The 57,671-nt window shown below is 69.7% G+C and carries 44 protein-coding genes and 5 tRNA genes (1 of these 49 running past the window's edge); 42 read left to right on the top strand and 7 right to left on the bottom strand.

The window, feature by feature from the left end; genetic code table 11:
* The 23 genes from B5F84_RS09525 to B5F84_RS00115 all read left to right on the top strand — a co-directional run.
* A partial coding sequence (locus tag B5F84_RS09525; protein WP_204205460.1) for a hypothetical protein occupies positions 1–216 on the top strand: 216 nt, incomplete at its 5' end.
* Positions 217–278: 62 nt separating this feature from the next.
* The gene (locus B5F84_RS00010; RefSeq protein ID WP_204205461.1) at positions 279–614 is read left to right on the top strand and encodes a YbaB/EbfC family nucleoid-associated protein; all 336 of its coding nucleotides are present in this window, start codon (positions 279–281) and stop codon (positions 612–614) included.
* 4 nt (positions 615–618) lie between these two features.
* Positions 619–1,233 carry a recombination mediator RecR gene (recR, locus tag B5F84_RS00015; protein WP_087319456.1) on the top strand — a complete coding sequence of 205 codons (615 nt, stop codon included), beginning with the start codon at positions 619–621 and terminating at the stop codon, positions 1,231–1,233.
* A gap of 24 nt (positions 1,234–1,257) precedes the next feature.
* The gene (locus B5F84_RS00020; protein WP_087319458.1) at positions 1,258–2,028 is read left to right on the top strand and encodes a hypothetical protein; all 771 of its coding nucleotides are present in this window, start codon (positions 1,258–1,260) and stop codon (positions 2,026–2,028) included.
* A 99-nt stretch (positions 2,029–2,127) separates the two neighbouring features.
* Positions 2,128–2,204: transfer RNA gene (locus B5F84_RS00025), tRNA-Asp, on the top strand.
* A gap of 241 nt (positions 2,205–2,445) precedes the next feature.
* Complete coding sequence (locus B5F84_RS00030) at positions 2,446–6,093, top strand: family 20 glycosylhydrolase (RefSeq protein WP_158094443.1); 3,648 nt, start codon at positions 2,446–2,448, stop codon at positions 6,091–6,093.
* 530 nt (positions 6,094–6,623) lie between these two features.
* Positions 6,624–7,316 (top strand): HAD-IB family hydrolase, encoded by a 693-nt coding sequence (locus tag B5F84_RS00035; RefSeq protein WP_087319462.1) that lies wholly within the window; start codon positions 6,624–6,626, stop codon positions 7,314–7,316.
* Positions 7,317–7,362: 46 nt separating this feature from the next.
* Entirely contained in the window at positions 7,363–7,854 is a 492-nt protein-coding gene (locus B5F84_RS00040) for an Rrf2 family transcriptional regulator (RefSeq protein ID WP_087319464.1), read from the top strand.
* 3 nt (positions 7,855–7,857) lie between these two features.
* A complete protein-coding gene (locus B5F84_RS00045) occupies positions 7,858–8,775 on the top strand; it encodes an adenine glycosylase (RefSeq protein WP_087319466.1) in 918 nt (305 codons plus the stop codon).
* A gap of 68 nt (positions 8,776–8,843) precedes the next feature.
* Entirely contained in the window at positions 8,844–9,389 is a 546-nt protein-coding gene (gene rbr, locus B5F84_RS00050) for a rubrerythrin (RefSeq protein ID WP_087319469.1), read from the top strand.
* 333 nt (positions 9,390–9,722) lie between these two features.
* On the top strand, positions 9,723–11,873 hold the full coding sequence (gene glgB, locus B5F84_RS00055; RefSeq protein WP_087319471.1) for a 1,4-alpha-glucan branching protein GlgB: 2,151 nt from the start codon (positions 9,723–9,725) through the stop codon (positions 11,871–11,873).
* Between the two features lie 111 nt (positions 11,874–11,984).
* Entirely contained in the window at positions 11,985–14,417 is a 2,433-nt protein-coding gene (locus B5F84_RS00060) for a glycogen/starch/alpha-glucan phosphorylase (protein ID WP_087319472.1), read from the top strand.
* Between the two features lie 63 nt (positions 14,418–14,480).
* Positions 14,481–15,629 (top strand): glucose-1-phosphate adenylyltransferase, encoded by a 1,149-nt coding sequence (locus B5F84_RS00065; protein ID WP_087319474.1) that lies wholly within the window; start codon positions 14,481–14,483, stop codon positions 15,627–15,629.
* 2 nt (positions 15,630–15,631) lie between these two features.
* A complete protein-coding gene (glgD, locus tag B5F84_RS00070) occupies positions 15,632–16,726 on the top strand; it encodes a glucose-1-phosphate adenylyltransferase subunit GlgD (protein ID WP_087319475.1) in 1,095 nt (364 codons plus the stop codon).
* Between the two features lie 16 nt (positions 16,727–16,742).
* Positions 16,743–18,242, top strand: a complete 1,500-nt coding sequence (gene glgA / locus B5F84_RS00075; protein ID WP_087319478.1) for a glycogen synthase GlgA — start codon at positions 16,743–16,745, stop codon at positions 18,240–18,242.
* 2 nt (positions 18,243–18,244) lie between these two features.
* Positions 18,245–21,502, top strand: a complete 3,258-nt coding sequence (locus B5F84_RS00080; protein ID WP_087319480.1) for a 4-alpha-glucanotransferase — start codon at positions 18,245–18,247, stop codon at positions 21,500–21,502.
* A 198-nt stretch (positions 21,503–21,700) separates the two neighbouring features.
* The gene (mfd, locus tag B5F84_RS00085) at positions 21,701–25,138 is read left to right on the top strand and encodes a transcription-repair coupling factor (protein ID WP_087319482.1); all 3,438 of its coding nucleotides are present in this window, start codon (positions 21,701–21,703) and stop codon (positions 25,136–25,138) included.
* 151 nt (positions 25,139–25,289) lie between these two features.
* Positions 25,290–27,725 carry a glycoside hydrolase family 3 N-terminal domain-containing protein gene (locus B5F84_RS00090; RefSeq protein ID WP_087319484.1) on the top strand — a complete coding sequence of 812 codons (2,436 nt, stop codon included), beginning with the start codon at positions 25,290–25,292 and terminating at the stop codon, positions 27,723–27,725.
* A gap of 161 nt (positions 27,726–27,886) precedes the next feature.
* Positions 27,887–28,744 carry a nucleoside triphosphate pyrophosphohydrolase gene (gene mazG, locus B5F84_RS00095; protein WP_087319487.1) on the top strand — a complete coding sequence of 286 codons (858 nt, stop codon included), beginning with the start codon at positions 27,887–27,889 and terminating at the stop codon, positions 28,742–28,744.
* A 92-nt stretch (positions 28,745–28,836) separates the two neighbouring features.
* Entirely contained in the window at positions 28,837–29,373 is a 537-nt protein-coding gene (locus tag B5F84_RS00100) for a septum formation initiator family protein (protein ID WP_087319489.1), read from the top strand.
* A gap of 12 nt (positions 29,374–29,385) precedes the next feature.
* Positions 29,386–30,375 (top strand): phosphatase, encoded by a 990-nt coding sequence (locus B5F84_RS00105; RefSeq protein ID WP_087319491.1) that lies wholly within the window; start codon positions 29,386–29,388, stop codon positions 30,373–30,375.
* A gap of 14 nt (positions 30,376–30,389) precedes the next feature.
* Positions 30,390–30,474: transfer RNA gene (locus B5F84_RS00110), tRNA-Leu, on the top strand.
* 67 nt (positions 30,475–30,541) lie between these two features.
* A tRNA-Glu gene (locus tag B5F84_RS00115) sits at positions 30,542–30,617 on the top strand.
* Positions 30,618–30,701: 84 nt separating this feature from the next.
* Here the strand turns inward: B5F84_RS00115 and B5F84_RS00120 are convergent.
* Entirely contained in the window at positions 30,702–31,673 is a 972-nt protein-coding gene (locus B5F84_RS00120) for a hypothetical protein (protein ID WP_087319492.1), read from the bottom strand.
* Positions 31,670–32,722: a hypothetical protein gene (locus tag B5F84_RS00125; protein ID WP_087319494.1), complete on the bottom strand. Its 1,053-nt coding sequence runs from the start codon at positions 32,720–32,722 to the stop codon at positions 31,670–31,672. Before B5F84_RS00125 ends, B5F84_RS00120 begins: the two co-directional genes overlap by 4 nt.
* Before the next feature lie 386 nt (positions 32,723–33,108).
* Here B5F84_RS00125 and B5F84_RS00130 point away from each other — a divergent pair, with 386 nt between their 5' ends.
* The gene (locus tag B5F84_RS00130) at positions 33,109–34,323 is read left to right on the top strand and encodes an iron-containing alcohol dehydrogenase (RefSeq protein ID WP_087319497.1); all 1,215 of its coding nucleotides are present in this window, start codon (positions 33,109–33,111) and stop codon (positions 34,321–34,323) included.
* A 274-nt stretch (positions 34,324–34,597) separates the two neighbouring features.
* On the opposite strand, the gene B5F84_RS00135 is transcribed toward B5F84_RS00130, so the two are convergent.
* Entirely contained in the window at positions 34,598–34,897 is a 300-nt protein-coding gene (locus tag B5F84_RS00135; RefSeq protein WP_087319498.1) for a YhbY family RNA-binding protein, read from the bottom strand.
* Between the two features lie 119 nt (positions 34,898–35,016).
* Between B5F84_RS00135 and B5F84_RS00140 the strand changes: the two genes are divergently transcribed.
* Entirely contained in the window at positions 35,017–35,853 is an 837-nt protein-coding gene (locus B5F84_RS00140; protein WP_158094444.1) for an HAD-IIB family hydrolase, read from the top strand.
* Positions 35,854–35,909: 56 nt separating this feature from the next.
* Here the strand turns inward: B5F84_RS00140 and B5F84_RS00145 are convergent, their stop codons facing one another.
* Both B5F84_RS00145 and murE read right to left on the bottom strand, forming a co-directional pair.
* A complete protein-coding gene (locus B5F84_RS00145; RefSeq protein WP_087319503.1) occupies positions 35,910–36,758 on the bottom strand; it encodes a hypothetical protein in 849 nt (282 codons plus the stop codon).
* Positions 36,758–38,281, bottom strand: coding sequence for a UDP-N-acetylmuramyl-tripeptide synthetase (murE, locus tag B5F84_RS00150; RefSeq protein WP_087319505.1), 1,524 nt, complete (start codon positions 38,279–38,281; stop codon positions 36,758–36,760). The genes B5F84_RS00145 and murE overlap by 1 nt, the downstream gene beginning before the upstream one ends.
* Positions 38,282–38,348: 67 nt before the next feature.
* Between murE and B5F84_RS00155 the strand changes: the two genes are divergently transcribed.
* The 5 genes from B5F84_RS00155 (at position 38,349) to nagB (ending at position 42,690) form a co-directional block, all read left to right on the top strand.
* Positions 38,349–38,424 (top strand) — tRNA-Val (locus tag B5F84_RS00155).
* Between the two features lie 225 nt (positions 38,425–38,649).
* Positions 38,650–39,384, top strand: a complete 735-nt coding sequence (rph, locus tag B5F84_RS00160; RefSeq protein WP_087319507.1) for a ribonuclease PH — start codon at positions 38,650–38,652, stop codon at positions 39,382–39,384.
* A gap of 798 nt (positions 39,385–40,182) precedes the next feature.
* On the top strand, positions 40,183–40,896 hold the full coding sequence (locus tag B5F84_RS09665) for a glycoside hydrolase family 2 TIM barrel-domain containing protein (protein ID WP_087319508.1): 714 nt from the start codon (positions 40,183–40,185) through the stop codon (positions 40,894–40,896).
* Positions 40,897–41,087: 191 nt separating this feature from the next.
* Positions 41,088–41,711 carry an RdgB/HAM1 family non-canonical purine NTP pyrophosphatase gene (rdgB, locus tag B5F84_RS00175; RefSeq protein WP_239378146.1) on the top strand — a complete coding sequence of 208 codons (624 nt, stop codon included), beginning with the start codon at positions 41,088–41,090 and terminating at the stop codon, positions 41,709–41,711.
* Positions 41,712–41,955: 244 nt separating this feature from the next.
* Complete coding sequence (gene nagB, locus B5F84_RS00180) at positions 41,956–42,690, top strand: glucosamine-6-phosphate deaminase (RefSeq protein ID WP_087319512.1); 735 nt, start codon at positions 41,956–41,958, stop codon at positions 42,688–42,690.
* A gap of 87 nt (positions 42,691–42,777) precedes the next feature.
* Here nagB and B5F84_RS00185 read toward each other — a convergent pair whose 3' ends face one another.
* The gene (locus tag B5F84_RS00185; protein ID WP_087319515.1) at positions 42,778–43,854 is read right to left on the bottom strand and encodes a Xaa-Pro peptidase family protein; all 1,077 of its coding nucleotides are present in this window, start codon (positions 43,852–43,854) and stop codon (positions 42,778–42,780) included.
* A gap of 183 nt (positions 43,855–44,037) precedes the next feature.
* Between B5F84_RS00185 and B5F84_RS00190 the strand changes: the two genes are divergently transcribed.
* The 5 genes from B5F84_RS00190 (at position 44,038) to B5F84_RS00210 (ending at position 47,571) form a co-directional block, all read left to right on the top strand.
* A complete protein-coding gene (locus tag B5F84_RS00190; protein WP_087319517.1) occupies positions 44,038–44,334 on the top strand; it encodes a Veg family protein in 297 nt (98 codons plus the stop codon).
* A gap of 6 nt (positions 44,335–44,340) precedes the next feature.
* A complete protein-coding gene (locus tag B5F84_RS00195) occupies positions 44,341–45,219 on the top strand; it encodes a 4-diphosphocytidyl-2C-methyl-D-erythritol kinase (protein WP_239378148.1) in 879 nt (292 codons plus the stop codon).
* 15 nt (positions 45,220–45,234) lie between these two features.
* Positions 45,235–45,311: transfer RNA gene (locus tag B5F84_RS00200), tRNA-Pro, on the top strand.
* Positions 45,312–45,467: 156 nt separating this feature from the next.
* A complete protein-coding gene (locus tag B5F84_RS00205) occupies positions 45,468–46,328 on the top strand; it encodes a LysR family transcriptional regulator (RefSeq protein ID WP_158094446.1) in 861 nt (286 codons plus the stop codon).
* A gap of 79 nt (positions 46,329–46,407) precedes the next feature.
* Positions 46,408–47,571, top strand: coding sequence for a glycerate kinase (locus B5F84_RS00210; RefSeq protein ID WP_087319521.1), 1,164 nt, complete (start codon positions 46,408–46,410; stop codon positions 47,569–47,571).
* Positions 47,572–47,617: 46 nt separating this feature from the next.
* Here B5F84_RS00210 and B5F84_RS00215 read toward each other — a convergent pair whose 3' ends face one another.
* Complete coding sequence (locus B5F84_RS00215) at positions 47,618–48,442, bottom strand: fused MFS/spermidine synthase (RefSeq protein WP_158094447.1); 825 nt, start codon at positions 48,440–48,442, stop codon at positions 47,618–47,620.
* A 141-nt stretch (positions 48,443–48,583) separates the two neighbouring features.
* Here B5F84_RS00215 and tatA point away from each other — a divergent pair, with 141 nt between their 5' ends.
* The 7 genes from tatA to ispD form a co-directional block, all read left to right on the top strand.
* On the top strand, positions 48,584–48,916 hold the full coding sequence (gene tatA / locus B5F84_RS00220; RefSeq protein WP_087319526.1) for a zinc ribbon domain-containing protein: 333 nt from the start codon (positions 48,584–48,586) through the stop codon (positions 48,914–48,916).
* A gap of 45 nt (positions 48,917–48,961) precedes the next feature.
* Positions 48,962–49,441: a transcription elongation factor GreA gene (greA, locus tag B5F84_RS00225; RefSeq protein ID WP_087319528.1), complete on the top strand. Its 480-nt coding sequence runs from the start codon at positions 48,962–48,964 to the stop codon at positions 49,439–49,441.
* 84 nt (positions 49,442–49,525) lie between these two features.
* Entirely contained in the window at positions 49,526–51,736 is a 2,211-nt protein-coding gene (lysS, locus tag B5F84_RS00230; protein ID WP_087319530.1) for a lysine--tRNA ligase, read from the top strand.
* Between the two features lie 486 nt (positions 51,737–52,222).
* Complete coding sequence (locus tag B5F84_RS00235; protein ID WP_087319532.1) at positions 52,223–53,353, top strand: acyltransferase; 1,131 nt, start codon at positions 52,223–52,225, stop codon at positions 53,351–53,353.
* A 72-nt stretch (positions 53,354–53,425) separates the two neighbouring features.
* On the top strand, positions 53,426–56,011 hold the full coding sequence (locus tag B5F84_RS00240; protein WP_087319535.1) for an ATP-dependent Clp protease ATP-binding subunit: 2,586 nt from the start codon (positions 53,426–53,428) through the stop codon (positions 56,009–56,011).
* Positions 56,012–56,126: 115 nt separating this feature from the next.
* Positions 56,127–57,206 (top strand): DNA integrity scanning diadenylate cyclase DisA, encoded by a 1,080-nt coding sequence (gene disA, locus B5F84_RS00245; protein WP_087319536.1) that lies wholly within the window; start codon positions 56,127–56,129, stop codon positions 57,204–57,206.
* Positions 57,206–57,671, top strand: partial view of a 2-C-methyl-D-erythritol 4-phosphate cytidylyltransferase gene (gene ispD, locus B5F84_RS00250; protein WP_087319538.1) — the 5' portion only. It continues 305 nt past the right edge of the window; the window shows 466 of its 771 coding nt (coding positions 1–466); it begins with the start codon at positions 57,206–57,208; its stop codon lies off the right edge, out of view. Before disA ends, ispD begins: the two co-directional genes overlap by 1 nt.

Here is a 57,671-nt window from a genome sequence, read left to right on the forward strand (position 1 = left end):
GCGCCGGCCCCCGCGCCCCCCGCCGAGCTCGCCCCGGAGTTTGCCGACATCGCCGCCATGCTCACGGCCGCGTTCGGCGAGCCCGTCTCGGTGAGCGTGGAGTCCGCCGCCACGACCTCCGACGAGGACGCCGCGGCCGAGCTCGCCTATGATGAGGACCGCTCCCGCGACGCCGGCTTCACCGACGAGCCCGTCGAGGACGGGGACGAGGACTAGCCCCGGCGCGCCGGGGGCCCACCACGCAACCGCAGCAGACCGCAAGAAAGAAGGGAACCGCAATGTCCAAGGGATTCAACATGGGCGGCATGAACCGCAACCAGATGATCGCCCAGGCCCGCAAGATGCAGGAGCAGCTCATCGCCGCACAGGAGAAGGTCGCCCTCACGGAGGTCTCGGCCAGTACCGGCGGCGGGGCCGTCAAGGTCTCCGCGACGGGCAACATGCGCCTCACCTCGCTGACCATTGACCCGGCCGCCCTCGACCCCGAGGACGTCGAGATGCTCCAGGACATGATCTTGGCCGCGGTCAACGACGCGCTCGAGTCCGCCGAGAAGGCCGCGAGCCAGCAGCTCAGCTCCGTGACCGGCGGCCTCAACATCCCGGGCCTCTTCTAGTCCCATGGAGTCCCTCGTCAACGACGGCCGCGCGCTCCAGCGCCTGCTCGACGAGCTCGGAAGGCTTCCCGGAATCGGGCCCAAGTCGGCCCAGCGGATCGCCTACCACCTGCTCGAGGCGGACGCCGAGGAGGCGCGTCGGCTCGCCCACGCGATTCTCGAGGTCAAGCAGCAGGTGCACTTCTGCCCTGTGTGCTTCTCGTATGCCACGCGCGAGACCTGCGACGTCTGCGCGGACGGCTCGCGCGACCGCGCCTCGATCTGCGTGGTCTCGGAGCCGCGCGACGTCACGGCCATCGAGCGCACAGGCAGCTATCACGGGCTCTATCACGTCCTCGGCGGGGTCATCAGCCCCATGGACAAGATCGGCCCCGAGCAGCTGCACGTGAGGGAGCTCCTCTCGCGTCTTGCAAGCGGCGAGGTGACCGAGGTCATTCTCGCCACGAACCCAGACGTCGAGGGAGAGACCACGGCGACCTACCTCGCCCGCGTCATGAGGCCGCTGGGCGTCCGCGTGACGCGGCTTGCCAGCGGCCTGCCGGTGGGCGGCGACCTCGAGTACGCCGACGAGGTGACGCTGGGCCGTGCCATCGAGGCGCGGCGCGAGGTTTCGGCATAGCGGCCCAGGAAGGGGAGCGCAGAGATGAGCAACGGAAAGTCACAGCACTCGTCGCGAGCCACCCGGGAGCGCGACCCGGAGCGCATCGCCACCATCCATGCCGGCGAGGGCGCCCGCGTGACCACGCGCAAGAACGCCGCCGAGGCGGCAGGCCGCGCGCGCCAAAACGCCGAGAAGCGCTACTTCAAGCGCCATCCCGAGGTGATGCCCGGCAAGAACGCGCCCAAGCGCAGCACCGGCAAGGTCGTGCTGCTGGTCGTTGCGGGCATGCTGGCGCTGGGCATCCTCTTCTGCCTGGGCACCTGCATCACGGCGGCGCTCACGCCCGCGCCCGAGCAGCGCAACGTGCAGAACGAGCAGTCGCTTCGCCCCGACGACGCCCAGCTCGAGGCCGAGGCCGCCCAGGCGGAGCACAACGCGAGCCAGGAGCAGGTCGGCACCGACGGCACGGTGTCCTACGACGGCGTGACCTTCTCGCTCTCGCAGCCGGAGGGCGGCCGCTGGGGCCTCGTGCGCACGATGGCCGACGGCACCGCCGAGACGCTCACGGAGCTCGAGGGCACCCCAACGGCGCTCGTGCGCTGGGGCAACACGATCCTTGTCCCCGAGAACCGCGACGGGGGCTGGGACGTGGTCTGCTACGTGGTGTACGGCCACGGCTCGGCGAGCTATGTCGTGGACGGCAGCGGGGCCAAGGTCCAGGGCGCCGGTGACATCGCCTCCGTCGAGCTTGACGGCTCGGTGCTCAGGGTGACCAACGAGTCCGGCCAGACCGTTGACGTGGCGCTTGGATAGGGCCGCTGACCTGAGTTCTTCTCGTCCCAAAATTTTTTTCAAAAAGTGCTTGCCAAAGGGGATGGGAGTATGTCAGAATAACCCTCGCGCAAGGCGAACGGGGTGTTAGCTCAGCTGGTTAGAGCGCCGGCCTGTCACGTCGGAGGTCGAGGGTTCGAGTCCCTTACATCCCGCCATTGCACTGTCTGAGGGCTCCTTCGGGAGCCCTTTTTCATGCCGCGAGGTCGCGCGCCTCAGGTCCGCCGCGGCCTCTGGCGGCCCCGCCCACCCCGGCGAATTCCCCCGCCGGCCGATGCCGGCTTGCCTTTCAGCGTAGATTTGGCCTCATGCACTATTCTAGATGGGCTAGCAAATCGTCGGCGCGCGCCGCCGCGGCAAGGGCCGCCCGCAGCGCGCGCCAGAAGGATGAGGGATGCCATGGCAGAACAGAAGAGCTGGGTGCGGCGCGCCGGGCGCGTGCTCATCGCCGGCGCCTTTGCGGGGGCCACGCTGCTCGGGGTCGCCGCCCCGGCCATCGCCGAGGGGACCGTCCCGGCGCTCACGCAGGCCCGCTACACCAACGAGGAGGCCCGCGCGCTCGTGAACCCCGTGGTCCAGGAGTACAACGTGGACCCCTCCGGCGCCGCCTGGAGCTTTGACGCCTCCACGCGCCTTGTGGTCGTGGCCTCGGACGCCAACACCTCCAACGGGCGGCTGGCCGAGGTCGTGAAGCTCGTCAACTCCGAGTTCGCCGAGAAGAACATCGTCTCCTCCGAGCCCTTTGGCATGGTCTACGCCCCGGCCGACCTGGCCGGCACCGCCGACGTGGTGATCGACCTCGCCTCCACGGTCACCGACCAGTCCCAGAGCGACGAGGCCTACAAGATCGAGATCTCCTCCTCCGGCGTGCGCGTCACGGCCGCGAGCGAGAACGCGGCCATGTACGCGCTGCGCACCCTCGAGTGCCTGGCCCAGACCACCGACAACGCCCTTCCCTGCGGCACGATCGTGGACTGGCCCGACCTCCAGGAGCGCCGCCTCTTTGTCGACTGCGGCCGCAAGTACTTCTCCAAGGACTGGTTCATCCGCCAGATCCACGAGATGAGCTACATGAAGCTCAACACGCTGGACATGCACTTCTCGGAGAACCTCGGCTTCCGCATCGAGTGTGACACCGACCCGGCGATCGTCTCGGACGAGCACCTCACCAAGGACGAGGTCCTGGAGATCCTCGAGGAGGCGCGCCTCTACGGGATCAACGTCATCCCCTCCATCGACTCGCCGGGCCACGTCGACCAGATCCTCAGGGCCCACCCCGAGTACGGTCAGATCGCCAACGACGGCGTGACGCACCTCACCTCGGGCCTCGACGTGACCAACCCCGAGGCCATTGCCTACATGCGCTCCATCTACAAGGAGTACATCGACCTCTTCAAGCAGGGCGGCGCCACCACGGACATCTCCATCGGCTGCGACGAGTACATGGAGTTCGACCGCGCGCCCTTCACCACCATGTACCGCTCGGTGCTCGAGGGCTGGGCCGACGAGAACCTGGGCCCCGAGTACAGCTGGACCGACACCCTGGCCACCTATATCAACGAGCTCGCCCAGTTCTGCCGCGACAACGGCCTCGAGCCGCGCGTCTTCAACGACGGCCTCTACTACGGCGAGGGCTCGAGCTACCAGCAGAAGGTGGAGATCGACCCCACGCTGGGCGTTGACTTCTGGAGCCAGATGTCCTGGAACCGCAGCATCGCCAACCTCCAGGCCCTCGTGAACCGTGGCATGGAGGTCTTCTACAACTTCAACGCCAACTACGGCTACTTCGTCCTGCGCAACGACTCCCGCGGCGCCTCCTTCGACTACGACAACAACCTCGAGATGTGGTTCGACGAGTGGCGCCCGGGCGACTTCCAGGACGCCCAGAACGCCAACGTGCTCGCGGACGACGACCCGCGCATCAAGGGCACGGCCATCGCCATCTGGTGCGACTACCCTGACGTGGCCACCGAGGACGAGATCACGGAGGGCATCGCCGACTCCCTGCGCGCCATGGCCACGCGCAGCTGGAACGTCGACTCCAACCAGGGCCTCTCGCTCGACGAGTTCATGGACCTCACGGAGACCCTCGGCCACGCGGCCGCGTGGGAGAAGGGCACGAGGCTTCCCGACGCCGGCGAGATCCTGCCGGCCGAGAACGTGGGCAAGGTCACGGTCCACTACGTCGACGCCGAGGGAAGCCCGGTCGCCGACGACACCGTGAGCTACGGCACCATCGGCGACGCCTACGAGGTCAGCGCCGCCGACGTCTACGGCTACCGCCTGCTGAGCGACGAGGCCACCGTGAGCGGCACCTTTGCCAAGGAGGACGCCGAGGTCACCTTTGTCTACGAGCTCTTTACCGACAAGACCGCGCTCACCGACGCACTTGCGCAGGCGATTCCGGCCACGCAGCTGATCGACCAGACCTCGGGCGACTACCTTGACGCCCTCGAGGCTGCCCGTGCCGTCCACGAGGACCCCAAGGCCACCCAGGCCCAGGCCGACGAGGCCCTGAGCGCCGTCACCTCCGGCCGCGCCGGCGCGGTGCGCCTTGAGAACTACGCCCTCTACGCCGAGGTGGCCCACCCGCTGCCCGAGGGCGACTACGTCTCCGGCTACGATGCCTACGAGCAGGCCCTCGACGCCGCCCGCGCGCTCATCGACGACGCCGCCCCGACCACTCCCGAGGAGCGTGCCTCCGCGCTTGCCGCCATCCGCGACGCCAAGCAGGGCCTCACCAAGCCGGTGTCCACCACGCCCACGGTGAGCGCCACGGATGGCTGGTACACCTTTGACGGCGGATATCCGTACGAGAACATGCTCGACGGCAACGCCAACACCAAGTGCTGGTTCAACGAGAACCAGGAGGTGGGCAAGGAGGTCGTCTTCACCTTCCCCACGCAGGTCATGCTGAGCGGCATCAGCGTCTCCCAGCCCACCGGCGTGGGCGCCGACCAGCTTGCCGGCGCCGACGTCCAGGTGGCGGGCGCCGACGGCGCCTGGGTGACCGTGGGCCAAATCGACGACTCCAAGCTCGACTGGTCCTTCTCGTTTGAGGAGCAGGCCGTCTCCAAGGTGCGCCTCGTGCTCACCGCGGAGAAGCCCAACTGGTACCAGATCAGCGAGGTCTCCTTTGCCGCCGAGCCGGTCAAGGAGGACACCACCCTCACCGACCTCATCACGCGCGCCGAGGACCTCCCGGTCGAGGGCAAGAGCGTGAGCCTGGTCAAGGACCTCGTGTCGGCGCTGCTCGACGCGCAGCACGCTCACGTTTCCGCCGGGGACACCGATGCCGCCGCCCAGGCGCTCTCCGCCGCCATCGCCGCGCTTGAGGGCGAGACCACGCCCACCGTCGAGAAGGGCGCCCTCGAGGAGCTCGTCGCCCGGGCGGACGCGCTCGACGAGAAGGGCTTCACGGACGAGAGCTGGGCTGCCCTTGCGGATGCCCTCGACGCGGCCCACGCCGCCCTCGAGGACGGAGCCGCCACTCAGGCCCAGGTCGACGACGCGCTCGTGGCGCTCCAGTCCGCCTACTACGCGCTCGAGGCCTCGGACGGGACCGAGGAGCCCGAGCCCGTCACCCACACCGTCACCTTTGACGACCTCCTGGAGACCACCGAGAACGTGACCGTCACCGTGGAGGAGGGCCAGACCGTTGACCCCGCGCTCGTGCCCGACCCGGTCTGCGAGGGCTACGTCTTCGAGGGCTGGTTCACGGACGTCGATCGCACGGTCCCGTTTCACTTTGCCGCGCCCGTGACCTCCGACCTCACGGTCTACGCAAAGTGGACCAAGGCCGACCCGGGCGAGCAGCCCGGCGGCGAGGAGCCCGGCACCGGCACGGAACAGCCCGGCGAGACCCCCGGCGGCGAGCAGCCCGGCACCGGCGCGCAGGCCTCGACCGGCACGAGCTCTGGCACGCAGGGGTCCGGCGCCGTCCCCGAGACCGGCGACCCGAGCACCCTCGTCGGCGCCGCGCTCGCCGGGGCAGGAGCCCTCGCGTCGCTCGCCGGAGCCGCCTCGCTGAGGCGCCGCGCCCGCTAGCCAGACAACCGCGCGTCCCCTGACCCCCGCGACCTCCCGTCGCGGGGGTCTTCTCATCCCGAACGGAAAGCTGCGCCTCCCGCGGGGCCCTGCGCGCCGGGGCTCTGCTCATCCGGCGGACGGAAATCCCGCCGAGTGCGCGCCTGCCCGCGCGTTCCGGCCGCGCCGCTTTTCTCGCCGACAAAACTGTCGCCGAGTGCGCGCTGGGCTGCGCGCACCGGGGGCGTTTCTTGTCCGAACGGACAAAGGAATTGACGAGTGCGCGCACCAGGGCGCATCCCGGGCGTACACTGGGCGGCATTTTGGGTCACGGGCGAGAAAAACCGTCGAGTGCGCGCCCCCGCCCCCGTCCTGCCTGCGCCCTCGCCCCGCGCGGCCCGTCCCACCCACAAACCTGAAACCCCCTGCGACCGGGGAGAAGGCCCGCCGCCCGCCGCGTCGCCCCAGCCCAAACGAAACGCTAACGCGACGAAATGCTCACATCGCGGTATCATATGCGGGATACGTTGGGTCACGACGAGGAGGGCCCCATGAGCCCCAGCGCCGAACGGCAGACATATCGGGTCGCGGTCTTTGACTTTGACGGTACCTCCATCCGGGGTCAGTCCGGGTCGCTCTTCACGTGCTACCTCATCCGCAGCGGCATGATGTCGCCCTTGCGGGCGCTTCGCCTCATCTGGTGGGGCGTTCGCTACAAGCTGCACCTGCCCTATCGCCAGGACGAGGCGCGCGAGCTCGTGCTGGGCGCGCTGCGCGGCCGCACCGCAAACGAGGTGGACGCGCTCATGGTGGGCTTCCACGACCGCATCCTCTCGCCGCGCTACCGGGCGCGCGCGCTCGCCGCGGTGGAGGAGTGCTCCGAGGACGGCATGGTCACGCTGCTCGTCTCCGCGACGTTCGACGCCATCGCGCGCGTCGCCGCCCAGCGCATGGGGGTCGACGGCTTCATGGCCACCACGATGGAGAAGGACGAGCGGGGCAACTACACCGGCGCCGTGGCCGGCCCTGTGGTCGCGGGGCCCGAGAAGTACCGTGCGGTCGCGCGGTGGTGCGACGAGCGCCTGGGGCAGGGGAGATGGAGGCTCGCCCGCGCCTACGGCGACCACTACTCGGACCGGGACCTGCTCGCCCGCGCGCAGACGGCCTACGCCGTGTGCCCGGGCAAGACGCTTCGGTCGCTTGCCCGGCGCAAGCACTGGGAGGTTCTCGACTGGGACGCCTAGCCTGGCCGTCCCAGCGTTCGGCGCGGCGCGCCAGGGGGAGGATGACATGGAAATCTCACGCAAGACCGACTACGCGCTGCGGATGCTCGCCGCGCTGGTGAAAGACCCGAGCGGCGTCGTGTCCGTGCGCACGGCGGCCAAGGAGAACGACATCCCGTACTCCTTTGCCCGCTCCATCCAGCATGACCTGGCGCTCGCCGGGATCGTGGAGAACTCGCGCGGGGCGAGCGGCGGCATGCGGCTGTCCGTGGACCCGCGCGAGACCACGCTGCTGCAGCTCGTCGAGGCCGTGCAGGGGCCGGTGATCGTCTCGGCCTGCGCGACGTCCGGGGCCGAGGGCGGCGCGTGCCCGCGCCGCGGGTTCTGCCACTTCACCTCGGTCTGGTGCAACGCGGAGCGGCTGCTGCGCCAGTTCTTCTCTACCGTGACGCTCCACGAGCTCGTCGTGGAGCGCCGCTCGCCCGTCTTTGAGGGGTCGTTCCGGCTCGTCTCGGAGGACGAGGCCCGCTCCGTCGCGTGCATCGCGGCGGAGGCCTAGCCCATGGGGCGGCCCGTCAGCCACGGGGCCGGCGCCGCGAGCGGCAGCCCCGCCCCCGCGCGCCCTCTCGAGGAGTTTCGCGCCCTCGTGCTGGAGCGCGGCGGCGAGCTCTACCGCGACCTTCCCTGGCGCCGCACGCGCGACCCGTACGAGATCTGGATCTCCGAGGTCATGCTCCAGCAGACGCAGACCACGCGCGTGGACGGCCGCTGGCAGCGCTGGCTCTCCCGGTTCCCCACGCTCTCCGCGCTGGCCGCGGCCGAGCCCGCCGACGTGCTCGACGAGTGGCAGGGCCTTGGCTACAACCGCCGCGCCCTCGCCGTGCACCGCGCCGCCCGCGCGGTGGCCGAGGGGGGAGGGGCGCTCCCGCGCGAGGCCGCCGAGCTCGAGGCCCTGCCGGGGATCGGCCCCGCAACGGCCGCCGGCATCCGGGCCTTTGCGTTTGACCTCCACGCGGTCTACCTGGAGACCAACGTGCGCTCGGTCTTCCTCCACGAGCTCTTCCCCCACGAGGAGGCGGTCCCGGACCGCGTGCTCACCCCGCTCGTGGCCCAGACCTGCCCGGCCGATGCCGCAGACCCCACGGACGACCCGCGCACCTGGTACTACGCCCTTCTCGACTACGGCGCCTACCTCAAGCGCACGGTGCCCAACCCCTCCCGGCGCTCTCGGGGCCACACGCGCCAGTCGCGCTTCGAGGGGTCGCACCGCCAGAAGCGCGCGGCGCTCGTGCGCATTCTCCTGGCGCGTCGCTCGGACGCGGCCGGGGGTGCGGATTTCCCGAGCATCTGCGCCGAGCTTGCAAGCGAGGAGGCAAATGCGGGTAGAAGGCCCCTAGGCGCCGACGACGTGCGCGCCCTTCTCGCCGAGCTCGAGCACGAGGGGTTCTGCCACGAGGACCGCGGCGTCTGGCGCGTCTAGAGCGAGGGTACGGGGCCGGGAATGGGCCCGGCGCAATCGTCCCCGGACGGGACGGGAGAGGAGCATCAATGGCCGTTGACTTCGAGAGCTCTCAGACCAAGAAGAACCTGGAGGCCGCGTTTGCCGGCGAGTCCCAGGCCACCAACAAGTACGGCTACTACGCGAGCAAGGCCAAGAAGGAGGGCTACGAGCAGATCGCCGCGATCTTCACGGAGACCTCCGGCAACGAGCGCGAGCACGCCAAGCTCTGGTTCAAGTACCTCCACGGCGGCGAGGTGCCTGACACCCTGACCAACATCAAGGACGCCGCGGCGGGCGAGAACTACGAGTGGACCGACATGTACAAGGGCTTCGCCGAGACCGCCGAGGCCGAGGGCTTCGCAGAGATCGCCGCCAAGTTCCGCATGGTCGGCGAGATCGAGAAGCACCACGAGGAGCGCTACCTCAAGCTCGCCGAGCGCGTCGAGAAGGGCGAGGTCTTCGCGCGTGAGGGCGTGAAGGTGTGGAAGTGCCGCAACTGCGGCCACCTGCACGTGGGCGCCGAGGCCCCGGAGGTCTGCCCGGTCTGCAACCACCCGAAGGCCTACTTCGAGGAGCAGGCGCTCAACTACTAGCGGCCTGACTCGCGGACGGGGCGGCCCCGGCTCCTGGGCAAGAGCGCGCCAGAAGGCGCCCTCGCCCGGCGGCCGGGGCCGCCCTCCTTGTGCGCGCCGCGCCCCCGCGCCCGTCAGCGCCGCGCACCGCGCCCCACGCCCCCGCACGTCGCCCCCTCCGCGCCGCAACGTCGCGGGGGTTTCTCTACTCACGGGAGCATTCCCCACACTCGCGGGTTTTTCATGGACACCACGTTGACGAAACCTTCACAATGGGAGTTGTTCTGCGTGCGACCCGCTCGCGGTGGAACGCCCACGCGGAGGGCGTGGGGCACCTGACCCGGAGGAGTAGACATGGAGACTCTCGACAGCACCCTCTACCTGAGCAACGATGACCTGTTCCTGCTTGCTCGCGGAGAGTGGTACAAGAGCTACGAGAAGCTCGGCGCGCACCCCGCCAAGGATGACTCGGGCACGTCCGGCTTCCACTTTGCCGTGTGGGCTCCCGACGTGAAGAGCGTCCACGTCATCGGCGACTTCAACGGCTGGGACGAGACGGCCAACCCGCTTGTCCCCACGCAGACCGGCGGCGTCTGGCAGGGCTTCGTCCCCGGCGTCGGCCACGAGGCCCTCTACAAGTACCTCATCGAGACCATGGACGGCCGCAAGCTCTACAAGGCCGACCCCTACGGCTTCTACGCCGAGCAGATTCCCGGCACCGCCTCGCGCACCTTCGACCTTGCCGGCTACAAGTGGGGCGACGGCACCTACATGAAGAACCGCGCCAAGCGCGACATGTTCAAGGAGCCCCTCAACATCTTCGAGGTGCACCTGGGCAGCTGGCGCCGCCACGGCGACGAGCCCCAGGGCGAGCCGCGCCCGGATGGCACCTATCCCGGCCCCGGCGACCCGTTCCCCGCGCAGCGCGGCGTGGTCTACTCCTACGACGACCTCTCCGTGGAGCTCGTGGCCTACGCCAAGGAGATGGGCTACTCCCACCTCGAGATCATGCCCGTGAACGAGCACCCCTTCGACGGCTCCTGGGGCTACCAGCCCACCGGCTACTACGCGGCCACCTCGCGCTACGGCAACCCCAAGCAGTTCATGCACTTCGTCGACGCCTGCCACAAGGCCGGCATCGGCGTGATCCTTGACTGGGTGCCGGGCGGCTTCTGCGCCGACGCCCAGGGGCTTGCCACCTTCAACGGCCAGATGCTCTACGAGCACAAGATCCACCCCAACTGGAGCACCCACCAGTTCGACTACTCGCGCGGCGAGGTGCGCAGCTTCCTCGTCTCCAACGCCCTCTTCTGGGCCGAGTACTTCCACGCCGACGGCCTGCGCATGGACGGCGTCTCGTCGATGCTCTACATGAACTTCGGCATCGACGACCCCGGCCAGAAGCGCTTCAACGAGAAGGGCACCGAGGAGGACCTCGACGCCTCCGCGTTCATCCGCCAGACCAACACCGCCATGGGCAAGTTCCACCCCGACGTCATGATGATCGCCGAGGAGTCCACGGCTTGGCCGCTCGTGACCTACCCGCCCGAGGACGGCGGCCTCGGCTTCCACTTCAAGTGGGACATGGGCTGGATGAACGACACCCTCCACTACCTCCAGACGGACTTCCCGTGGCGCCCCGGCAACTACCGGATGCTCACCTTCTCGTCCATGTACCAGTTCAACGAGAACTTCATCCTGCCGCTCTCCCACGACGAGGTCGTCAACGGCAAGTGCTCGCTCATCACGCGCCAGCCCGGTGACTTCTGGCGCCAGTTCGCGGGGATGAGGGCGCTCGCCTTCTACCAGATGACCCATCCCGGCGGCAAGCTCAACTTCATGGGCAACGAGATCGCCCAGTTCATCGAGTGGCGCTACTACGAGGGCATCCAGTACTTCCTGGCCGAGCAGTACGACACCCACCGTCACCACCAGCAGTTCATTCGCGACCTCAACGCCTTCTACAACAAGAACAAGGCGCTGTGGCAGCGCGCGTTCTCCTCGGAGGGCTTCGAGTGGATCGACGCCGACAATGCGGAGCAGTCGATCATCTCCTTCATCCGTCGCGGCGAGAAGCCCGGCGACGAGCTCGTGGTCCTCATCAACTTTGACGTCAACGCGCGCGAGAACTTCCGCATGGGCGTCCCCGAGTGGGGCGTCTGGGAGGAGCAGTTCAACTCCGACGACGAGCGCTACGGCGGCTCCGGCGTCGTGAACGTGGGCAAGATCAAGTGCCAGGACGAGCCGTGGAACGGCCGCGAGCAGTCCATCGTCGTGCGCGTCCCGCCCCTGGGCGGCATGATTCTCAAGCGCACCGGCACCCTGCGCCGCCCCGCCAAGAAGAAGCCTGCCGGCACCACCGCCAAGAAGGCCACGGCCGCCGAGGGCGAGAAGCCCAAGGCGACCACCGCAAAGCCCGCGGCCAAGAAGGTGCCGGCCAAGAGCTCCGTAAGGAGCGCGTCAGCTCAGAAGCCCGTCGCGAAGAAGAAAACCTCCGCGGAGTAAGCTTTACGGGGCCGCCCACGGGCGGCCCCACGCAACGGCCGGGCGCGGCAACCGGCCTCGCGCACCCGCGCGAACCCAGCGTTCTTGTCGCCCGTATTGAGGAGCAAAGCAGTGACTACCCCCAAGATTTTCGAGAGCACGGAAGACTTCGTCGAGCAGTACCGCGAGGCCTGCGTGAACCGCTACGGCACCCCCTTCGAGGAGCTGCCGAGCCAGGAGCGCTACTTCGCGCTCGCCGAGCTCATCGCCAACAAGGGCCGTGCCCTCTTCCCGGAGTCCCACCCCAAGGGCGCCAAGAAGGTCTACTACTTCTCCCTCGAGTTCCTGCTCGGTCCCCTGCTCGACAACTACCTGATCAACTTTGGCGTCCGTGACCTCGTCGCCGAGGGCGTCAAGGAGCTGGGATCCAGCCTCGAGGACATCTGCCGCCAGGAGGTCGACCCGGGCCTTGGCAACGGTGGCCTGGGCCGCCTCGCCGCGTGCTTCCTCGACTCCATGGCCCACGAGGGCATCGCCGGCTACGGCAACGGCATGCGCTATCGCTACGGCCTCTTCCGCCAGTACATCGAGGGCGGCCGTCAGGTGGAGCGCACGGACAACTGGCTCGCCAACGGCTTCCCCTGGGAGACCCGCAAGGACGGCTCCGCCGTGCTCGTGCGCTTTGGCGGCCAGGTGGTCCGCCACGAGCAGGACGGCAAGTTCTGGTTCACCCAGGAGGGCGGCGAGCTCGTCCGCGCCGTCCCCTACGACGTGCCCATCATCGGCTACGGCGGCAAGGTCGTGAACAAGCTGCGCCTGTGGTCGGCCGAGCCCTACACCGAGGACTTCGACCTCGACGCCTTCAACGCCGGCGACTACGCCCGCGCCAACAAGTTCCGCTCCGACGTCGAGGCCATCTCCACGATCCTCTACCCCAACGACGCCGGCGAGCACGGCCGGATGCTGCGCCTCAAGCAGGAGTACCTCTTCGTCTCCGCGGGCCTGCAGACCATCCTGCGCACCTACGAGCGCGAGTTCGGCCCGGACTGGGAGCACCTTGGCGAGCACGTGTGCGTCCACACCAACGACACGCACCCCGCGATGTGCGGCCCCGAGCTCATGCGCCTGCTCGTGGACGAGAAGGGCGTGGACTTTGACGTTGCCTACCAGGTGGCCAGGGAGACGATCTCCTTCACCAACCACACCGTCATGCCCGAGGCGCTGGAGAAGTGGCCGATCAACACCTTCCGCAACCTCCTGCCGCGCCTCTACATGTTCATCGAGGAGGTCGACCGTCGCTACCGCGACAGCCTCGCCAACCACCTCTCGCCCAACGACGGCAAGTGGACCGACGTCCTCAAGAACACCGCGATCCTCTGGGACGGCCAGGTCCGCATGGCCAACCTCTCGATCATCTTCTCGCACTCGATCAACGGCGTCTCCGCGCTGCACACGCAGATCCTCAAGGACAGTGTCTTCCACGAGTTCTATGAGATGATGCCGCAGCGCTTCAACAACAAGACCAACGGCGTCACGCACCGCAGGTTCCTCTGCGAGGCCAACCCGTCCTACTCCAAGCTCATCACCGAGGCCATCGGCGACGGCTGGATGGACGACGCCATGGAGCTCGAGAAGCTCATCCCCTTTGAGGAGGACGCGAGCTTCCTCGACGGCATGGAGCTCGCCAAGAAGGCCGACAAGGAGCGCCTGGCCGCCTACGTCAAGGAGACCTCCGGCGTCGAGCTTGACACCAACATGGTCTTTGACGTGCAGGTCAAGCGCTTCCACGCCTACAAGCGCCAGCTCCTCAACGTCTTCAAGGTGCTCGACGTCTACAACCGCATCCTCGCGGACCCGAGCTACAGCCCGCGCCCGACGGCGTTCGTCTTCTCCGGCAAGGCCGCGCAGAGCTACACCTTCGCCAAGGAGGTCATCCGCCTCATCAACTCCGTCGCGGACGTGATCAACGGCGACGAGCGCGTGAGCGACAAGATCAAGGTGGCCTTTGTGCCCAACTTCGCCGTCTCCAACGCGCAGCTCATCTACTCGGCGGCGGAGATCTCCGAGCAGATCAGCGTGGCCGGTGCCGAGGCCTCCGGCACCTCCAACATGAAGCTCATGATGAACGCCGCCATCACCCTGGGCACGCTCGACGGCGCCAACATCGAGATCTCTGATCTCGTGGGTCCCGAGAACATCAAGATCTTCGGCCTGCACGCCGACGAGGTCGAGGAGCTGCGCGCCAGCGGCCGCTACTACGCCTGGGACCAGTACAACGCCGACCGCGACCGTCTGGGCCGCATCGTCGACATGCTCACGGACGGCACGCTCGCGCGCCTCTCCGGCAACTTCGAGAGCATCCGCGACTACCTCATGGTGGACAACGACCCCGATCTGGTCCTGCGCGACTTCCACTCCTACGTCCAGGCGTGGGACGAGCTGACCGCTGACTACGCAGATCGCCGCCGTTGGAACAAGTCGGCGCTCCACAACACCGCCAAGGCGGGATACTTCTCTAGTGACCGAACGATTCGCGAGTACATGGCCGACATCTGGAACGTGTAGACGTCGGGCCTTCTGAGCGCACGGTCAGGGCCGCGGCCCTAACGGTTTGAAAGGAGTGGGGGTATGAGTAAGAAAGAGTGCATCGCTATGCTCCTGGCGGGTGGTCAGGGCAGCAGGCTCGGTGCGCTGACGAGCAACGTCGCCAAGCCGGCGGTCTCGTTCGGCGGCAAGTTCCGCATCATCGACTTTGCCCTGTCGAACTGCGCGAACTCTGGCGTCAACACCGTGGGCGTTCTCACGCAGTACCGTCCGTACCTGCTGCACAGCTACATCGGGACCGGCGAGGCGTGGAACCTCGACGACCGCACGGGCGGCGTCTCCATCCTCCCGCCCTACGCCACGCAGACGGGCGGCTCCTGGTACGAGGGCACGGCCGACGCCGTGGCCCAGAACATCGGCTACATCGAGCAGAACGACCCCGACTACGTCCTGATCCTCTCCGGCGACCAGCTCTACCGCATGGACTACGCCGACATGCTGGCCACCCACAAGCGCCACAACGCCGACCTCACCATCGCGGTCATGCCCGTGCCCTGGGAGGAGGCCTCCCGCTTTGGCATCATCACCCAGGACGAGGACGAGAAGATCGTCAAGTTCACCGAGAAGCCGGCCAAGCCCGACTCCAACCTCGCCTCCATGGGCATCTACATCTTCAATACCGACCTCCTGCTCTCCTCGCTCAAGGAGGACGCGATCGACCAGACCTCCGAGCACGACTTCGGAAAGAACATCATTCCGAAGCTCCTCGAGGAGGGCAAGCGCCTCTACACCTACGAGTTCAACGGCTTCTGGCGCGACGTCGGCACCATCTCGAGCTACCACGAGACGAGCATGGACCTGCTCGGGCCCAACCCGGCCTTCGACATCTACAGCAGCACGTTCCCGATCATGAGCAACTCGTCCACCCGCCCGCCCGCGTTCGTGGGCAAGGACGGCAACATCGACGACTGCCTCGTCTCCAACGGCTGCCAGGTCTACGGCACCGCCAAGCACTCGATCCTCTCGACCGACGCCTACGTGGGCGAGCGTGCCACCGTCATCGACTCGGTGCTCCTGCCCGGCGCCCGCGTCAAGGACGGCGCCCGCGTCGTGCGCGCCATCCTCGGCGAGAACTCCGTCGTGGAGGAGAACGTGAGCCTCGGCAGCGTCGATACGACCAAGGACACGGTCGTCATTGGAAACGACGTCGTCGTTGGGAAGGGGGAGAACTAACCATGGAAAAGGTCATCGGCCTCATCACCTGCAACTACTCGGCCAAGGAGACGAGCCCGCTCACCGAGAGCCGTCCCGTGGCGTCGCTGCCCTACCTCGGCCGCTACCGTCTCGTTGACTTTGCCCTGTCCAACCTGGTGAACTGCGGCATCCGTACCGTGGGCATGGTCATGCCGTACAACTACCGCTCGATCATCGACCACACCGGCTCGGGCAAGGAGTGGGACCTCGACCGCAAGAACGGGGGCCTCTTCATCCTGCCGGGCTCGGCCTTCGGCACCTCCCGCACGGGCGCCCGCTTCCTCCTGCGCGACCTCGTGCACAACAAGGCCTACTTCACGCGCAGCACCGCCGACGCCGTGATCTTCTCGACCGCCAACTTCGTGTACAACGTCGACCTCGACAAGGTCTACGAGGCGCACAAGGCCTCTGGCGCCGACATCACGGTCCTTACCAAGACCGCGTCCGAGAAGGACCCGGACGTGACGGCCTTCGACGTCGAGGACGGGCGCGTCTGCGGCGTCCACCACGGCACCACGTTCGGCGAGACCATGTTCCTCGACTGCTTCGTGATCGGCCGTCAGCTCCTCCTGGACATGTTCGACTGGTACGCCCCGACCGACTACCTCGACCTCTTCGAGGCCATGGTGGGCGACTTCGGCCGCGTGAACGTGCGCACCTACGACTTTGACGGCTACGTCGCCCCGGTCTTCAACAAGCGCACCTACTTCCGCTCCAACATGGACCTGCTCGACCCGCAGATCTCCGCCGAGCTCTTCCCCGAGGACCGCTCCATCAAGACCAAGGCGCACGACACGCCTCCCGCCAAGTTCGAGATCGGCTCGCGCGTCCTCAACTCCCGCATCTCCTCGGGCGACCGCATCTACGGCAGCGTGAGCGACTCGATCCTCGGCCGCAACGTCATCGTGGAGGCCGGCGCCACCGTCCGCAACTCCATCGTGATGCAGGGCTGCGTGGTCAAGAGCGGCGCCCGCGTGGAGAACGCGATCGTGGACCGCGGCAACGTGGTCCCGGCGGGCACCGAGCTCAGGGGCACCCCCGAGGACGTGCTCATCAAGGAGAAGTCTCGCGACTAGGACCAGGAGAACCACCGTGCCAACCACTGCCAAGCGCAGGAAGCTGAAGGTGCTCTTCGCGTCCTCCGAGGCCGTCCCGTTTGCCAAGACGGGCGGTCTCGGGGACGTCGCGGGCTCGCTTCCCCGCGCCCTCAAGCATGCCGGCGCCCGCGCCGCCGTCATCATGCCCAAGTACGGGACCATCCCGCAGGAGTACCGCGACCAGATGAAGCACGTGGCCGAGTTCTACGTGCCGCTCGCCTGGCGCAACGAGTACTGCGGCATCGAGAAGCTCACGCTGCAGAACCTCGACTTCTACTTCATCGACAACGAGGCCTACTTCAAGCGCGACGGCCTTTACGGCTACTTCGACGACGGGGAGCGCTTCGCGTTCTTCTCGAAGGCCATCTGCGAGGCCATCGCCAGGGTGCCGGAGCTCGAGTGCGACGTCCTGCACTGCAACGACTGGCAGACCGCGCTCTGCTGCGTCTTCCTGCGCGAGTTCTACCAGCAGATCCCGCAGTGCGCCAACGTGAAGACCGTCTTCACCGTGCACAACGTCAAGTTCCAGGGCCAGTACAGCGACAAGGTCCTCGAGGAGGTGCTGGGCCTCGCCCACATCCCGGCGGCCCGCGACCAGCTCTACTGCGACCGCGACTCCATCAACTACATGAAGGGTGCGCTCTGCTACGCGGACTACCTCACCACGGTGAGCCCGAGCTACGCCTACGAGCTGCAGATGCCCTTCTACGGCGAGGGCCTCGACGGCATCTTCCGCCGTCGCTCGAGCGTCCTGAGCGGCATCCTCAACGGGATCGACCAGGGCATCTGGAACCCCGCGACCGACCCCATGATCCCGGCGAACTACTCCGAGAAGGACCTGGCCAACAAGGCCGAGTGCAAGCGCGCCCTCCAGGAGGAGCTGGGCCTGGCCCAGGACCCCACGCGCCCGCTCGTGGTCTCCATCGGCCGCCTCACGGACCAGAAGGGCCTCGGCCTTGTCCGCTACGCGATGGACCACCTCATGCAGCGCGGCGTCCAGGTTGCCATCCTCGGCACGGGTGACAAGGACCACGAGGACGCGTTCCGCTACTTCGGCGCCCGCTACGGCGACCAGATGTGCGCGCGCATCGCCTTTGACAACGCGCTCTCGCACCGCATGTACGCGGGCGGTGACATCCTGCTCATGCCGTCCGAGTTCGAGCCGTGCGGCCTGTCCCAGATGATCGCCATGCGCTACGGCACCCTGCCGCTCGTGCGCGAGACCGGCGGCCTGCGCGACTCGGTCCGCCCGTACAACAAGTACACCGGCGAGGGCACGGGCTTCTCGTTTGCCAACATGAACGCCGACGAGATGGCGGACACCCTCCTCGGCGCCTGCGAGATCTTCTGGACCGACCAGGACGCCTGGACGAAGCTCATGCTTCAGGCCATGAACGAGGACTTTAGCTGGCGCCGCGCCGCAAACGACTACATGGACATCTATCATGGTCTGCACCCAGAGATCATCAGGTACAACAAGCGGAGAGACAGGTAAGTTTGAAGGCACGTCACGTTACATCAGAGCCGGAGTACAGAAGTCCTTTCGGTGCCGTCCAGCTGGGCGGCACCGTTTCACTGAGCATTGACGTCTGGGACGATGACGTCGTGTTCTGCACGCTGCGCGTCTGGACGGACGCCCACGGCGAGCAGCTCATCGAGATGCACGGCTCACGCGCGGGCGAGGGCCTGCGCTTCACGGCGAGCTATCGTCCGGGCGAGACCGGCGTGGTCTGGTACAGCTTTGACATCGAGGCGAGCGACGGCGCCGTGTGGCGCTACGGGGCGCGCCCGGGCTGGACCACCGGGGAGGGCGCCTTTGCCTACGGAGACCCGCCCTCCTTCCAGATCACGGTCTACGAGCCCCGCCTGGACCAGCCCCGCTGGTACCGGGAGGGCATCGTCTACCAGATCTTCCCGGACCGCTTTGCCCGCGGCAAGGACGCGCCCGAGCGCGCCCGCACGCTCGAGGCGCACCGGCGCGGCCCGCGCCGCGAGCTCGTGGACTGGGACAAGCCCGTCGACTACGAGCGCAACCCGGACGGCTCCATCGCCTGCTGGGACTTCTACGGCGGCACGCTCGAGGGCATCCGCGAGCACCTGGACTACCTCGCCGACCTTGGCGTGACGGCGCTCTACCTCAACCCCATCTTCGAGGCCGCGTCAAACCACCGCTACGACACGGCGGACTACCTGGCCATAGACCCGCTCCTCGGCACGACCGAGGACTTCGAGCGGCTCTGCCTTGACGCGGAGGAGCGCGGCATCTCCGTCATCCTGGACGGCGTGTTCAACCACTCCGGCCAGGACTCCCGCTACTTCAACTCCTACGGCAACTACCCCGAGGTGGGTGCCTACCAGAGCCCCGACTCGCCGTACCGCGACTGGTACTTCTTCAACGACGACGGGACCTATGCCGGCTGGTGGGGCAACGGCGACCTGCCCGCCCTGAACGAGCACAACCCGGACTACCACGCGCTCATCTGCGGCCGTCGCGGCGTCGTGCGCACGTGGCTGCGCGCGGGCGCGCGCGGCTGGCGCCTCGACGTGGCCGACGAGCTCTCCGACGAGTTCATCGCCGACATCAAGCGCGCGCTCACGGTGGAGCGCCACGACGGCGTCCTCATCGGCGAGGTCTGGGAGGACGCCACCAACAAGCTCGCCTACGGCAAGCTTCGCCAGTACTTCCAGGGCAAGGAGCTCGACGGCACCATGAACTACCCGGTGCGCACGGGGCTTCTCGCCTACCTCTGCGGGCACATCGGGGCGCCCGAGCTCGCGGCGCGCCTCGAGCAGCTGCGCGAGAACTACCCGCCCGACAACTTCTACGCGGCGCTCAACCTCCTCGGCAGCCACGACCGCGAGCGCCTGTTCACCGTGCTCGGCGGCGCGCCCGACCCCGACAGCATCCCCGAGGGGGAGCGCGCGGGCTGGCACCTGGCCGACGACCAGGTGGGCCTTGCCAAGGCGCGCCTGTGGCTCGCCGTCCTTCTCCAGATGACGCTGCCCGGCGTTCCGTGCGTCTACTACGGCGACGAGCTCGGCCTCGAGGGCCTGCGCGACCCGTACTGCCGGGCGAGCTTCCCGTGGGACGGCTCGCGCGGGCACGCGGACTGCCGCATGACCTACCGCAACGCGATCGCCCTGCGCAAGACCCTGCCCACCTTCGTGGACGGCGACTTCGAGCCCTTCTCGTCCGGCGAGGACGTCTTTGGCTTCTGGCGCCGCGACGGCGAGCGCAGCGTCTGCGTGCTCGTGAACGCGAGCCTCTCCGAGGCGCACGACGTTCGCGTGCCCATGGTGGGCGAGCTCGTGTGCGACGTGGTCTCGGGCAGCGTTCCCGCGGTCGAGTCCGGGCAGGCCCACGTCTTCCTCTGGCCGCTCGGCACGGCGGTCCTGCACTTCCATCGGGCCCGCCGGCTCCAGGAGCCGCTCGGGCGCGGCATGGGCGTGCTCTGCCACGTGACGTCGATCCCCAACGGCGGCCGCCCGGGCACGCTCGGCGCGCCGGCGCGCCGCTTCATCGACTGGCTCGCCGCGACCGGCCAGACCTACTGGCAGGTCCTCCCCGTGAACCCCACGGACGAGTACGGTTCGCCCTACGCGGGCGTCTCCGCCTTTGCCGGCAACACCGACCTCCTCGAGCACGATGAGTCCGAGACCCTCAAGGCGCTCGAGAAGATCGGCACCTCCGCGGACTACCTCGAGTTCTGCAGCGAGAACGACTACTGGCTCACGCCCTACGCGACCTTCCGCGCCATCAAGGAGCTCCTCGGCGAGGGGCCGTGGCAGGGCTGGCCCGCGCGCTACCGCCGCTTCAGTCCGAGCCTCGTGCGCAACCCGCGGATCGCGACGGCCGTGGAGAACCACCGGCGCCTCCAGTACGCCTTCGACCGCGAGTGGCGGGACCTTCTGGACTACGCGCACGCCCGCGGCATCCAGGTCATCGGCGACATGCCCATGTACGTCTCGGGCGACTCGGCCGACGTCTGGAGCGAGCCCGACGTCTTTGACCTGGACGAGAACGGCTACGCCCGCCGCGTGGCGGGGGCTCCCGGCGACGCCTTCGCGCCCGAGGGCCAGATCTGGGGCAACCCCACCTATCGCTGGGACATCCTGCGCGAGCAGAACTACGGCTGGTGGCTGCGGCGCTTCAGCCGCGCGCTCGCGCTCTACGACGTGGTGCGCCTGGACCACTTCATCGGGTTCTCCTCGTTCTTCTCGGCTCCCGCGGGGTCGCCGGCGAGCGCGGGGACGTACTCGTTTGGCCCGGGCCTCGAGCTCTTCCAGAGGGCCTTCGAGCAGTTTGGCCCGCTGCCCTTCATTGCGGAGGACCTGGGCTCGATCACGCCGGCGGTGCGCGCGCTCGTGAGCGCGACGGGCTTTGCCGGCATGGACGTCATCCAGTTCTCCGACGCCGACGTGCGCGAGGGCTACGAGCCCCGGCCCGAGACCGTCGCGTACACGGGCACGCACGACAACCAGACGCTCGTGGGCTTCTGCGAGACGCGCTTTGGGCTCGAGGGGGAGGCGGCCGCCTCGCTTGCCGACGAGCTTCTGCGCCGCACGCTGGACTCGACGGCCGAGGTGGCGATCGTGCCGCTCCAGGACCTGCTCGGCCTGGACGACGAGTCGCGGATGAACGTGCCCGGCGTAGCCGGCGGCAACTGGTCCTGGCGCGCGGACGAGGACGCGGTCGAGGCCGCGGCCGAGCGGGCGCGCGCGCTCGCGGAGGGGTCCGGCCGCCTGCGCGCATAGCGCCGCGCCCGCCCCGCCGCCCATCGCCCCGAGCCCGTGCAGTGCCGTCGGGCCGGGGCGTCTCTGTGCCGCGGGGCCCGGGCCGGGCAAGAAGAACCTGTGACCGCGCGGGCCGGCCGCTACAATGGGGCGAGAAGAACCGCCCGTCGCGACCGGCCCCGACCCCGAGGCCGGCGTGCCGTCATGTAGGGACGCCCCATGCTCATAGACCGTGTTTCTCGCCAGCTGACCTCAGCGCCGGAGCTCGCCCCGCTTGTCCGGGAGCTCGGGGCGGGCCATGACGCCACGCTCGCGGTGGCGCAGTCGGCCCGTCCCCTGGTGGTCGCGGCGCTGTGGGCGGCCGACCCGCGCCCCTGCCTCTTTGTGGTGTCGGGCGAGGAGGCGGCCGACCGGGCCGCCCGGGCGCTCTCGGCGTGGCTCGGCCAGGACGCGGTGAGCCGCTACCCGGAGCGCCGTGACCGGCCGTGGTCCGAGGCCGCCCCCGAGGACGCCGTGGTCGGCGCGCGCTGCCGCGCGGTGGCGCGCCTGGCCGCGGGCGAGCGCTGCGTCGTCGTGGCGAGCGCCCACGCGCTGCTTCGGCGCGTCCCGCCGGTGGGCAGCGGCTACTTTGCCTCGAGCACCTTTGCGGTGGGGGACGAGGTCCCCTTTGAGGAGGTCCCGGCCCTGCTCGTGGGGATGGGCTACACCGATGTCGGGGGCGTGGACGCGCCCGGCACCTTCCACGTGCACGGTGACGCCGTCGACGTCTGGCCCGCTCAGGCCACGAGCCCCGTGCGCATGGAGTTCTTTGGGGACGAGATCGACCGCGTGCGCCGCATGGTCCCCTCCACGGGCCAGACCATCGGCGAGCTCTCCGAGGTGACGGTCTCGCCCTGCCGCGAGCTCGCCCTTACGGACGAGACCGTGGGGCGCGCCGAGCGCGCGCTCTTCAACCGGGCCCGCGACAACAGCGCCGTGGCCGCCGACCTGGAGCTCATTCGCCAGCGCGCCGCCGCGCCCGCGCTGGAGCGCTACCTGGGCGCGCTCTACGGGGGCACGGCGAGCCCCCTCGAGCACATGAGCTCCGACGCGCTCGTGGTGCTCGCCGAGCCCCGCGCCCTCTTCGACGACTGCATGCGCGCCTACGACGAGCTCGAGGTGGCCGCCGGCGCCGCGCGAGTCTCCCTTGAGGGGCTCTACACCTCGCCGCGCCAGATGGACTTTGGCAGCCAGCAGCGGCTCTCGCTCTCCTCGATCCTGCGCGCCGGCTCGGGCGCCGTCACGGCCGAGCTTCCCGTGCGCCAGCCGCAGATCGCGGGCTCGGACGCCAAGCTCCTGGGGCGCGTGCGCCAGCTCGTGGCGGACCGGGCCGTGGTGCTCTTTGCCGTGCCCGACCGCGCCGCGCGCGAGGCGCTGGAGCTCCGCTTCACCGACGAGGCCATCCCTGTGGTGGAGTCCCTGGGGACCTCGGCCGAGAACCGCGACCCGCAGGCGCCGTCCCTCGAGCGCGGCCGCGTCACGTTCGTCGACGCGCCGGTGCCGGCGGGCATCGTGATCCCCACGGCGGGGCTCGCGGTCTTCTCGGTCTCCGACCTCACGGCGCGCACGGCCAAGAACCGCCGACGCGCGCGCCGCGTGGACCCCACGAGCGTGACCTTCCCCTTCAAGCCCGGGGACTACGTCGTCCACGCCACGCACGGCATCGCGCTCTTCTCCGAGATCGTGCGCCAGGAGGTGGCCGGGCGCGAGCGCGACTACTTCCTTCTGGAGTACGCGGCGGGCGACAAGCTCTTCGTGCCCCTCGAGCAGGTGGACCGCATCACGCGCTACGTGGGGCCGGACGGCGCGAGCCCGCGCCTCACGCGCCTCAACACCGCGGACTGGTCCCGCGCCACGGGCAAGGCCCGGCGCTCGGCCAAGAAGCTCGCCTTTGACCTCGTGGACCTCTACACGCGCCGGAGCTCCGTGCCCGGCTACGCGTTCTCCCAGGACACGCCCGTCCAGGAGGAGATGGAGGCGAGCTTTGCCTACGAGCTCACGCCCGACCAGCGCTCCGCCATCGCCGACATCAAGGCGGACATGGAGGCGCGCCGCCCGATGGACCGGCTGCTGTGCGGCGACGTGGGCTTTGGCAAGACGGAGGTCGCCCTGCGCGCGGCCTTCAAGTGCTGCCAGGACTCCAAGCAGGTGATGGTGCTCTGCCCCACCACCATCCTGGCGCAGCAGCACTTCGAGACGTTCTTCTCGCGCTTTGCGCCCTTTGACCTCAAGGTGGCGGTGCTCTCGCGCTTTGTGACGCCCGCCCAGCAGCGCCGCGCGCTCGAGGGCTTTGCGGACGGCTCGGTGGACGTGCTCATTGGCACGCACCGCCTGCTCTCCGCGGACGTCAACCCGTACGACCTGGGCCTCGTCATCATCGACGAGGAGCAGCGCTTTGGCGTGCAGCACAAGGAGCAGCTCAAGAACATGCGCGAGCAGGTGGACGTGCTCACGCTCTCGGCCACGCCCATCCCGCGCACCATGCAGATGGCCATGAGCGGGGTGCGAGACATGAGCCTCATCATGACGCCGCCGTCCGGGCGCCTGCCCGTCAAGGTGACGGTGGGGGAGTGGGACCCGGACGTGGTCTCCGACGCCATCCGCGAGGAGCTCGCCCGCAAGGGGCAGGTCTACTACGTGAGCAACCGCGTGCACACGATCGACGACGCGGTGGAGCGCGTGATGGAGGCGGCGCCCGAGGCGCGCGTGGGCGTGGCGCACGGCAAGATGAGCGCGCGCGAGGTCGAGGACGTGATGCTGCGCTTCCAGGAGCACGAGATAGACGTCCTGGTGGCCACCACGATCATCGAGAGCGGCATCGACAACCCGCGCACCAACACGCTCATCATCGAGGACTCCCAGCGCCTGGGCCTGGCGCAGCTCTACCAGCTCAAGGGGCGCGTGGGCCGCGGCCGCACGCAGGCCTTTGCCTACTTCATGTTCCCGGCCGAGCTGCCGCTCACGCCCGAGGCCACCGACCGCCTCACGGCCATCAACGAGTACCAGGACCTGGGCAGCGGCATGAAGATCGCGATGCGCGACCTCGAGATCCGCGGTGCGGGCTCGCTCATGGGCGCCGAGCAGCACGGCAACCTCTCCAGCGTGGGCTTTGACCTCTTCACGCAGATGCTCGGCGAGGCCGTGGCCGAGGCCCGCGGCGAGACCCGCGAGGTCGAGCAGGCCGAGGTCTCCATCAACCTGCCCGCCGACTTCTTCCTGGCCGAGGAGTACCTGCCGGACGTGGACAAGCGCGTGCTCGCGTACCGTCGCCTGGCGGCGGCCGTGGACCTGGCCGAGGTGGACGCCCTGCAGGAGGAGTGCGAGAAGGACTTTGGCGCGCTGCCGCTGGCGGGGCGCAACCTCTTCGACCGGGCGCGCGTGCGCATCCGCGCGCAGCGGCTCGGGTGCACCTCGGTGGGCCTCACCAACGGCCGCCTCATGTACCTGGGCGTCGAGGTCCCGCGCGCCGTGGCGCTGCGCCTCAAGGAGCGGGGGGCCCTCGTCTACCCCAAGACGCACAAGGTCGCCTACCCCTTCCATCGCAGCGAGGAGGAGGTCATGCCCGCCGCGCTCGGCGTGCTCGAGGAGATCGGAGGGGACGACGAGGTGGAGGAGTAGCGGCCGCGTCCCTCCTGCCGGCCGCCGTTCGACCGCGGAAATGCTCGCGTTGGCAAAAAAGCCCCGTCCAGAAACCGCTTGGAAAGGGGCGCGGACCTAGTATTCCTAGGGGACGGCCGCCCGGCCGCCACCGGAGGAGAGAGGACCGCCCATGGACCGTCAGAGCAAGCGCGCCAGCATCACCCGTCGCACCCTTCTCAAGGCAGGCGCCGCCGGAGCCGCGCTCTTCTCCGGCCTCGGCCTGCTCCCGACCAAGGCCCTGGCCGCGACCCCCGACCTCGGCGACGTGGCGACCATCGTCGCCGGCATGACGCGCCGCCAGAAGATCGCCCAGAAGATCATGCCCGACTTCCGCCAGTGGGACTCCGGCAGCGGCGTCGCCGACATGACCGTCCTTGACGAGAAGGTCGCGGAGATCGTCGACAAGTACGACCTCGGCGGCGTCATCCTCTTTGCCAACAACGTCAAGGAGACCGAGCAGACCCTGCGCCTGTGCATGGGCCTGCAGGAGGCCGCGACGCGCAACGCCTCCGGGGAGGCCTACGGCAACATCCCGCTGCTCATCACCATCGACCAGGAGGGCGGAATCGTCTACCGCCTGGGGTCTGGCACCGCGCTGCCCGGCAACATGGCCGTGGGGGCCACCCGCAGCGTGGACGACGCCCGCGAGTGCGGCGAGGTCATCGGCCGCGAGCTCAACGCGCTCAAGCTCAACGTCAACTTTGCCCCGTCCTTCGACGTCAACAGCAACCCCAACAACCCCGTCATCGGCCTGCGCTCCATCAGCGGCAACCCCGACCTCGTGGCCGAGCTGGGCGTTCCCATGATGAAGGGCATGCAGGAGCACAACGTCGCCACGGCCGCCAAGCACTTCCCGGGCCACGGCGACGCTGGCACCGACTCCCACACCGGGCTCCCGCGCATCGAGAAGACCGAGGAGGAGCTCTGGGAGTGCGAGTTCATCCCGTTCCAGGCGGCCATCGACAACGGCGTCGACATGGTCATGACCGCGCACATCCAGTTCCCCAAGGTAGAGACCGACACGGCGACCTCCATCAAGGACGGCTCCACGATCGAGCTTCCCGCCACGCTCTCGCACGTCTTCATGACCGACATCCTGCGCGGGGAGATGGGCTTCACGGGCGTTTCGGTCACCGACGCCCTCAACATGGACGCCATCGCCACCAACTTCGGCGAGGTCGACGCCGTCAAGCGCGCCTTCAAGGCGGGCGTTGACATTGCGCTCATGCCCACGATGCTGCGCTCCGCCGCCGACGAGCAGAAGCTCGCCGACCTCATCGACGCCCTCGTCGCGGACGCCGAGATCACCGACGAGATGCTCGACGAGTCCGTCACCCGCATCCTCACCCTCAAGAAGGCGCGCGGCATCCTGCAGTACGCCGAGACCGCGGGCACCGTCGAGGACAACCTCCCCAACGCGCTCGCCGTTGTCGGCAGCGACGAGAACCGCGCCATCGAGCGCGAGGTCTCCGCAAGCGCCGTGACCGTCATCAGGAACGAGGGCGACGTCCTGCCATTCAGGCCCGCCTCCGGCGCCCACGTGCTTCTTGTCGGCGCCTGGAGCAACGAGCAGCCCGGCATGGAGCTCACGATGCGCCGCCTTGTTGACGAGAAGGTCATCCCGGCCGACGTGACGTACGAGTCGCTCAACTATGCCGAGAGCTACTCCAGCCCGGACGAGGCGCTCGCCGACATCACGCCCAAGCTTGCCGACGCCGACTACGCGATTGTGATCTCCGAGGTGGGCAGCACCGCCAACCTCAACCCGGACCGCGTCTCCGGCAGCAGCACCTACGTGCCCACGCGCGTGGTCCGCGCCGCCAACGAGGCGGGCGTGCCCGTTGCCGTCATGAGCATCTCGCTTCCCTACGACTGCGCGATGTACGACGAGGCCCCGGCCGTCGTGGCCGTGTACGGCAACAAGGGCATGGACCCCACCGAGGGGCTGCAGCCCTCCGCCGCCTTCGGCCCCAACGTGCCCGCTGGCGTGGAGGTCATCTTCGGTTGCCACGCCGCCGAGGGCAAGCTCCCCGTGGACCTCTATGCCGTCAACGTTGACGAGAACGGCGCCTCGTTCGACCTCGACAACGTCAAGTACCCGCTTGGCTACGGTCTCACCTACCCCGGCGTGAACGACAAGCCCGCGGTTGACAACTCCGCGCTTGCCACTGCCGTCGCCGACGCCGAGAGGACCGTCCTTGCCAACAGGGACGCCTACACGGCCGACAGCCTCGCCGCGTTCCTCTCTGCCTACGACGCCGCCAAGGCGCTTCTTGACGACCCCGAGGCCACGCAGGAGGAGCTCGACGCCGCGCTCGCCAGGCTGAACGAGGCCATGGACGCGCTCGTTTTGGCCTCCGCGGAGAAGCCTGGCGACAAGAACCCCTCCGGCACGGATTCCGGCACGGGCCCGGGCACGGGCTCCGACGGCAAGAAGCCGTCCGGCTCCGGCCCGATTCCCGAGACCGGTGACCCCACCGCCTTTGCCGCCGTGGCCGCGGCCGCCGTCGCGGGCGTGGCCGCCATGGGCGCAGGTGCCGCCATGCACGCCGAGGACGAGGAGTAAGCGCCCCGGCCCTGATCGGGAGATCCCTTGCGAGGCCCCGCCCCCCCACGGGGGCGGGGCCTCGGCGTATGTTGCGACTGCCGTACCACGCCGCGGACCTCACCCCGCGCGCTCCGCGCTAGAATCGCAGACAGAAGGAACGTCCCGTCGAAGGAGCCCCCATGTCTCACGCCGCCGACCGTGCCGACGCCGAGACGGCCGCCCGCCCAGGCGCGCCCGCCGCGCACCCCGAGTTCGATCGCCTCGTGCGCACGATGTGGCGCCTGCGCCAGCCCGACGGCTGCCCGTGGGACCGCGAGCAGACGCACCGCTCGATCACCAAGCACATGGTCGAGGAGGCCTACGAGGCCGTGGAGGCCATCGAGGAGGGGAGCGCCGCGCACCTTGCCGAGGAGCTGGGCGACGTGCTCGAGCAGGTGGTCCTGCACGCGCAGATTGCGGCGGACGAGGGCGCCTTCACGATCGATGACGTCGTGGCCGGCCTCAACGAGAAGCTCGTGCGGCGCCACCCCCACGTCTTTGGCGAGCTTGCGGCCGCGTCGGACGGTGACGAGGTCCAGGACATCTGGGACGAGGTCAAGGCCGCCGAGCGCGCCGCTGCGGGCGAGGAGGGCGGCGCCCGCGAGCCGGGGCTGCTCGACTCCGTGCCGCTGAGCCTTCCCGCGCTCATGCAGTGCCAGAAGCTCTCCAGGCGCGCGGCCAAGGCGGGCTTTGAGTGGCCCGACCTTGCCGGCGTCTGGGAGAAGGTCGCCGAGGAGCGCGCCGAGTTCGAGCGGGAGGCCCCGGGCAGCCGCGAGCGCACGGAGGAGTTCGGCGACCTGCTCTTCTCGCTCGTGCAGGTGGCTCGCTGGGAGGGGATCGACGCAGAGGAGGCGCTCGCCGCCAGCAACCGCAAGTTCAGGCACCGCTGGGCTAGGATGGAGGCGTTTGCCCACGAGGAGGGCGTCTCGCTGGACGGGCTCGACCCCGCGCGCTGGGACGAGCTCTGGGAACGTGCGAAGGCTGAGGAGTCGGCATAGCACCAGCCGTTTGCCGCGGCGCGTCTGTTATAACAGGGGTGCGCGGCGACGCCGCGTGCCCAGCCAGAACGAACGAGAGACGAAGCCACGGCATGAGCAACCTCACCACCAAGGCCGCCGCCCAGACGGCCCGGAAGCGTCCACCTGCGGGGCGGGCGAGCAGGCCCGTACGGCGCAAGAAGGGCGCGCTCGCCGAGAACGCCGAGCGCCTCGCGGCCGGCGCCACGGTCGCCGGCAAGGCGGCCGCGAGCAAGGGTGCCCAGCTCGCCGCGCTTGCCACGCGGTTTCGCGTGCCGCTTGTCGTGCTCGTGGTCCTGCTCGTGGTGGCCGGCGCGCTCTACGCGCCGGCCCAGGACCTCTACTGCGCCTGGCGCGACCAGGAGGCCCACGAGCAGCAGCTCGAGACCCTGAACGAGGACATCTCCCAGTACCAGGGGGACATCGACCGCCTCCAGACCCGCGAGGGAATCGAGGACGAGGCCCGCAAGCGCGGCTACGTAGCCGAGGGCGAGACGAGCCTTGTGGTCGAGGGCCTGCCCGAAGACGAGGGCGAAGACCAGGACGACACTCCGGACAAGCCCTGGTACCTTGCCCTGGGCGACTTCATCTTCCAGTACCAGGAACCCTGACAGGAGCCTCTCATGACCCGTCTTGCCTGCATCGACATTGGAACCGTCACCGCGCGCCTGGCCGTGGCCGACGTCGAGGGCGGCCGCGTCGCGCGCCTTGCGAAGAGCTCCCAGATCTGCAACCTCGGCGAGGGCGTCGACGCCACGGGTCGGCTCAGCGAGGATGCCATGGCGCGCGTGGTCGCGTGCGTCCGCGGTTTTGTCGCGGCCGCGCGCGAGGCGGGCGCGCCCGCCGTCTGCTGCACGATGACGAGCGCCGCGCGCGACGCCGAGAACGCCGGCGCGCTCCAGTCCGCCCTGCGCGAGCTCGGTCTTGAGCCGCTCGTGATTCCCGGGCAGGTGGAGGGGTCGCTCACCTTCCTGGGCGTGGCGCAGGACTTTCGCGGCCGCCAGATTCTCGTTGCGGACAACGGCGGCGGTTCCACGGAGCTCGCGCTGGGGTCGCTGGGGGAGGATGGGGTCCTTCACCTGGACTTTGTGCGCTCGATTGACGTGGGGTGCCGCCGCCTCACGGAAAAGTGCCTCAGCTCGCGGGAGGTTCCCTGCGCGGAGGACCTTGCCCGCGCGCACGAGTTTGCGGCCGCCGGGTTTGCGCCCGCCGTCCGCGCGCTCTCTGCCGCCGGAGCCGCGCCCGAGGCGCTCGTGGTCTGCGGCGGCACGGTGACGAGTCTCGTGGCCATGGACGCCCGGCTCGAGCCCTACGACCCGGCGCGCGTGCACCTTGCGCACCTCTCGCGCGAGCGGGTCGACGCGCTCGAGGCGCTGCTCGCCAGCCTCGACGTCGCGGGACGCGCGGCGCTGCCGGGCCTTCAGGCCAAGCGCGCGCCCGTGATCTTGGGCGGCGCGGTGGCCGTGTCCGAGCTCATGCGCCAGACCGGCTTTGACGGTCTTCAGGCAAGCGAGTCCGACCTGCTCTTTGGCCTTGCGCTGGCGGCCGCGTCCGCCCTGGACGGGACCGACTCGCCCGTATCCTGGAAGCCGCTGATGCGCGAGCTGCGCTAGGATGGTATCCGCGCGGGGGCGTGGCGGAATTGGCATACGCAGGAGACTTAAAATCTTCGGCCGAAAGGATTGTGGGTTCGAGTCCCACCGCCCTCACCATGCGTCCACCCCGGCCGCGGCGCTTCCCGTGAGCGCCAGGCGGCACGTCTGATATACTCGGCTGCGCGTCCCCATCGTCTAGTGGCCTAGGACATCGCCCTTTCAAGGCGACGACACGGGTTCGACTCCCGTTGGGGGCACCATGACTGCCACGGCCCGGAGCGCTCGCGCCCCGGGCCGTTTGCGTGCCGCCTGCGGCCCCTCGCGCTCGCGACCCCGCCCGCGCGCTACCAGTCGAGTCCGCGCTCCCGGGCGAAGCGCTCGGCCGAGGCCACGAGCCAGTCGTGGCCCTGCGCCCAGTTGATGAAGTCGGGCGTGTCGGCGATGATCGGCTCGGCCTCGCGCACGGCGAAGGTGCTCTCCTCAAAGCTGCCGGGCGCCGCTTCGGGGCGGTCCGGCAGGTAGGTCTCCACGTACGTGGGGCGCAGGAGCGCGTAGGCCCCGCCCTGGCAGAGCTCGTCGTAGCCGCGCAGCGCGCGACGTGCGGCGCTCATGCGGTCGAGCTTGAAGAGGAGCAGCGTGCGCGCGAGGTGCGACCATGGGTTCCCGTGCCGGGAAAAGCGCGCGTCAAGCTGGTCGAACCCGGCCTCGTCCTCAAGCCGCGCGAGCGCGAGCGCGTAGGTGTGGCGCGCCCCGAGGGGGTCGCCGGGCGAGGTCGCGATGACGGACTCGGCCGCGCTCGCCGCCATCCGGTAGCGTGCGGTGTCCAGGCACGTGCGCGCCACGGCGGCGCGCAGCCGCAGGCGCGGCCGGTACCAGACGTCGCCCCAGGCGTCGTCGGTCCCGGTGCGAGGCGCCCCGCCCCGCCGCCCCGCCTCGCGCTCCAGGGCAATGAGCCGCCCGAGCAGCTCGTCGGGCTCGGCGTCGGCCGCAAGCGCCTCGAGCAGGCGCGCGTCGAGGCAGCCCTCGTCAACCTCCGCGGCCTCGCGGCACGCGCGTGCAAGCAGCCCCAGGCGCTGCCTGCGCGCGCGCTCGTAGGCGTCGTCGTCCAGCAGGTCGTCGCCCAGCGTCTTGGCGCGGTACGCGTCGAGCGCGCGGGCAACGATGAGCAGGGCCTCCTCGGCCGGGTCGTCCACAAAGGCCGTGGGCTGCTCGCGCACGGCAAGCCTGAGCTCGGCGAACGCCTCGTCGGAAAGAGGACCGATCTTCTCGCGCCGTCGCTCGGCGCAGCGCTCCACAAGCTCGTCCCATGCGTTCACGAGGCCTCGTCCCCCCTTCCGCGCCCGTCGGGCGCCTCGCGCCTGAGCGTGCGCCACGCGGCGGGGTCGCGGCGGGCGGTCTCGCGGATGAGCCACTCGCCAAGGACGCCCGCGCCCCGGCGGTCGGTGCCCTCCTGGAGAAGCACGATGCCCTCGCTCACGGCAATGACGAGCTCGTCCTCGCTGAAGGGGGCCACCCGCAGCCGGGAGAACTCTCCGTCGGGAAGCTCGGTCTGGCGCAGGAGCACGCCCGCCGCGCCGGGGTAGGAGTCGATGAGCCAGCCGACCTGCTCGGAGGCCTTCGCGTAGTCGCAGCGCCGGTGCGCGAGCGCCATGCGGGCCAGAGCAAGCCAGGCGTCTCCCGCGCGTGTCGGCGAGAGCGTGGCGTAACGTGCCGCCAGCTCCTCGAGCCCGCGCTCGTCCTCGAGCTTGGCGAGGGCGTACGCCAGGGTGAAGCGCACGTCGCACGAGTCTGACGGGTCGCACGCAAGCAGCCGCTCGGCAGCGCGCGCGGCGGCGTGGTTGTGCCCGCAGATGAGGGCCTCCTCGGCGAGCGTGGCCAGCCAGCGCCACCACGGCCTGAGCGCGAGCTCGCCGCCCAGCGCCGCCCGCTCCCCGTCAAGGGCGCGCAGGGCCTCGTCGCGCGCGGCCTCGCAGGACGCGCGCACCTCCTCGGCCCGGTCTGCCAGGAGCCGGTAGCGCTCCTCGATCGAGGGCGCCTCGGAGGACGAGCGCATGCGAAGCGCGTCCCAGCAGAGCGGGTCCAGGGACAGGGCCTCGTCGAGCAGCGCCTTGCCACGGGCGATGAGCCGGTCCGCCTGCGCGCCCACGGCAAAGGGCAGGCGGTAGTCCACGACCTCGGCCGCCATGGCGACCAGGTGAAAGGCCCGGTCCGCGTCCGACTGGGGCAGGGCGTCGCGGTCCTGCTGGAAGCGACGGCCAAAGCCCGCAAAGGCCCGCGCGGCCGCGGCGGGGTCCGCTCCGTCGAGCGAGCAGGCAAACCGCAGCGCGAGCCGCTGGTAGTCCTCTCTGCGTGGGTCGTGCGCCATCGTCCTCCTCTCGTCCCCTCTATGGTAGCCGAGAAGGACCGCCCGCCGAGAAGAACCTCGGCGCGCAGGCGCCCGGGCCCCGTTTGGGCGCCTGCGCGACCCGCCGTCCTTCTCGCCCGGCGGGGCCGCGGCGGCGCCCCTTCCGCCTGGCGGGACGCGCCCGAGAAGAACCCTTATTCCCCACGCGGGGGCCTTTGATACGCTGCCGCCGCTCGCGGACCACTCGGCGAAAAACGGGTGGGCTCGGAGGGCCCTTTGCTATGCTGAGTCCGTCTGGGCGGCCGCTCTCCGCAGACGGGGACCGCTGCTCGTTCAACGGCTCGGACGGGAAGACCCCGCCCGCACATCCGCCGCGGTGGCGGCGGCACAAGAAGTGGAGGAGTGTTATGGGACGTTTCACCAACCCGCGCGACCTGTACTTTGGTGAGGGCGCTCGCCACGAGGTCAAGAACCTCAAGGGCTCCCGCGCCATGATCGTCACCGGCGGCGGCTCCATGCGTCGCGGCGGCTTCTTGCAGGACGTCGAGGCTGACCTCAAGGAGGCCGGCTTCGAGGTCGAGATCTTCGAGGGCGTCGAGTCCGACCCGTCCGTCGACACCGTGAAGCGCGGCGCCGAGGCCATGCAGAAGTTCCAGCCCGACTGGATCATCGGCATCGGCGGCGGCTCGCCCATCGACGCGGCCAAGGCCATGTGGCTCTTCTACGAGTACCCCGAGGAGACCTTCGAGCAGGCCATCGTGCCGTTCAGCTTCCCCGAGCTCCGCACCAAGGCCAAGTTCTGCGCCATCGCCTCCACCTCCGGCACCGCGACCGAGGTCACCGCGTTCTCCGTCATCACGGACTACGAGAAGGGCATCAAGTACCCGCTCGCCGACTTCAACATCACGCCCGACGTGGCCATCGTCGACCCCGAGCTCACCTACACCATGCCGCAGAAGCTCTGCGCGCACACCGGCATGGACGCGCTGACCCACGCCATCGAGGCCTACGTCTCCACCGCGGGCTCCATGTTCACCGACGCCAACGCCCTGCACGCCATCCGCGAGATCGTCGAGTGGCTGCCCAAGAGCTACCAGGGCGATCACGAGGCCCGTCAGCACATGCACGAGGCCCAGTGCATCGCCGGCATCGCCTTCTCCTCGGGCCTGCTCGGCATCGTGCACTCCATGGCGCACAAGACCGGTGCCGCCTTCACCGGCGACCACATCATCCACGGCTGCGCCAACGCCATGTACCTCGGCAAGGTCATCCAGTTCAACGCCAAGGACGAGCGCGCCAAGAGCCGCTACGCCTACATCGCCAAGGAGGTCCTGCACCTCGCCGGCGAGACCGAGGACGAGCTCGTTGCCGCCCTCGTGCAGGAGATTCGCGACCTCAACGACAAGCTGGACATCCCGCAGGGCATCAAGAACTACGGCAAGGGCGGCGTAAAGGCTGACGAGTCGATCATCGACTACGCCGAGTTCGAGTCCAAGAAGGCCGACGTGGCCGCCAACGCCATCCTCGACGCCTGCACCGGCTCCAACCCGCGCCAGCCGTCCCAGGAGGAGATGGAGAAGCTCCTCGAGTGCGTCTACAACGACGTCGACGTGGACTTCTAGGCCGGTCACTGCTAACGGTTCGTGTTGCGGCCGGGGCCTTCGGGTCCCGGCCGTTTCTGGTGGGTCGGGGGTCGCTCGGGGTGCAGGCCGGCGTTCTTCTCGCCCGGCGCCCGGCGATTAACGCACATAATCTGACAATCTACATCCCTGAAACCTTGATTATATAAAGTGAAAACAGATTTTGTGCATTAATCGCCGGGGCGAGAAGAACCCGCCCGGGGCCGCGCCCCGCCCGGGCGGCGGCCCACCCGGGGCGCGGGGCCGCGCCCGCGCTCTACACGAGCTGGATCTTCTCGACGCCCTCGCGGGTGGTCTCGCGGTAGAGGGTGAACCGGCGGCCGATGACCTGCACGATCTCGGCGCCGCAGCGCTCGGCGAGCAGCTCGGCGGCCTCGCGCACGCCGAGGCTGGACGAGTCGAGCACGGAGCACTTGACGAGCTCGTGCGCCTCGAGCGCCTGGCTGGCCTGCTCGACGGTGCCGTCGTTGACGTCGGCCTTGCCAATGATGACGGTCGCGTCCAGGTGATGGGCGAGGCTGCGCAGCTGCCGGATCTGCTTTCCCTTGAGCGTCACGTGTGTCTCCTCCTGGCGGGACGGGCCCGCGGGTCATGAGCCTGAATGAACCATTACACGATACCAGAGCGCTCCCGCTACAATGGTGCCTCGAGCAACGACGGCGAAACGGGGGAGCCATGGGCAGGCGGGACGGTGCGGTCGCGTTCTTTGACGTGGACGGGACGCTCGTGTGGCACGACTACGAGAAGCTGAGCCGCGTCAAGACCGAGAAGATCGACGCGGTGACGCAGATCCGCCCGACCGAGGCCGTCTTCGAGGCCTTCCGCCGGATGCGCGCCGCCGGGCACCTCACGTTCATCTGCACCGGACGCCCCAAGTCCTTCATCGTGCCCTCGCTCTACGAGCTCAACCCGGACGGCTTTGTGGCCGCGGCGGGCGCCCACGTGATCGTGGGCGACACCGTGGTCCGGGACGTCTCCATCCCCGAAGACCTGCTCCGCGAGACCGTCGAGCGCTTCGTGGCCGCGGGCGTGGACCTTACCATCGAGGGTCGCGCCCAAAACGTCGAGCTCAGGCCGTCGGGCGCCCCGGCGCGCTTTGAGGGCTCGGCCGTCGCGCACTCCGTGGCCGAGTTCTTCGAGGTTGCGGGCGACAACCCCTTCTCCAAGTTCTGCACCAACGGGCTCACCCTCGCCGAGCTCGGGCCCGTGCTCCCGTTCTGCGAGGAGCACTACACCGTCGCCGACCTCCAGGGCGGCGCCTTCGAGTTCTCCCTCAAGGGCGTCAACAAGGGGACGGGCATCGAGGCCGCCCTCGCCTACCTGGGCCACGGCCGCGAGCGCACCTTCGCCTTCGGCGACTCGGAGAACGACCTTCCCATGCGCGACGCCGTGGAGACCTTCGTGGCCATGGGCAACGCCCTGCCCCGCGTCAAGGAGTGCGCCGACTACGTGACCGACTCGGCCTCCCGCGACGGCGTCGTGACCGGGCTGGAGCACTTCGGGCTCATCTAGCCGCGCCTCGCGGGCAGGAGGGGCCGCGCGGTGACGGCACGGCCGGCCCCGCCGCGCTACGGCCTGAACCCCGAGTGCTCGCGCACGGCCCGCTGGAAGGCGTCCGCGCCGTGGCGGGCCGAGTGCCCCAAAAGCACGAGGAGCGTCTTCCCCGAGCGCAGGTAGGCGCGCCGGACCGCGCGGTCCACGGCGCCGGCGACGGGGGTGATGATGGAGAAGCCCGGAAACTCGCGCCGCGCCGCCTCGAGGGCGCGCTTGCGGCCCGCGTGGGCGCCGGACTCCTCCAGAAGGGCGCAGACCTGCTGCTCCGGCGAGACGAGCAGCTCAAGGTGGCCGGGCGTGCGGACGTGGCAGAGGCGCTCGGCGGTCGTGGCGTCGTTTCTCCCCAGGAGCTCAATGACCGTGATGGCCGCGAGCGCGGCGTCCACGGCGCGCAGCCCCACAAGGGGCAGCACCACGTTGCCGGACCAGCTCGGCGCGTGCGCGCGGAACTGCACGAACCCAAAGCGCGCGGCCTCCCGCGTGGCGCCCACGTCGGCCCGCGGGCTCGTGCGCGAGAAGGACAGCGCCCGCCCCCGACCCGTGACGGTGCCCTCGCCGGACGCCCCGAGCGCGCAGAGGACGTCGCAGGCGCCGCGCGCCCGGCCGCAGGCCCCCACGGACTCGAGGAGGAGGAAGGGGAGGTTCTTCTCGGCGGCGTTTGCGAGGTGGACGTCAAGGCGCCCCAGCTCGGCGAGGACGTCGCAGTCGCGCAGCCACTCCGCCCCGTCGTAGGTCTCGTACGCGCCCACCACGCTCACGGACCGGTAGGGCTCGGCGCCCTCGATCACCGTCCGCAGCATCAGGGAGACGGCCGTCGCATCCTGCCCGGCCGCGTCGATGCCGATGACGGTGGGGCGCGCCATCAGACGGCGTGGGCCCGGTCGTAGGCGGCGACGCCGGCCGCCGCGAGCTCGGAGTCCGTTGCGCAGGGGACAAAGCCCGTGGCCATGTGCTGGGTCGCGTCGGAGCCCTTGGCCAGGAGCAGGACCACGCTTCGCTGCGGCGCGGCAAGCTCAAAGGCGCGCGCCACCGCCTCCTCGCGGTCCAGGACAATCTCGTGGGGGAAGCCCTCGGGAATCGCGCGCTCCATCTCGTGGCAGATGTCGAGCGGGTCCTCGGTCCAGGGGTCGTCGGTGGTGAAGATGAGGTAGTCGGCGTAGCGCGCGGCGACCTCGGGCAGGTCGCGACGGCGCTCCTCGGCCTTGCCGCCCACCGCGCCAAAGACCGCGATCACGCGCGCGCCGGCAAAGGTCCCGGCCACGGCGGAGAGCAGCGAGTCAAAGGCAAGCCGGTTGTGCGCGTAGTCAACGATGGCCGTCACCTGGCGGTCGGCGGTGCGGTAGAACTCCATGCGCCCGGGGACGCGCGTGCGCTCGAGCCCGCGCACGATGTCGTCGGCGCCCGCGCCGAGAAGGTGGGCCGCGAGGGCCGCGCAGAGGGCGTTGGAGACGCTGAACTCGCCGGGGAAGGGCAGCGACACGCGCCGCTCCCAGCCGTCCAGGTGCAGGGTGAAGGAAATGCCCTCCTCCGTGGCGGCAAGGTCGTCGGCCCAGGCGTCGGCCTCGGGGCGCCCCACGCCAAAGGTGAGCGTGCGGCCGGACGCGCGCGCCGCGGCCAGGACCCGGTCCGCGTGGTCGGTGTCAAGGTTCACCACGGCCGTCCTGCCCTGCGAGAAGATCTTGAGCTTGGAGGTGAAGTAGTCCTCGAAGTCGGCGTGCTCGACGGCGGAGATGTGGTCGAGGCCAATGTTGAGGAAGCAGGCCACGTCAAGCTCCACGCCGAGGGTGCGGTCGTACTTGAGGGCCTGGCTCGAGACCTCCATGACCAGGGCGTCGAGCCCGGACGTGCGCGCGTGGGCGAGGTGGCGCCAGAGGTCGGGCGCCTCAGGGGTGGTGTTGCGCGAGGGGCCGTCCTCGACGCCGTCGTAGGTCTCGACGGTGCCGATCATCCCGCAGCTCCCGAAGCCGTGCCAGGCGTCGAGGATGGAGCGGAGCAGGTAGGCCGTCGTGGTCTTGCCCTTGGTGCCGGTGATGCCCACGAGGGGCAGCGCCCGGTCGGGCCGGCCGAAGGCCTCCGCGGAGACGATCGCCATCGCTCGGCGCAGGTCGCTCGTCACGAGGGCGGGCGCGTCCGGCGCCAGCGCCGCGAGCTCGTCCGCGCGCGACTCGTCGCAGAGGTACGCCACGGCCCCGGCCGCAAGCGCGCTCGTGAGGAACGCGGGCCGGAACGCGGCCCCCTTGCAGACGAAGACGTCTCCCGGCGCCACGGCGCGCGAGTCGCACGCGGCGCCGTGGACGCGCACGTCGTCGGCCCCGGCCGTGGCGGCGCGGAGGATGCCCGCGGTGTCAAGGGCGCGGGCGAGCCCCGTAAAGGTCATCGTATCCATGCCCCCAGTATAGGGCCCTCCGGCGGGAAGGGCGCCGACACGGCCGTGTGGTAGACTTTTGGCGTTCGGGCGATTGGCGCAGCGGCTAGCGCAGGTGCCTTACACGCACAAGGTCGGCGGTTCGAACCCGTCATCGCCCACCAGCAGACCACGGCCCCCCGCCGCCTCGCGCGACGGGGGCCGTTGCGTGTCCCGCCCCGGCGGCGCCGTTCTTCTCGCCCGGGGCCCATGGGGTGGAAATAGCATACATAGTTGTGGTCCAACCTGAAAAAACAGCCCGTTTCGGCCAAAATTTGTATGCTATTCGCCCCGGCAGCCCCGGGCGAGAAGCCCGGGCGAGAAGAACCCCCAACCGCAAAGGAGCCCCCATGCCCAGCGAGCCCACCCGCTCCCACGACCGCGCCGCCCACGAGATGCGCCCGGTCACGCTGACCCCCGGCGTCATGAAGAACGCCGACGGCTCGTGCCTCGCCGAGTTCGGCGACACGCGCGTGCTCTGCTCGGCGACGGTGGAGGAGGGCGTCCCGGCGTGGCGCAGGGGCGCGCACGCGGGCTGGGTGACGGCCGAGTACGCGATGCTTCCCGCCTCGGCCAACCGCCGCACCCCGCGCGAGTACCGCGGCCGCAAGGGCCGCTCCATGGAGATCGAGCGCCTCATCGGCCGAAGCCTGCGCGCCGTCACGCGCCTCGACCGCCTGGGCGAGCTCACCATCACCCTTGACTGCGACGTCATCCAGGCCGACGGCGGCACGCGCACGGCCTCGGTCACGGGCGCGTGGGTGGCGCTGCACCAGGCGCTCGCGGGCCTCGTGGACCGGCACCGCCTTCCGCGCCTGCCGCTCACGGGCCAGGTCGCGGCGGTCTCGGCGGGCGTCGTGGACGGGCGCGCCCTGCTCGACCTCGACTACCCCGAGGACTCCCACGCCGAGGTGGACCTCAACCTCGTGGGCACGGACGCGGGGCGGATCGTCGAGGTGCAGGGGACCGGCGAGCGCGCCTGCTTTGACCGCGCGCAGCTCGCCGCCCTCCTCGACCTTGGGCAGGCGGGCATCGCCGAGCTCCTGGCGCTCCAGTCCGCGGTCACGGGCTTCTCCCTCTCCTAGCTGCTCGTCTCTCGCCGCGTCCCGATGAATTGGCGCCGCTGGCAGGCAGGTGTCGCCCGCCGTGCCGTGGCGTCTTGCGGCATTTGCTACGTGGCCCTTGGTGAGTCCGCAACAATCGCGACCCAGGGGAGCGGCCATGAGAGTCAGAGGCAGGATGAGGCGCGCGTTGGTCCTGGCGGCGGTGACGGGCCTTCTTGCCCTGGGCCTTGCCCCCGCCGCCGCGCTCGCGCGCGACGCGGCGGGCGCCGAGCTCACGGCGACGGAGATGGCCCAGCCGGGGGGGCCGGGTCGAGCTGAGCTTCAACAACGACTGGCGTTTCTGGGAGGGGGCCCTGAGCGAGGGGGCCGCCGACCCTGCCTACGACGACTCGGCGTGGATCTACGTCAACGCGCCGCACAGCACGATCAAGTACACGCCCGAGAACTACTATCAGGAGGACCTCGGCGTCTTCTGGTACCGCCGGCACTTCTCCACCCCCGAGACCGTCCAGGACGGCCGGCGCGTGCTCCTCACCTTTGAGGGCGCGATGCAGAAGGCCGACGTCTGGCTCAACGGCGAGAAGCTCGGCACCCACGAGGGCGGCTACACGCCGTTCTCCTTTGACGTCACGGACCGCCTTGCCCCCACGGGCGAGAAGAACGTGCTCGCCGTGAGGCTGGACACGCGCCCGAGCGCCTCGTGCGCGCCGGGCAAGGAGAACCCCGACTTCCAGTACTTCGGCGGCCTCTACCGCAACGTCTTTCTCACCGTCACCGACCCGGTGCACGTCACCGACGCCGTGTCGTCGCGGCGAGCGCGTGCACCTAAACGGCGTGAACCTCCACTCCGAGACCTACCTGCTCGGCAACGCCGTCTTCGAGGAGATCAAGCGCCTGCGCGAGCTTGGCTTCACCTTCGTGCGCATGTCGCACTACCCGCACTCCCCGGCCTTCTCCGAGGCGTGCGACCGCTACGGCGTGGCCGTGCTCGACTGCCTTGCCGGCTGGCAGCAGTTCTATGACACGGACGCCTTCAAGGAGAACACCTACCAGCAGGTGCGCGAGATGGTGCGCGCCAACCGCAACCACCCCTCGATCGTCGCCTGGGAGCCGAGCCTGAACGAGAGCTCCTATACCGAGGCCTGGGCGCGCGAGGTCAACCGCATCACCAAGGCCGAGTATCCCGAGAAGGGCCTGGCCAAGGCCTGGACCTGCGGCTGGAGGTACTGGAACGTCTTTGACATGGGCTGCGGGACCCCGCAGGCAAACGTCAACGGCGACGCCGCCACCTATGCCACCAAGCCCGTCATCGTGAGCGAGTACGGCGACTGGAACTACGGCGGCTACGACTCCACCACGCGCGTCACGCGCGAGCCCGCCCACTACGCCGACGCCAAGGGCGGCGACGAGGGCATGCTCCAGCAGGCGGACAACGTGCAGGCCTCCTACGCCTGGAACCGCGAGGGTCGGGTCCTCGCCCGAGCCCACCCCGGACCCGGGCGAAGACCCGACCCTCGCGCCCGGGACCGATGAGGTCCCCGCCCCCGGCACTGCGGGCACCGCGCGGGGCACCCCTTCTCGCCGTGGGCCTCGCGGCGGCCGGCGCGGCCGTCGCGCTCCGCCGCGCCCGATGCTAGCGCCGCCCTGCGAGGGGCCTGCGAACGGGTACCATGAGAGGCTGTCGCCCAACCCGGGCGGCAGCCCCTTCGTCCAGAGGAGACAGCGTGAGCAGCATCAGCATCAGCGAGCTCGACCCGGCGGCAACCGTTGTCGTGGCCACGGGCAACGCCCACAAGGTCGTGGAGATCGAGGCCATTCTCTCCCCGGTCATGCCCGGCGTGCGCTTTGTGGCCCTCGGCGAGCTCGGGGACTTCCCCGACCCCGTGGAGGACGGCGCGACCTTCTTTGACAACGCCCTCATCAAGGCCCGCGCCGCCCAGGAGCAGACCGGCCTGCCGATGGCGGTGGCCGACGACTCGGGCCTGTGCGTGGACGCCCTCGACGGCGCGCCCGGGATCTTCTCGGCACGCTGGGCGGGCGAGCACGGCAACGACGCCGCCAACAACGAGAAGCTCATGGCCCAGATGGCCGACGTCCCCGACGAGGCCCGCACCGCCCGCTTCCACTCGAGCGTCGCGCTCGTCCGCGGGGACGAGGTCCTGCGCGGAGACGGCGACTGCGAGGGCCGCGTGGGCCGCGAGCTGCGCGGCGACCACGGCTTTGGCTACGACCCCCTGTTCCTTCCCGTCGAGACCCCGGGCCGCACCATGGCCGAGCTCTCCATGGACGAGAAGAACCGCATCTCGCACCGCTTCCACGCCCTCGAGGACCTTGCCTCCCGCCTGTAGCGCGCTGCCGAGCCAAAGGGCGCCGCTCGTCAAAAAGACGGCGGCGCCGGCGGCGAACTGAGGCATGATAGAGGGGTCTCCGGGGTGATGACCCCGGGTCGCCGTGGACGGGCAGGGGCCTCGACGCGACGGCTTCCTTCACAACGTTTTTGCGCGGCCTCGCCCTGGTGGTCGCCGTCACATTGGCCGCGGCCGATGGGGCCGCACGACGGGCGGGGCCCGTCTCGTAAGGAAGGGAAGCACGATGAAGATTCTCCGCGCCAAGGACTACGCCGACATGAGCCGCAAGGCCGCCAACATCATCTCGGCCCAGGTCATCCTCAAGCCCGACTGCGTGCTCGGCCTGGCCACCGGCTCCACGCCCATCGGCACCTACCAGCAGCTCATCAAGTGGTACGAGAAGGGCGACCTCGACTTCTCCCAGGTCTCGACCTACAACCTCGACGAGTACCGCGGCCTCACGCACGACGACCCGCAGAGCTACCACTACTTCATGCGCGAGAACCTCTTTGACCACGTGAACATCGACCAGGCGAACACCCACGTGCCGGACGGCTCCAACCCCGACGCCGACGCCGCCTGCGCCGAGTACGACACGATCGTGGCCGCGGCCGGCTACCCCGACCTCCAGCTCCTCGGCATCGGCAACAACGGCCACATCGGCTTCAACGAGCCCGACGACCACTTCTCCAAGGGCACGCACTGCGTCGACCTCACCGAGTCCACCATCCAGGCCAACAGCCGCCTCTTTGACCGCATCGAGGACGTGCCGCGCCAGGCCTACACCATGGGCACGCAGACCATCATGTCCGCCCGCGCGATCCTTGTGATCGCCAACGGCGAGGCCAAGGCCCAGGCCGTCCACGACATGTGCTACGGCCCGATCACGCCGAGCTGCCCGGCCTCCATCCTGCAGCTCCATGCCAACTGCGTGGTCATCGCCGACGAGGCCGCCCTCGCCCTCTGCCCGGCGGAGTAGGCGTCCGGGGACTCCGTGCCAGAGCGGGGCGCGGGGCGAGAAGAACGTTCTTCTCGCCCCGCGCCCCGTCTTGTCTTTTTGGGCGGGCTAGTTGAGGACCGTGAGGGCCTTGGGATAGGAGTTGAGCACCTCGCAGCCGTCCTCCGTCACGATGACCAGGTCCTCGATGCGCACGCCGATGTCGCCGGGCAGGTAGATGCCGGGCTCGATGGAGAAGCACTGCCCGGGGCGCACCGGCTCGTCGTGCGCGGCCGAGACGTCGCCCGGCTCGTGGTCCACGAGGCCGATCTGGTGGCCGAGACGGTGGTTGAAGGCCGGGCCCCAGCCGGCGTCCTCGATGACCTCGCGCGCGGCGCGGTCGATCTGGGCAAACGTCACGCCCGGGCGCACGAGGGCCTCGGCGGCCTCGTTGGCGCGGCGCACGGCCTCGTAGACCGCGCGCTGATGCTCGGTGGGCTCGGCGGTGAAGAAGGTGCGCGTCATGTCCGAGCAGTACCGGTTGCGCCTGCAGCCCACGTCAAAGAGGACGGGGTCGCCCGGGGCAAGGACGGTGTCGTCGGGCTCGTGGTGGGGGTCTGCGGCGTTGGCGCCAAAGCTCACGATGGGCGTGAAGGAGTGGTCCTGCGCGCCGAGGCGGCGATACTCGGCGAGCAGGCCGTCCGCGATCTGGCGCTCGGTCACGCCCGGCCTCACCTGCGCGACGAGCCAGGCCATGGCCTCGTCGTTCACGGCCGAGGCGGCCCGCATGAGGTCCTGCTCGCGCGCGTCCTTGATCGAGCGCGCGTCGTCCACGGCGTCGGAGGCGAGGACAAAGCCCGCGGCGGCACGCGCCTCCATGAGGGGGACGAGCCAGCGGGCGGCGAGCTCCTTGTCCACGCCGAGCGGCTCGTCCGCGCGGCATGCGGCCGCGACGAGGGGCACGGGGTCGTCCGTGTCGGAGAACGTGACGACGCGGGCGCCCGTGCCGGAGGCGTCCGGGAAGAGGCGGTTGGCAAAGAGCGTGCACGGTCCCTCGGCGGGCACGAGCAGCGCGAGGAAGCGCTCGTAGGGCTCGGTGTGGTAGCCGCACAGCCACCAGATGGAGAGCGGGTCAACCACGAGCGCCTGGCTCAGGCCGCGCCGGGCCAGGTTCTCGCGCACGCGCGCGAGGCGCTTCTCGTCCATGGGACTCCCTTCCGCCCGGCGTGCCCGCGCAGGCTTGGTCGACGCTGTGGGCAGTGTAGCACCCGTGGCCTTGTCGTGACGTTCCGTTGAGACGGATTGTTGGGGCCCGTGCGGGGGCGTATGATGAAGGGTGCTGAATTCTACATCTTTTGCCCCGTCTGGGCGGGGCGTTCGGAGGCTGGTATGGAGAACGAGATTCCCCCCGTCAACCGGGTTGACGAGATTCGCGAGGAGCTGGGCCGTCTCGAGGGCAAGCGCCTCAAGGTGAAGGCCAATATGGGCCGCTCCCGCATCGTCGAGCGCGCCGGCACCCTCATGCACGCGCACCCCTCCCTCTTTGTGGTGGAGGTCGAGGAGCGCCGCGGCCGCACCGCGCGCCAGTCCTACCAGTACGTTGACGTCCTGACCGGCACCGTGGAGCTCTACGACGCCGAGTCGGGCGAGCGCCTCTTCGACTTTGTCGAGCCGGTCGTCGAGTAGGCCCCCATGTCCGACGCCGTGCTCGTGCGCACCCCCTGCAAGGTGAACCTTCACCTCGGGGTCCATCGCGGCCGCGACGAGCGGGGCTACCATCGCGTCGACTCGGTGATGGCGCCCGTCGCGCTCTGGGACGACGTGGCCGTGCGCGAGGCGCCCGAGCTCGAGGTGGCGTTTTCCCCGGAGCTGGAGGTCGCGCCGGAGCGCAGCGGCGTCTGGCGGGCCGCGGCCCTCCTCGCCCGCGCGCTTGGCCGCGAGCCGCGCGTGCGGATTGACGTCGTGGCGCGCATCCCGGAGCGCGCGGGCCTGGGGGGCTCCTCGGCCGACGCCGGGGCCGCCCTGCGCGCGCTTTCCGAGCTCTGGGGCGCGGACCCGCTCGACGGGCGGGTCGTTGGCGTGGCGCGGCAGATCGGCGCCGACGTGGCGTTTTTCCTGGACCCCCGCACGGCGCTCTTTGGGGGCGCCGGGGACGTGCTCGAGCGGGCGCTGCCCTGCCCGGAGCTGCCGGTCGCCCTGGTCATGCCCCGTGCGCAGGGCGGCTCGACCCCCGAGGCCTACGCGGAGTTCGACCGGTCGGGCAAGGACCCCGCCTCGCCGGAGGCGCTCGTCCGCGCGCTGGAGGCGGGGGACGTGGCCGGGCTCGCGGGCTGCCTGCACAACAACCTCGCGCCCGCCGCACGCGCGCTCTGCCCGGAGGTCGGGGCCGTGGAGGCGTGGCTGCGCGGGCAGCCGGGCGTTCGTGCGGCCCAGGTCACCGGCTCGGGCACCTGCTCGTTTGCCCTCTGCGAGAGCGCGGGCGCGGCCGATCGCGTGGCCCGCGAGGCGCGCGGCCGGGGCTGGCGCGCCTGGTCCACAAAAATACTTGGTTCGTCCGCGGAAGTCTGCTAGAATATCCCCTCGCAACGGGTTGTGGCTCAGCTTGGTAGAGCGCTCGGTTCGGGACCGAGAGGTCGCTGGTTCGAATCCAGTCAACCCGACCACGCACGTGACGCCGGGGGCGCATGCCCCCGGCTTTTTCTTGCGCGATTCCCTTTGCCCTTGCCGTGACGTTCCGGCACCATGGCATGCTCTCCTCGGCCCCGTGGCGCGCGCCGTCACGGGCCAGATGGGGCGCCGGCATGTCATGGGGGTGTCGGATGGACGCGCGCATCCAGAAGATCGAGGCCTTTGTCGCCACGGCGCGGCTGGGCAGCCTCACCCGCGCCGCGCGCCAGCTGGGGTTCACCCAGTCGACGGCAAGCCGCATGGTGTCGAGCCTCGAGGACGAGTGGGGCGTGCGCCTCTTTGACCGCCGCGGGCCCCTGCTGTCCCTTACGGCGGAGGGCGCGCGCCTGCTTCCCGACGCGCGCGCCGTCTGCGAGGCGAGCCTGGGGCTGGAGCGCAGCATCCGGGGCCTGCGCGACGTCGAGACGGGCGCGGTGTGCGTCGCGGCCCCCTCGAGCATCATGTCACGGCGCCTTGCGGGGCCCCTGGGCCGCTTTGTCACGGAGCACCCGAAGGTGGAGATCAGCCTCTTTGAGTGCACCTACCAAGAGGCCGAGCAGATGCTGCGCGACGGCCGCGCGGACTTCTCCTTTGTGGCCTCGCGGGTGGAGGGCCCGGGCCTGGTCTGCGCCCCCTTCGACCGCGACGAGATCGTCGTCGTGACGCCGATGGGCCACTTTGCCGAGGACGTTGACCCCATCCCGGTGCAGCGCCTGCTCGACGAGCGCTTCATCGTGGACACCGAGACGGCGCCCGTGCTTCAGCGCGAGCTCACGAGCCCCCTCATCCGCTGCACCATCTCCGACATCACCGCCATCCTCGCGCTTGTTGAGGCGGGGCTGGGAATCTCGCTGCTGCCGAGCCTCGCGCTCGAGCGCCTCGGCCACCACGTCGAGGTGCACCATCTCGAGGTCCCCGCGCACCGGACCGTCTACCTCGCGCACCGCCGGGAGCGCGAGCTCTCGCTCGCCGCGACGTCCTTCCTGGGGCACCTGGGGAGCGAGAGGCGGTAGGGCCCGTCGGCCTGTCGCCCGGCGTCGCCCCGCCCCGTGGGATACTGTCAGCATGGACAGACCCTGCGAAGGAGGTCCCATGGCACGCCCGCCCCGCTTTCTCCTTGCGACCGACTCCCTCAAGGGGACCCTCTCCTCGGCCGAGGCCGCCCGCCTGCTCGAGGCGGCCGCCCGGTGCCACTTCCCGGGCTGCGGCTGCGTGAGGGTTCCCCTGGCCGACGGCGGCGAGGGGACGGTCGAGGCCGTGGTGGCGGCCTCGGGGGGAAGGCTCTGCCGCGCGGCCGCGCACGACCCCTTGGGCCGGCCCGTCGAGGCCGTCTGGGGCCTGCTCCCCGACGGGCGCGCGCTCATTGAGACGGCCGCCGCCTCGGGCCTTCCCCTGCTCGGGCCCGACGAGAGAAACCCGCTCCTCACGAGCACCTACGGGACGGGCGAGCTCGTCCTCGCGGCGCTTAACGCCGGCGCGCGCGACGTGACCCTTGCCCTGGGCGGCAGCGCCACCAACGACGGCGGCATGGGCTGCATGCGCGCCCTCGGCGCGCGCTTCCTGGACGCGCGGGGCCGAGAGCTTGCGGGCACGGGCGCCGACCTGGCCCGCGTCGCCGCGATCGACCTCTCCGGCCTCGACCCGCGCGTGCACGCGACGGCCTTCCACCTCATGTGCGACGTGGACAGCCCGCTCACGGGCCCCGCGGGGGCGAGCGCCGTCTTTGGCCCGCAGAAGGGCGCGTCGCCCGCCATGGTGGCCGAGCTGGAGCGCGGCATGGGCTCCTATGCCCAGGTGCTCGCGCGCACGTTTGGGCGCGATCTTGACGTTCCCGGCGCGGGCGCGGCCGGCGGCCTCGGTGCTGCCGGCCTGGCGTTTCTCGCGGCCCGCCCTCAGAGCGGCGCCGCGCGCGTGCTCGAGCTCGTGGGCTTTCGCTCGCTGCTCGCGGGCGCGGACCTCTGCGTGACGGGGGAGGGCCACGCCGACGCCCAGACCGCACGGGGCAAGGTCGTCTCGGCCGTGGCCGCCTCCTGCGCCGCGGCGGGCGTGCCCTGCGTGGCCGTGGTGGGAGGCATGTCGGCGGACGCCGCGCGCCTGCCGGGAATTGCGGCGATGGTGCCCACCGCCATCGAGGCAATCCCGCTCGAGGAGGCGCTCTCGCGCGCCGGGGAGCTCTACGCCCTTGCGGCCGACCGGCTCTTCTCGCTGCTTGCGCTGGGCGGGCGCCTGGGCCGCACGGTGCGCGCCGGAGCCTGAGCGGCTGCGGACCCCTCGGGTCCCCGAGCCCTGGGGCTCCCGGGCCCTACGCCCCGACGCGGGCGCCCGCGGGCACGACGCCCGCGGCGTCAGTGGCCACGAGCACGTTGTTGCCGGGCTTTCTGGGCTCGTCCGGCCACTCGGGCACGATCCCCACGTGCGCGAACTCGTGCCCGAACGCCGCCACGACCCCGTCCAGCACCCGCGCCCGCCGCCCCTCGCACGCACAGCGCACGTTGGCGAGGTAGACGCCGCCTGCGGCCAGGTGCTCGCGCACCATCCGCGCGCCCTCCTCGCTCGTGAGCGGGCCGAGCGGCCGGTTGCCCGAGAACGCGTCGTTCACGATCACGTCGTAGGGCTCCTCGGCCGCGCGGACGAAGCCCCACGCGTCATCGTTTACCAGGCGGAGCCGCCCGTTCTTCTCGGCCCCCGTCTTTTCCAGGCACTCGTCGAGGAAGAAGAGCTCGCGCGCGATCTGGGTGATTGCCGGGTCCACCTCGACGACGTCGACGCGCGCCTGGGGGACGTGGGCGGCCAGGTACTTGGGCAGCGAGTAGCCGCCCCCGCCCATCACGAGCACGCGGACGGGGCGGCCCAGGTCCTCGATCAGGCGCGCCATCTCGCGGTGGTACTCGCAGGCCAGCTCAAAGCGCAGCCCCTCGGGCACGTAGCAGGCGCTCTGGTAGGTGCCGTTGACGTTGAGCAGGCGCACGGGCGTGTGGTCGAGGTCCTCCGTGTCAAAGACGAGCGTGAGGCCAAAGCGGGTGCGCCGCAGCTCGACGCCCCGCTTGCGCAGGGCCCAGGGCATGAGGGCAAGCGCGGCGGTGCACACGACGGTCAGGATGACGAGCGCGATGATGAGCTCTGGCAAGGGACCTCCCCGGCGACGCGCGAGAAGGGGCATTTCTCGCGTGATAGAGATTGTGAGTAGCACGTAACCTCGGCTATACTAGCTGATGCTGCATTGGGCCCGTGGCCCACACACGACAACGCATCGGAAGGACACTTCACTATGTTTCTTGGCATGGGGCCCCTCGAGCTCGTCATCATCGTCGTCATCGTGCTCATCATCTTTGGGCCCAAGAACCTTCCCAAGATCGGCTCGGCCTTGGGCAAGACGGTGAAGAACGTCCGCGAGGGCATGGAGGAGGGCAAGGAGGAGATCGGCGAGAAGTCCGAGTCCTCCGACGAGCCCGTCGAGGTCGTCCAGGACGAGGATGACGCCGACGCCCCCGTGACCCCTGCCGACGCCGACGGTCAGTACTGCCCCAAGTGCGGTGCCCACAACGCGACCGGCGCGAGCTTCTGCGCCAAGTGCGGCGCCAAGCTCGGCTCTGACAACTAGTCCGCCGCTCACCCGGTTCCACACGCTTCAACAAGAGGGCAGAACATGGACAACACCAAGAAGATCGAGCTCACCCCCGAGGGTCGCCAGCGCCTCATCGACGAGCTGGCCTTCCGCGAGGGAGAGAAGCACGACGAGATCGTCGAGCGCATCAAGGAGGCCCGCGGCTTCGGCGACCTCTCCGAGAACTCCGAGTACGACGCCGCCAAGGAGGAGGAGGCCCGCAACGCCTCCCGCATCAACGAGATTCGCCAGATCCTCTCCATGGCCACCGTCGTGGAGGCCGGCTCCAGCCGTGACCTCACCGTCTCCATCGGCACGACGGTCGAGCTGAAGGACGAGAAGGGCAAGACGTCCTCCTTCACCATCGTGGGCACCACGGAGACCAACTCTCTCGAGCACAAGATTTCGAACGAGTCGCCCGTGGGCAGCGCCCTTGTGGGCCACAAGAAGGGCGACGAGGTCGAGGTTGCCGCGCCGTCCGGCAAGACCCGCACCTACGTCATCGTCTCCATCAGCCGCTAGCACCTGACCTGCGCATCTAAGAGCGAGGCGCCCCGTGTCTGCATCTGCGCAGGTACGGGGCGCATCTATACGAAAGGACCACCCATGGCAGAGACCCAGCAGCCCACCACCGACGAGCGCGCGATGCGCCGTGCGCGCCGCCAGGCCCTCATCGACGCGGGCGTGAACCCGTACCCCATCGCGTCCGAGGTCACGGCGCACGCCGCCGAGCTCGAGGAGCGCTACGCCGAGCTTGCCGACGGCACGGACACCGAGGACGTGGTGAGCGTGGCCGGTCGCATCCGCGCCTTCCGCAAGCAGGGCAAGGCCGCCTTCATCGTGATTGAGGACGTGACGGGCTCCATCCAGCTCTTCTGCCGCCGCGACGTGCTCGGCGACGAGGAGTGGGCGCTTCTCTCCAACCTCGACCTCGGCGACATCCTCGGCGCCACGGGCGCCGTGCTGCGCACGCGCCGCGGGCAGCTGTCCGTCTCCCCGAGCTCGCTCACCGTGCTCTCGAAGGCGCTGCGTCCCCTGCCGGAGAAGTTCCACGGCCTCACCGACCGCGAGGTCCGCTACCGTCAGCGCTACCTCGACCTCATCATGAACCCCGAGGTCCGCGACGTCTTCCGCAAGCGCAGCCAGATCGTCTCTCTCATCCGCCGCTTCATGGAGGCCGACGGCTACATGGAGGTGGAGACGCCGATGATGCACGCCATCCTCGGCGGCGCCAACGCCAAGCCGTTCGTGACGCACTTCAACGCGCTCGACCGCGACTTCTACCTGCGCATCGCCACCGAGCTGCCGCTCAAGCGCTGCATCGTGGGCGGCCTCGAGCGTGTCTTTGAGATCGGCCGCAACTTCCGAAACGAGGGCATGGACCTCACGCACAACCCCGAGTTCACCTCGATGGAGGCCTACTGCGCCTACGCCGACCTCTCCACGATGAAGCGCCTCTCGCAGGACCTCTTCAAGATGATCGCGCGCGAGGTCTGCGGCTGCGAGGAGGGTCACGAGGTCATCACCTACCAGGGGCAGGAGATCGACATGTCCGGGGAGTGGGCGAGCCGCCCGCTCTCCGAGATCGCCTCCGAGGTCGTGGGCGAGCACGTGGACATGGACACCCCGATCGAGCACCTGCGCGAGCTCTGCGAGCGGCACGGCATCGAGGTGCAGCCCGGCTGGGGTGCGGGCAAGCTCCTCTTTGAGCTCTATGACGAGCTTGGCGAGCAGACCATCGTGAACCCCACCTTTGTCTGCGACTACCCGGAGGAGGTGAGCCCCCTCTCCAAGCGCAAGGACGACGACCCGCGCCTCACGGACCGCTTTGAGCTGGTCATCGCCGGCCACGAGTACGCCAACGCCTTCTCCGAGCTCAACGACCCCGTCGACCAGGCCGGCCGCTTTGCCGAGCAGGTTGCCGCCAAGGGCATGGGCGACGACGAGGCCATGGGCTACGACTACGACTACGTGCGCGCCCTCGAGTACGGCATGCCCCCGGCGGGTGGCATCGGCTACGGCATCGACCGCATGATCATGCTCTTCTGCGACCAGCCCGCCATTCGCGACGTGCTGCTCTTCCCGGCAATGAAGCCGGAGGCCATCACGCGCGCGGACATCGAAGCGCAGGTCGCGGGTGCCGTGACCGATGGTGCCGCGGCGTCTGTGGACGCCATCGCCGAGGATGCCGAGAAGGTTACGGCCGCGCCTGCGGCGGCGCCGGCGGCGCTTGTCGCCGGGCTCTCCCGCGACGAGGCAATGGCCCTTCTTGCCGAGCACAACAAGGAGGAGTTCCACCTCGAGCACGGCGCGACCGTGGGCGGCGTGATGCGCGTCTTTGCCGCTGAGATGGACCCCGAGAACGCCGACTTCTGGGAGATCGCAGGCATTCTGCACGACCTCGACTGGGAGGAGCACGGTGACGACCCGGTGGGCCACACCACCTACGCGGCCGAGCTCATCCGTGCGGCGGGCGGCTCCGAGGAGCTCGTGCGTGCCATCCAGTCCCACAACTCCGACAACAACCCCGAGCTGCCCGCGCCGGAGCTCCCCATGGAGAGGGTCCTCTTTGCCGTGGACGAGCTTACCGGCCTCATCGGAGCGGCCGTGATCATGCGCCCGAGCAAGTCCGTCATGGACTTCGAGGTGAAGTCGCTCAAGAAGAAGTTCAAGGACAAGCGCTTTGCCGCGGGCTGCGACCGTGACGTCATCCGCAAGGGCGCCGAGCTCTGCGGCTGGGAGCTCGACGAGCTCTTCTCCCGCACGATCGACGCCATGAAGGCCATTGCGCCGGACCGCGATACCTTCGGCAAGTAGGAACGCTCGGCCGGGGCGCCCCTGCGGGCGCCCCGGCCGCCTTTGCCGGCCCGTTTTGCCTCCCTTGGGGCCCCGTTTTGCCTCCCTTGAGCTCCGTTTTCAAGTGTTGGGTACTTTTTCGTGCGCAAGCCGAGTACCCAACACTTGAACGCTAGAAAATCCGCAGGTAGGGAAATGGCACCTGGCAGGTAGTACTAAGTGGGTGCGTCGAAAAAGTACCCAACACTTTCTGGTCAGGCCCGCCGCGGCTTGCGCGGCCGCAAAACGCGCCGTCCTGGCGGGCCGCTCGGCCGCGCCTTGGGCTAAGAAGCGTTACTTTGAGCGAGTTTGCTGTGGCGACTCGTCCAAAGTCACGCTTTGGGGGTCGAAAGCGTTATCTTGGGCGAGTTTGTTGACGTAGCTCACTCGAAGTCACGCTTTGAGTGCGGAAAGCGTGACTTCGAGCGAGCTGTCGCCCGACGCACGAAGAATCGCGGACGAGAGGGGATGTCCCGCATGCTGGAGACCGCCGCCGCGCGCCGCCCGCGGCAAGCCAACTGGGACCTGCTGCGCGGCCTGAGCATGCTGCTCGTGGTGGCGGTGCACACGCTGCCCACGCTTCCGCGCTTTCAGGAGTCGCGCCTGGGCGCGGCCGCGGCGGGCTTCTGCATGGTCTGCGACCCAGTCTTCTTCATGCTGTCGGGCTACTTTGCGATCCGGCCGCTGCGGGGGAGCCTGGGGTCGTACGTGCTCCGAAAGGCGTCGACCGTCCTGATGCCGCTCGTGGTGTACTCGCTCGTGCTGTACGTGACGCTGGGCTGGCCGTCGCTCAGCCCGGGCGGCTACCTGGCATGTCTTGCCGACTACCTGAGCGGTGGATGGTGGTTCGTCCCGGCCCTCGTGCCGTTTTTGCTGCTCGCCCCGTTTCTCTACCAGATGCTCGAGGGCCTCGACGATCGCTGGATCAGGCGGCTTGCCGTGCTCTGCCTCTCTCTGTTTGGCTGGGGCGCCATCTCGCACCTGCTTGCCTCCCTTGCGGGGCTGGTCGGGCGCCCCGGGGTGTCCCGCCTCGTCACCATTGGCACCTACTTTGTTCCCACAGAGCCCCTGCGGGGCTACTTCCCCGTCTTTGTGATGGGCTATCTCTACCGGCGTCTCAGCGCGACGCTCTCGGAGAGGGCCCGGCGCCGCGCCGCGTGCGCCGGGCTCGGGGCGCTCGTGCTGAGCGCGGTTTGCGCGGGGCTCGTCGTCCCCCAGGATGACCCCAACCAGCTCTGGGTGCTCGCGGCGTTTGGCCTCATGTTTGCGTTTGAGTTCACGTGCATCCCGGAGGGGGCCGCGACGCGCGCGGCCGTGTGGGTGGGGAAGCGCTCCTTCTCGATCTACCTGCTTCACTACTATCTCGTCCTCAGGCTTCTCGGCGCCACCCCTGCCTGGACGGGAGCGGCCGCGCTCGTCTCCGACCTCCCGCTGCCCGCGGGCGTGGCGCTGGCGGCGCTCCTGGTGCTGGGCGTCTTTGCCCTCACGCTGCTGCTCGCCTCCGTGCTTGACCCGCTCGTGCTCGCGCCCGCCCAGAGGCTCTTCGACCGCCTCTCCGGCGCCGCGCTGCCCCGCCTCGAGAAACGCGACGTCGCTTAGCACGTTTGCACCTGGCACGCCGTGGGTACAAACTAGTGACGCGAAGGCATCCGAACAAGAAAGACCCTGCCTATGTTTGAGAAGTTCACCGACAAGGCTCGCAAGGTGATGAGCCTCGCGCAGGACGAGGCCCGCGGCCTCGGCCAGATGTACGTTGGCACCGAGCACCTGCTGCTCGCCCTCATCAAGGAGGGCGAGGGCGTCGCCGCGCAGGCGCTGGCCAAGCTCGACGTGACCTACGACGAGACGCTCGCCACGGTTCGCGAGCTCACCACAAGCGAGAACGAGCCCGTCCCCGGTGGGCACATCCCCTTCACGCCGCGCGCCAAGCGCGTGCTCGAGGGGGCCTACCGCGAGACCATGACGCACGGACAGACCTACATCGCCACGGAGCACCTGCTGCTCGGGATCGTCGCCGAGGGCAACGGTCGCGCGATGGACGCCCTGCGCCAGATGGGCGTCTCCGGGGACGCCGTGCGCAACGCCGTCTCGGACCTCGCGGGCAAGCACCCCGAGACCGCCACGCCCGCCTCGGCGGACGTGCGCGCCGGCAGCTTCATCGGCGGCCCCGGCCCGCAGCAGCAGGGCGAGGAGGGCTCGGTCCTCGAGCAGTACGGCCGCAACCTCACCAAGCTTGCCGCCGACGGCAAGCTTGACCCCGTGATCGGCCGTGACCGCGAGATCGAGCGCGTGATGCAGGTCCTCGCGCGCCGCCAGAAGAACAACCCGCTCATCCTGGGCGACCCGGGCGTGGGCAAGACGGCCATCGTGGAGGGGCTCGCCCAGCTCATCGCGGGCGGCAACGTGCCCGACATCCTGCGCGGCAAGCAGGTCTGGACGCTCGACCTCGCAAGCCTCGTGGCGGGGTCCAAGTACCGCGGCGAGTTCGAGGAGCGCATGAAGAAGGTCGTCCGCGAGCTCGAGGAGTCGGAGAACGACATCCTCTTCATCGACGAGATCCACACCGTCATCGGCGCGGGCTCGGCCGAGGGCTCGATCGACGCGGCCTCCATCCTGAAGCCTCCGCTCTCGCGCGGGGAGATCCAGGTCATCGGCGCCACCACGGCCGAGGAGTACCGCAAGCACATCGAGAAGGACTCAGCGTTCGAGCGCCGCTTCCAGCCCGTGAACATCGGCGAGCCCTCCCCCGAGGACACCATCAAGATCATCGAGGGCCTCAAGCAGCGCTACGAGCAGCACCACCACGTGCGCTACACCGACGCCGCGATCAAGGCGGCCGTCGCGCTCTCGAGCCGCTACGTCCAGGACCGGTTCCTCCCGGACAAGGCCATCGACGTGCTCGACGAGGCAGGCGCCCGCACGCGCGTCCACAAGATGTCGCTCCCGCCCGAGATCGCCCAGACCGACGCCGACCTCGCGCGCGTCCGCGAGGAGAAGTCCGCTGCCGCCGCTGCCCAGGAGTTCGAGGAGGCCGCGCGCCTGCGCGACGAGGAGAAGGCGCTCGTCGCCCGCCGCGACGAGCTCGAGGCCTCCTGGCGCGAGGAGCTCGCGGCCAACGTGGTGACCGTGGACGAGGACGACATCGCCGACGTGGTCTCCTCCATGACTGGCGTGCCCGTCTCCAGCCTCACCGAGGCGGAGGCCTCCAAGCTCCTGCGCTGCGAGGACGTCCTCCACCAGCGCGTCGTGGGCCAGGACGAGGCCGTGACCAAGGTCGCCAAGGCCATCCGCCGCAGCCGCAGCCCCCTCAAGGACCCGCGCCGCCCCGGCGGCTCGTTCATCTTCCTCGGCCCCTCGGGCGTGGGCAAGACCGAGCTCGCCAAGGCGCTCGCCGAGTTCCTCTTCGGCTCCGAGGAGGCGCTCATCAGCTTTGACATGTCCGAGTTCATGGAGAAGCACACCGTCTCCAAGCTCGTGGGCGCCCCTCCCGGATACGTGGGCTACGACGAGGGCGGCGAGCTCACCAAGGCCGTCCGGCGCCGCCCGTACTCGGTCGTGCTGTTCGACGAGGTCGAGAAGGCCCACCCCGACGTCTTCAACGTCCTGCTCCAGATCCTGGAGGAGGGCCGCCTCACGGACGGCCAGGGCCGCCACGTGGACTTCTCCAACACCGTCATCATCATGACGTCCAACATCGGCGCGCGCGACATCGCGCAGACCACCACGATGGGCTTCTCCGCCCAGGGGGCCTCCGGCCTCTCCGACAAGGAGATCACCTCTCGCGTGATGTCCGAGCTCAAGAGGCACTTCCGCCCCGAGTTCCTGAACCGCGTGGACGAGGTCGTGGTCTTCAAGTCGCTCACCTCCGAGCAGCTCCGCGGCATCGTCGAGCTCATGGTGGCCGACCTGCGCGAGCGCCTCATCACCCAGGGCATGTCCATCGAGCTCACGGACGCCGCGCGCGACCTTGTGGCCAAGGAGGGGGCCGACCCCATCTACGGCGCTCGCCCGCTGCGCCGCGCCATCCAGACGCTCATCGAGGACCCGCTCTCCGAGGAGCTGCTGCAGGGCCTCTGGCACAAGGGCGAGATCATTCGCGTGGACGAGAAGGACGGTCAGCTCGTCTTTGAGCACACGACGGGAGAGATTCCCGCGCCGCGCCGCCGAGAGCACATGAGCGCCCCGGACCGCTCCGCCCTGCCCGAGCCCTCCCGGGGAGCCCAGGGGGCGGGCGGCCTCAGGGCCGAGGGAGCCTAGCGTTTCGGGGACGGGGCGCGGGCGCGCCCCGTCCCTCGCCCGGGCCGGTCGCACGATATACTGCAAGGCGAGAAGAACGCCGGCCCCGACGGCCGGCTGAGACGAAGGGTCGCCCATGGAGACTTCTCAGCTGGATACCAGTGCCGCCGAGCGCGAGCAGCGCTACCAGGACGCCGTGCGCAACACGGCCCCCGGGACCCCCTTGCGCGTTGCCCTGGACATGATCTTGGCGGGGCACCTGGGGGCCCTCATCTGCGTCGGCGACACCGAGAACGTGCTCGCCGCCGGAGACGACGGCTTCAAGCTCGACGTCTCCTTCACGGCCAACCGCCTCTTCGAGCTCTGCAAGATGGACGGGGCCGTGGTCGTGGACCGCGACCTCACCAAGATCTTGCGCGCCAACTACCATCTCAACCCGGACCCGTCGCTGCCCACCTCGGAGACGGGCACGCGCCACCGCACTGCCGCGCGCATGAGCCTGCTCACCAAGGCCATGGTGGTGTCGGTGTCCTCGCGCCGCTCGGTGGTGAACGTCTACGTCGACGGCAAGGGCTTCCAGATCAAGAGCGTGAGCGACCTGCTCACCACGGTCAACCAGCTCACGGTTGCCATGCAGAACACGCGCTCGCAGCTCGACCGGAGCCTGCTGCGCCTCACGAGCCTCGAGCTCGACAACGTGGTCACGCTCGGGGACCTCACGAACATCTTCTACCTCTTCGAGGTTCTTCTCAGCGCGGGAGGCGAGCTCAACGGCTGCATCGTCCAGCTTGGCCGCGAGGGGAAGATCGCTCAGATGCAGCGCGACGAGTACCTGGCCGGCGTCGACGAGGCCTACACGCTCATGATTCGCGACTACGCCGCGGACTCCTCCGAGGAGGCCGCGCGCGAGGTGCGCCGCAACCTGCACGACACCGTCAACACCCAGCTGCGCTCGGCCAAGACCGTGGCCAAGATCCTCGGCTTCACCGACGACCGCGGCGAGGACTCCATCATGACGCCGCTCGGGCTGCGCACGCTCTCCCGCGTGCCCGTGGTCCGCGAGGGCATGGCCGACAAGATCGTGGACGAGTACGGCTCGCTCCAGGAGGTGCTCGAGGCCGTGGACGACGACCCCTCGCGCCTTGGCAAGATCGGCGTCAAGAACCCCGACGTGCTGGCCAACAGCCTGCATCGCATGTGGGGAAAGGGGGAGTGATGGGCGCCGGCTCGCCCGCCCCCGCCCCGTGCGCCGCACCCGAGCTCCTGGGGACGCCCGGCGAGGGCGCGGACACCTGCGCCGTCATCGTGGCGGGCGGCACCGGCGAGCGGTTCGGCGACCCGCGCGGCAAGCAGTTCGTGGAGCTCTGCGGGCTGCCGCTCATGTGCTGGCCGCTCATGGCGTTTGACCGGGCGCCCTCGGTGGGGTCGCTCGTGGTGGTCTGCGCGCCCGAGCGCGCGGCAGAGGTCACAGGAGACGTCCTTGCGCGGCTCTCCCTCGCAAAGCCCGTGACGATCGCGCCCTCGGGCGCGACGCGCCAGGCCTCCGTGCTCTCCGGCCTTGCGTTCGTGCCCCGTGAGCTCGAGTACGTGGCCGTGCATGACGCCGCGCGGCCCCTCGTCGAGGTCGAGGCGATCGAGCGCGTCGTCGGCGCGGTCCGGGCGGACGCGTCGCTTGCCGGCG

Origin of the sequence: Olsenella sp. An290, from assembly GCF_002159535.1 — a bacterium.
Taxonomy (GTDB): Bacteria; Actinomycetota; Coriobacteriia; order Coriobacteriales; family Atopobiaceae; genus Thermophilibacter.

Excerpts from the sequence above, each read along its gene's own strand:
- B5F84_RS00010 (WP_204205461.1), top strand. The coding sequence starts at position 279 with ATGTCCAAGGGATTCAACATGGGCGGCATGAACCGCAACCAGATGATC.
- recR (WP_087319456.1), top strand. The coding sequence starts at position 619 with ATGGAGTCCCTCGTCAACGACGGCCGCGCGCTCCAGCGCCTGCTCGAC.
- B5F84_RS00020 (WP_087319458.1), top strand. The coding sequence starts at position 1,258 with ATGAGCAACGGAAAGTCACAGCACTCGTCGCGAGCCACCCGGGAGCGC.
- B5F84_RS00030 (WP_158094443.1), top strand. The coding sequence starts at position 2,446 with ATGGCAGAACAGAAGAGCTGGGTGCGGCGCGCCGGGCGCGTGCTCATC.
- B5F84_RS00035 (WP_087319462.1), top strand. The coding sequence starts at position 6,624 with ATGAGCCCCAGCGCCGAACGGCAGACATATCGGGTCGCGGTCTTTGAC.
- B5F84_RS00040 (WP_087319464.1), top strand. The coding sequence starts at position 7,363 with ATGGAAATCTCACGCAAGACCGACTACGCGCTGCGGATGCTCGCCGCG.
- B5F84_RS00045 (WP_087319466.1), top strand. The coding sequence starts at position 7,858 with ATGGGGCGGCCCGTCAGCCACGGGGCCGGCGCCGCGAGCGGCAGCCCC.
- rbr (WP_087319469.1), top strand. The coding sequence starts at position 8,844 with ATGGCCGTTGACTTCGAGAGCTCTCAGACCAAGAAGAACCTGGAGGCC.
- glgB (WP_087319471.1), top strand. The coding sequence starts at position 9,723 with ATGGAGACTCTCGACAGCACCCTCTACCTGAGCAACGATGACCTGTTC.
- B5F84_RS00065 (WP_087319474.1), top strand. The coding sequence starts at position 14,481 with ATGAGTAAGAAAGAGTGCATCGCTATGCTCCTGGCGGGTGGTCAGGGC.
- glgD (WP_087319475.1), top strand. The coding sequence starts at position 15,632 with ATGGAAAAGGTCATCGGCCTCATCACCTGCAACTACTCGGCCAAGGAG.
- mfd (WP_087319482.1), top strand. The coding sequence starts at position 21,701 with ATGCTCATAGACCGTGTTTCTCGCCAGCTGACCTCAGCGCCGGAGCTC.
- B5F84_RS00090 (WP_087319484.1), top strand. The coding sequence starts at position 25,290 with ATGGACCGTCAGAGCAAGCGCGCCAGCATCACCCGTCGCACCCTTCTC.
- mazG (WP_087319487.1), top strand. The coding sequence starts at position 27,887 with ATGTCTCACGCCGCCGACCGTGCCGACGCCGAGACGGCCGCCCGCCCA.
- B5F84_RS00100 (WP_087319489.1), top strand. The coding sequence starts at position 28,837 with ATGAGCAACCTCACCACCAAGGCCGCCGCCCAGACGGCCCGGAAGCGT.
- B5F84_RS00105 (WP_087319491.1), top strand. The coding sequence starts at position 29,386 with ATGACCCGTCTTGCCTGCATCGACATTGGAACCGTCACCGCGCGCCTG.
- B5F84_RS00125 (WP_087319494.1), bottom strand. The coding sequence starts at position 32,722 with ATGGCGCACGACCCACGCAGAGAGGACTACCAGCGGCTCGCGCTGCGG.
- B5F84_RS00130 (WP_087319497.1), top strand. The coding sequence starts at position 33,109 with ATGGGACGTTTCACCAACCCGCGCGACCTGTACTTTGGTGAGGGCGCT.
- B5F84_RS00140 (WP_158094444.1), top strand. The coding sequence starts at position 35,017 with ATGGGCAGGCGGGACGGTGCGGTCGCGTTCTTTGACGTGGACGGGACG.
- B5F84_RS00145 (WP_087319503.1), bottom strand. The coding sequence starts at position 36,758 with ATGGCGCGCCCCACCGTCATCGGCATCGACGCGGCCGGGCAGGATGCG.
- murE (WP_087319505.1), bottom strand. The coding sequence starts at position 38,281 with ATGGATACGATGACCTTTACGGGGCTCGCCCGCGCCCTTGACACCGCG.
- rph (WP_087319507.1), top strand. The coding sequence starts at position 38,650 with ATGCCCAGCGAGCCCACCCGCTCCCACGACCGCGCCGCCCACGAGATG.
- nagB (WP_087319512.1), top strand. The coding sequence starts at position 41,956 with ATGAAGATTCTCCGCGCCAAGGACTACGCCGACATGAGCCGCAAGGCC.
- B5F84_RS00185 (WP_087319515.1), bottom strand. The coding sequence starts at position 43,854 with ATGGACGAGAAGCGCCTCGCGCGCGTGCGCGAGAACCTGGCCCGGCGC.
- B5F84_RS00190 (WP_087319517.1), top strand. The coding sequence starts at position 44,038 with ATGGAGAACGAGATTCCCCCCGTCAACCGGGTTGACGAGATTCGCGAG.
- B5F84_RS00195 (WP_239378148.1), top strand. The coding sequence starts at position 44,341 with ATGTCCGACGCCGTGCTCGTGCGCACCCCCTGCAAGGTGAACCTTCAC.
- B5F84_RS00205 (WP_158094446.1), top strand. The coding sequence starts at position 45,468 with ATGGACGCGCGCATCCAGAAGATCGAGGCCTTTGTCGCCACGGCGCGG.
- B5F84_RS00210 (WP_087319521.1), top strand. The coding sequence starts at position 46,408 with ATGGCACGCCCGCCCCGCTTTCTCCTTGCGACCGACTCCCTCAAGGGG.
- tatA (WP_087319526.1), top strand. The coding sequence starts at position 48,584 with ATGTTTCTTGGCATGGGGCCCCTCGAGCTCGTCATCATCGTCGTCATC.
- greA (WP_087319528.1), top strand. The coding sequence starts at position 48,962 with ATGGACAACACCAAGAAGATCGAGCTCACCCCCGAGGGTCGCCAGCGC.
- lysS (WP_087319530.1), top strand. The coding sequence starts at position 49,526 with ATGGCAGAGACCCAGCAGCCCACCACCGACGAGCGCGCGATGCGCCGT.
- B5F84_RS00235 (WP_087319532.1), top strand. The coding sequence starts at position 52,223 with ATGTCCCGCATGCTGGAGACCGCCGCCGCGCGCCGCCCGCGGCAAGCC.
- B5F84_RS00240 (WP_087319535.1), top strand. The coding sequence starts at position 53,426 with ATGTTTGAGAAGTTCACCGACAAGGCTCGCAAGGTGATGAGCCTCGCG.
- disA (WP_087319536.1), top strand. The coding sequence starts at position 56,127 with ATGGAGACTTCTCAGCTGGATACCAGTGCCGCCGAGCGCGAGCAGCGC.